Source organism: Bradyrhizobium sp. Crot121 (assembly GCF_059512385.1).
In genome coordinates, this window is the sequence record NZ_JCAMOR010000057.1 from 1 (window position 1) to 52,558 (window position 52,558).

Here is a 52,558-nt window from a genome sequence, read left to right on the forward strand (position 1 = left end):
TCCACAAGACCGCCTCCCGCCAGGGAATCAGTCTTCGCCGATCTTCGCAACAAAGATGTGTGCATTAGATAGCCGGTCACCGGGGAGAGCACGAAGTAAGCCGTAAAACCATCGCGCAGGGAAAGCCGGAATGCTTCGGTTGAACCTGTGGTCCTACCCCCGTGCTTTTTTTGCACGGGACCCATGGGTGCAACCAGCACCCGGCTTTCCCTGCGCCCTCTGCGATTTGAGAGGGTGGAAAGTGAAGCAAAGCTCGGACGCAAAGCGCCGCGAGAATGCGGACACTGATCCTCACGCTATTTGAAATTTGAATCAGAACCCCACCCCACGTCGTCCGGGCTTGCGCGCCGCGGCGAAGCCTCTTGGCGTAGCCGGGATCCGGGACCCAACCCCAGGCCGTTGTCGTGTGCTCCGCTGTAACCGCTTGCTCGCGCCACAACACCTTCCTGTGGTTATGGGTCCCCGATCCCGGGCGCAATTGCGCCCTAGGCGGGGACGACAGCGGTGCAAGGTTCAACGGGATCGTAGGATGGGTAGAGCGAAGCGAAACCCATCATCGCGCAACTTGCTCCATCGCGATGGGTTTCGCTTCGCTCTACCCATCCTACGCAATCGCTGTTTGACAATGAATCAGAACCCAATCGCCCTCATGGCGAGCAACGCAGCTACGCCGCCGCGCTCTGCCGTTTGCGCAACGCTGCCCCGAAAGCCTCGAACAACTTCTTGTTGATCGGGTTGCGCTGCGGGTCGTACTCCGCGTGCCACTGCACGCCGAGTGCAAAGCCCGGCGCGTCGGCGATGCGGATCGCCTCGATGGTGCCGTCCTCGGCGACGCCTTCGATCACGACGCGTTCGCCGGGCTCAAGGATGCCCTGCCCGTGCAGCGAATTGACACGGATGGTCTCGCAGCCCAGGAGCTTCGCGAACACGCCGCCCGGTGTGAGCGTCACGTCATGCCGGTCGGCGAACACGACCAGCGGATCCGGATGGATCTCGCCATTCTCCAGCCGCGGCATGCGATGATTGATGCGTCCGGGCAGTTCGCGGATCTCGGGATGCAGCGAGCCGCCAAAGGCGACGTTCATCTCCTGCAGGCCGCGACAGATGCCGAACAGCGGAATGCCGCGCGCGACGCAGGCTTCCGACAACGCCAGCGCAACCTCGTCACGATGGATGTCGTAAGGCTCGTGACTGATATGCGGCTCGCACTTGAAGCGGGTCGGGTGCACATTGGCCCGCGCTCCGGTCAGGACCACGCCGTCGACCACGTCGAGCAAGGCGCCGACGTCGGTAATCTCGGGCGAACCGGCGAACATCAGCGGAACAGCGCCGGCGACATCGGTGATCGCGCGCAGGTTGCGCTCCCCAACCATCTGAACCGTGAAACGATCTTCGATGCGATGGGCGTTTCCGATTACGCCGACCACGGGCCGTCTCATTGCTCAGCATCTCGCGTAGGAATGATTTTCTATGTTTGTCATGGTTCCAGAGAGATAATGCCCCCGACTGGATCATGGATCAACATATTATGCTGGCGGAGCACATTGGCACGAGACGCAGGCGCGGCGGGGTCGAGGGACGAACGCGGCCCCGCAGGCTGGGCCGGGCGGCCTGCCGCTAGGGAAGGCCTGCCCGACGGGCAGCGGCAAACCGGCACACGGCTTGATCCCGACGGGATTTTGGCGACAAGGTGAGATCAATCGATGCGCGAAGGAATCGACGTGAGGCTACCCGGCGGCGACCACCTGCAGGCCCGCAACGATCTGGCGTGGGCGATCAGCGTCGGCGGCATCGGCATCGTGCTGTTCGCGGCGCTCTTGGCGCTCGCCTGGCATTACGCGGCGACGCTGTTCCTGATCTTCGCCGGGGTCCTGCTCGGCGTCGCGCTCAACGCCCTCACCAACCTGCTCGGCCACGGAGTTAAGCTGCCCCATGCGCTTCGGCTGACCATCGTCTGCCTGGCGCTGGCGGCGCTATTGTCGGGCGTCGTCTTTCTCGGCGGAGCGACTATCGCCGAGCAGGCCTCCGCGCTCAGCGACACCATCAAGTCGCAACTGGTCAACGTGAAGTCCTTCCTCGAGAGCCACGGCATCGACACCAGCTATCTCGACTTCAGCAACCAAGCCTCCGCACCGACGGACTCGTCGACGCCGACGACCCCGGGCGCCGCGGCGACCCATAGTCTTCCGAGCGCCGGCGCGCTCGCCTCCAGCGGCGGCGCGATCATCAGTCAGACCCTCAAGGTGCTGCTCGGCACCGTGAGCGCGGTCGGCAACTTCTTCATCGTGCTGTTTCTCGGGCTTGCCTTCGCCGCCCAACCCAGCATCTACCGCGCCGGGCTATTGTTCGTGATGCCGGCCCGGCACCGCGAGCAGGCCACCATCATCGTCGACCGTATCGGGGACACACTGGAGCGCTGGCTGATCGCCCAGATCATCACCATGGGCGCGGTGTTCTTCGTCACCTGGATCGGGCTCTCGATCATCGGCATCCAGAGCTCGTTCATCCTGGGTATCCAGGCCGGCCTGCTCGCTTTCATTCCGACGGTGGGCGCGATCCTCGCGGGATTGATCGTGGTGCTCGCGAGCCTTGCCTCGGGCTGGATCGCGGCGCTCTCCGCCTTCGTGCTGTTCCTCGGCGTGCACGCGATGGAGAGCTACGTGCTCACCCCGATCATCCAGCGGCAGGCGCTCGATATTCCGCCTGCCACGCTGTTTGCGTTCCAGATCCTGCTCGGGGTGGTGTTCGGCGTCTGGGGGCTCGCGCTTGCGCTCCCCCTGATGGCAATCGCCAAGGTGATGCTCGACCACTTCAAGGCCGAGGAGCCGACTGCGGCGGCGTGAGGAGCCTCAGGCCGTCACGACGATCTCGGTATGCTCGACCTCCGGCGGCGCGGCAAAGAACGGCCCGACCAGCGCCCGCCAGGCGGCGAAGTCTTCCGAGCCGCGGAAATCGACGGTGTGGTTCTCCAGCGTCTCCCACTTCGCAACCAGCCGGTAGCGCGAGGGCTTCTCGATCGACTTGTGCAATTCGAACCCCTTGCCGCCCTTGGCGCGCAGAAACAGCGGCCGCGCCTTCTCCACCGCAGCTTCGAAATCCTTCTCGCTGCCGGGCTTGACGTCGATGAGTGCAATTTCGGTGACCATTGGGCTTCTCCCTGGAAAGGGCCCGTCTCTAGCCCAGCTTGTGGAAAAGAAAAAGGCGCCTCGCGGCGCCCTCACCGATACGGGATGTTCCCGTTACCTAGTTGAACACGAGCACCGTGCCGAGGACCATCAACGTGATGCCCAGAAACATCAGCATCGGCCAAGGGCTGCGCGGGCGGCCGTAGCGGCCTTGGGCGCGGCGCTCGGCGATCAGCGCGGTCTCGTATTCAGCCGAGCTCGAGAACAGGCAGGCGAACCCGCCGCGGGCGGTGGTGGCGGCGGCTTCGAGCGACAGCAGGGCGGATTGGGCATTGTGAAGGCGAGTCGATTCCATGGCCCGGATCATAGGAATCGAATGGTAAATGGAATCCTACCAATATCGCTCAAATCGCTCTCACGCCGCGATCGGCGTCTCGCGCGCCTGCGGTGCGAGACCGGCGGTCTTGCGCCGCCAGTTCTCCAGCGACAGCGGCAACTCTTCCGCGGCCTCGACGCGGTTGCGGCCGCCGCGCTTGGCTTGGTAGAGCGCGGTATCGGCGGCCGCCAGCAGCACCTCGAGCTCGGTGCCCGCCGGTCCACCCGCAACGCCGATGCTGACGGTGGTGTCGACCGCCCCCTCGTCGCAGACGATGCCGGAGGCCTGGAAGCACTCGCGCACGCGCTCGGCGGCGAGCACGCCCTCCTCCAGCGAGCACGGCAGCAGCGCCGCGAATTCCTCGCCGCCGATGCGGCCGGAGAGATCGCTGATGCGGAGGTTGTTGACGACGACGGCCGAGAATAATTTCAGGATCTCGTCGCCGGCGGGATGGCCGAAACGGTCGTTGATCGATTTGAAGTGGTCGATGTCGAAGATCATCACCGTCACCGGCCGGCCGGCGCTTGCCTCGCGTTCGATCACCCGCGTGCAGGCCTCGGCAAAGCCACGGCGGTTGAACATACCAGTCAGAGGATCCATCGAGGCCGCCGTCTTGTGCGCGGTCACCTCGCGGTCCGATACCAGCATGAAGATCACGAAGACGGTGCCGATCGCATAGAGGATGAGTTCGACAGCGAATACCGTCACCCAGGTGCTGTCGCCGAACGCCGCATCATGCGGGCGCAGGAAATTGCCGACCAGGATCGGCAGCAGCAGCACGCAGCCGTGCAGCACGGGCACCGCGAGTGCGGGCCATCGCCTTTGGGTCGCGCGCCGCCGCTCGCTCCACAATTCGGCTGCCGTGAGGCATGCGTAGATCGCGATGATCGCGGCGCCGATGGTCAGCTTCAGCGTGGGCAGCTCAGGCGGCAAGGTCAGCGCGGCGCCGACCCAGGCGATCGCGCCGAGCACGAGACCGGCGACATTCGGCTTGCGGCCATGAAACACGCGTGCCGCGTTCCACACCATGCCGCAGGCGATGAAGCCCACCGCATTCAGCGCCAGCGAAGCAATTTCGCCCAGCATCGAGCCCGCGATGGTCGATGCCGCGACCGCAGCAGCACCGAGCAGATACGCGCTGCCCCACCACTTCAACGCCGGAATCTTCTCTTGATTGCCGAAGAACAACAACATGGCGCCGAGCATTCCGGCCACCATGGTGGCAAACAGATAAAGCGTCGAAGTATCGAACGACATGAGCCCTGCCTGGTGCGTGTGATGAAAGCGTGTGATGCCACGATCTCAAGGGCGCGATCCGAAAAGGATAGCGCGCCGTTAATGCTGCTCAGGCTATGCGTGGCGCGTTGGCAATCCGTTTGCGTGCACACAAAAGTTTTCGGGAAAAACTGCGACAATTGATGCGCAAAGGTGCAGCAAAAAGGGCGCCTCGCGGCGCCCCTTCGCAATTGGTGCAAATTGCAGTGAAGCGGTTAGCGCTTCGAGAACTGGAACGACTTGCGCGCCTTGGCGCGGCCGTACTTCTTGCGCTCGACCGTGCGCGAGTCGCGGGTCAGGAAGCCGCCCTTCTTCAGGACGCCGCGCAATTCCGGCTCGAAATTGGTCAGCGCCTTGGAGAGACCGTGGCGCACCGCACCGGCCTGGCCGGACAGGCCGCCGCCGGTGACCGTGCAGATCACGTCATACTGGCCGGCGCGGGCGGCGGCGACCAGCGGCTGCTGGATCATCATCCGCAGCACCGGACGGGCGAAATAGACTTCGACGTCTCGGGTGTTGACGGAGATCTTGCCGGAGCCCGGCTTGACCCAGACGCGGGCAACCGCGTCCTTGCGCTTGCCGGTGGCATAAGCGCGGCCGTACTTGTCGATCTTCTTCACATATTTCGGCGCATCGGGAGCCGCCGGCTTCAGCTGCGCAAGCTGATCGAGAGACTGCATGGTATCGGACATCTTATGCGGCCCTCATGTTCTTGCGGTTCTGCGAGGCGAAATCGATTTTCTCGGGGTTTTGCGCTTCATGCGGATGCTCGGCGCCGGGATAGACGCGCAGATTGCCCATCTGCATGCGGCCGAGCGGACCGCGCGGGATCATGCGCTCAATCGCCTTCTCGACCACGCGCTCCGGGAAGCGACCCTCGAGGATCTGCTTCGCGCTGCGCTCCTTGATGCCACCGATATAGCCGGTGTGTTTGTAGTAGACCTTCTGGTCGCGCTTGCGACCGGTCAGCACCACGTGAGCGGCGTTGATGATGATGACGTTGTCGCCGCAATCGACATGCGGAGTGTAGGTGGGCAGGTGCTTGCCGCGCAGGCGCATCGCGACCATGGTGGCGAGCCGGCCGACCACCACACCCTTGGCGTCGATCACGACCCACTTCTTCTGCACCTCGGCGGGCTTGGCCGAAAAGGTTTTCATGTGAGCTGTCCGTGGAAAGGAGTTTTCGGCGCAAGACTGCCGCGCCGGACTGGCGGCTTTCTAGAGAAGCGAACGAAATTCGTCAACGCCAATTGGCGCGATTTATCTTAGCAAAAACAATGGCTTATAAATAAGGTGCAATAATACCTTCAGAAACTCTATTTATTTGGAATGGAATAGGTCGCCGTCACATGCGCAATCGGATCCGCCGAATCGCCCGAAAGCAGGTTGACCTCCCCGACCGCCAGCCGCTTGCCGAGCTTCAGCAGCCTCGCCGCCGCCAGCACGTCCCGCCCCGGCTGGCCCTTGCGGAGGAAATTGATGTTGAGATTGGTGGTGACCGCCAGACCCACCGGGCCGATCGCCGACAGCAGCACCACATACATCGCGAAATCGGCCAGCGCCATCAGCGTCGGACCCGACACGGTGCCGCCCGGCCGCAGCATCCGCTCGCTGTAGCGCTGGCGCAAGAGACAGGTCTCGCCGTCGGCGCTCTCGATGATGATGTCGTTCCCGCTGAACGCCTGCGGAAACTCCTCGCGGAGGAACCTCTCCACTTCAGCCACGCTCATTTTCGCCAGCGCCATGCCGTCCCCACCCTCGATTCAGTCAGCGTGTTACATTAAGTTGTAGCCAAGCCTTAATTGACAAAAAGCCTTAGTGGAAATCTGGAGATGCCCCAAGCAGCCCGTGCCGTCGCGCCGCAATCGCCGATCCTCCTGCGCGAGCAGGTCGGCAGCATCGCCGTGCTGACGCTCAACCGTCCCGCCGCGCGCAACAGCCTCTCCGAGGGCCTGATCGCCGAGCTGCATGGCGCGCTGAAGGCAATTCATGACGATCCAGCCGTGCGCGGCGTGGTCATTGCCGCCAACGGCCCCGCCTTCTCGGCCGGCCACGACATGAAGGAACTCACCGCGCGCCGCAGCGATGCCGATCGGGGCCGCGCCTATTTCGCAGAGATCATGAATGCCTGCAGCGCGATGATGCAGGCGGTCGTGCACCTGCAGAAGCCAGTGGTCGCTTCCGTCCAGGGCATTGCGACCGCAGCCGGTTGCCAGCTTGTCGCAAGCTGCGATCTCGCTGTCGCCTCGGAGAACGCGGCCTTCGCGACGCCCGGCGTCGATATCGGCCTGTTCTGCTCGACGCCGATGGTGGCGCTGTCGCGCAACGTTCCGCGCAAGCAGGCCATGGAGATGCTGCTGACCGGCGAGCCGATCTCGGCCGCGACCGCGCAGACCATCGGCCTCATCAACCGCGTCGTGCCTGCCGGCACCGAACGCGAGGCCGCGATTGCGCTGGCGCAAAAAGTGGCGCTGAAATCCGCCTACACTGTCAAGCTCGGCAAGGAGGCATTCTACCGCCAGGCCGAGATGACACTCGCGGACGCCTATCGCTACGCCGCCGAGGTGATGACCGAAAACATGATGGCGCGCGACGCCGAGGAAGGTATCGGTGCCTTCATCGAGAAGCGCGAACCGAAATGGCAGGATAGATAGTTTCCCGTCATTGCGAGCGAAGCGAAGCAATCCATCCATCCGCTTGCTGAAGCATGGATTGCTTCGTCGCTTCGCTCCTCGCAATGACGCAGCTGACATAAAGACTAGAGATGAACCACGACAGCTACCCCGATAACTACATCCGCGGCATTCTCAACGGCGTGAAGTCGATCGCGATGGTCGGCGCTTCGCCGGTCAATGTGCGGCCGAGCTATTTCGCCTTCAAATATCTGGCGGAGCGCGGCTACGACATGATCCCGGTCAATCCCGGCCATGTCGGCAAGAGCCTGCTCGGCAAGCCCTTCGTCGCGTCGCTCGCCGACATCGGACGCCCGATCGACATGGTCGACATCTTTCGCAACTCCAGCCACATCATGCCGGTTGTCGAGGAGGCGCTCAGGCTGTCGCCCTTGCCGAAGGTGATCTGGATGCAGCTCGGCGCACGCGACGATGCGGCCGCCGCAAAGGCCGAAGCTGTCGGCATCAAGGTCGTCATGAACCGCTGCCCGAAAATCGAATATGGCCGCCTGTCATCAGAGATTTCCTGGATGGGCGTCAATTCGCGGACGCTCAGCTCCAAGCGTGCGCCCATGCCGACGCAGGGCATGCGGCTGTCGCTGAATCGGATGAGCGTCGGCGGCGGCGAAACCGCCGCATCCGATCGTGCCGCAAAGAACAAGACCGAGACGACGTGACGCAACGGCGAAACAAATGTTTCGACATCGCGTCATAACGAAGCACGCTGTTCCCAACGCGCATACGGCTCGCAACTCGCCTTGACGGCCGTCGTTGCTGCCATCAGCATGCCGCGCATTTCATTTCCGATCCAACACAGGACACTCAGAATGACCGATCGCCTTCCGGGATTTTCGACCCTCGCCGTGCATGCCGGTGCGCAGCCCGATCCCACCACCGGCGCGCGGGCGACGCCGATCTATCAGACGACGTCATTCGTGTTCAACGACGCCGACCATGCGGCCTCATTGTTCGGCCTGCAGTCGTTCGGCAACATCTATACCCGCATCGGCAACCCGACCAATGCGGTGCTGGAGGAGCGCGTCGCCGCACTCGAAGGCGGCACTGCCGCACTCGCGGTCGCATCGGGACACGCCGCGCAGGTCGTGGTGCTGCAGCAGTTGATGAAGCCGGGCGACGAGATCATCGCCGCGCGAAAACTCTATGGCGGCTCGATCAACCAGTTCACCCATGCCTTCAAGAGCTTCGGCTGGAACGTCGCCTGGGCCGATCCGGACGAGATCGAAAGCTTCGAGCGCGCGGTGACGCCGCACACCAAAGCGATCTTCATCGAATCGATCGCAAATCCCTCCGGCAGCATCACCGATATCGAGGCCATCGCCGCGGTGGCGCGCAAGGCCGGCGTGCCGCTGATCGTCGACAACACGCTGGCAACGCCGTATCTGATCAAGCCGATCGACCACGGCGCCGACATCGTCGTGCACTCGCTGACCAAGTTCCTGGGCGGCCACGGCAACTCGCTCGGCGGCATCATCGTCGATGCCGGCACCTTCGACTGGTCGAAGGACAACAAATATCCGATGCTGAGCGAGCCGCGTCCGGAGTATCACGGCATCAAGATCCAGGAGACCTTTGGCAATTTCGCCTTCGCGATCGCCTGCCGCGTGCTCGGCTTGCGCGATCTCGGCCCGGCGCTGTCACCGTTCAACGCCTTCATGATCCTGACGGGCATCGAGACGCTGCCGCTCCGCATGCAGAAGCATTGCGACAACGCCAAAGCGATCGCGGAATTCCTGGCCGACCATCCCGCGGTGGCGTCGGTGAATTACGCCGGGCTCTCCGGCGACAAGTACAACAATCTCGCGCGCAAATATGCGCCGAAGGGCGCGGGCGCCGTGTTCACCTTCAGCCTCAAGGGCGGCTATGACGCCGGCGTCAATTTGGTGTCGAACCTCAGGTTGTTCTCGCACCTCGCCAATGTCGGCGACACCCGCTCGCTGGTGATCCACCCGGCCTCCACCACCCACAGCCAGCTCGACGATGCCGCGAAGATCAAGTCCGGCGCCGCCCCCGACGTGGTCCGGCTCTCTATCGGCATCGAGGACAAGGACGACCTGATCGCCGACCTCGACCAGGCGCTGCGGGCTTAAGGTCCCCGTGTGCGGAACGCGCCAAGTTCTCTTCGTCATGCCCGGGCTCGTCCCGGGCATCCACGTTCTTGGAAGTGGCGAACAAGAGGACGTGGATGGCCGGGTCAAGCCTGGCCATGACGGTGAAGGCGCTGGTCTGATGTCGCGAGCCTCTCATTAACGGTCATTCCGCTATAAGGTGGCATTCTGTCGCCCTCTCGATTCGGAGACGACGATGCTACGCTCGATATTGTTCTCTTCGATCGCCCTGCTTGCGATTGATGCCGCCGTTGCCGCGGACGGCCCGGTTGCAACCAAGCGCGCGGCCTACCGCGCCGCCCACCAACTGCCGCCCGGCCTGCCGCGCCCGCACTACAAATACCGGACGTCAGTGACATCAGCCCCCTACATCCGCCATGGCCGCCAGATCGTCGTAGCCGAACAGGATCCGGACGTGCTGTTCACGCCTGCGGCCGTGATCCCTTACGTGCCGTTCGTCAATGGCGAGCCGATCCTGCCGGGCTCGTCGAGCCTGCCCGGCTATTACGGCAATCACTTCTCCTACAGCTATGACGGCCCGTATTATGGGGGCCCCTACTACGGCGGTCCCTACTGGAACCGCCTGCCGTACGCCTGCGGCGTTTACGGCTATTGCTAGCCGCGACAGGACGCCCGCGTGGCAAAGGCATCGCGAAAAGCCGAAACATCGATCGACGCGATCGCCGCCGACCTCGTCGCCGTCCTGGTCGCGGTCACCGAGAGCGAGCCGAAGATCATGACGATCGCGAATGCGACCGCGCTGCCGAGCGGTCCGTTCCAGTTCGGGCACCGCTCGCTGCAGACCGGCCTGCGGGCCTGGGTCGAGGCGCAGACCGGACACCCGCTCGGCTATGTCGAGCAGCTCTATACCTTCGCCGATCACGGACGCACCGGCGACGCCAGAGCGCCGCATCGCATCTCGATCAGCTATCTCGGCCTGACCCGCGAGGACCAAGTCAGAGAAGGCTCGGAGGGCCACTGGTCCGGCTGGTATGAGTACTTCCCGTGGGAAGACCATCGCGCGGGTACCCCGCCCCTGATTGCAAAGATCGTGGCGCCGAAGCTGCGCGCCTGGGCCAAATCGGCAGAGAGCACCTCCGTGCAGAAGGCACGTTGGCAGCGCGCCGCCATCACCTTCGGCCTCGACGACCGCACCTGGAACGAGGAACTGGTGCTGCAGCGCTATGAGCTGCTCTATGAGGCCTCCCTGATCCCCGAAGCAGTTCGTGCCAAGGGCACCGGGGATGCCGTCGTACCCGGCCGCGCCATGATATCGGATCATCGCCGCATTCTGGCCACCGGCATCGCGCGGCTGCGTGCCAAGATCAAATACCGGCCGGTCGTCTTCGAGCTGATGCCAGCCGAATTCACCCTGCTGCAACTGCAACGCAGTGTTGAGGCCCTTGCAGGCCGTACCGTGCACAAACAGAACTTTCGGCGCCTGATCGAGCAGCAGGAACTCGTTGAAGAGACAGGCGCAATGGCTGCCGAGACGGTCGGTCGCCCGGCCAAGCTATTCCGCTTCCGTCACGGCATTGTGGCCGAACGGGCCGTCGCCGGTACCAAGCTTCCGCTCTCACGCTCTTGACTTCCATTATGCTCAGGATAAGTATAATGCGAAATATACTCAAGGAGAGCATAAATGGCTGCAATCTCATCCGGTGCGCTCGCGCGCACCGCGCCGCTCTATGACCGCGTCAAACGGGTGATCCCGGAATTCGAATGGGCGACCTTCGCCGATGATGTCGACGCCATCCTAGAACTCAAGCGCACGCGCAATGCGGTGGTGCTGGCGCACAATTATCAGACGCCGGAAATCTTCCATGGCGTCGCCGACATCGTCGGCGACAGCCTCGCGCTCGCGCGCGAGGCGACCAAGGTCGATGCCGACGTCATCGTACTCGCCGGCGTGCACTTCATGGCGGAGACGGCAAAGCTGCTCAATCCCGAGAAGACGGTGCTGATCCCCGACCTCAAGGCCGGCTGTTCGCTCGCGGAGTCCATCACGGCGGCCGATGTACGGCTGATGCGCGAGCGCTATCCGGGCGCCCCCATCGTCACCTATGTCAACACCTCGGCCGCGGTGAAGGCGGAGTCCGACATGTGCTGCACCTCAGGCAATGCACTCGCTGTGGTGCAATCGCTCGGCGTCGAGCATGTCATCATGCTGCCGGACGAATATCTGGCGCAGAACATCGCCGCGCAGACCAAGGTGAAGATCACGGCCTGGAAGGGCCATTGCGAAGTGCACGAGCTCTTCAATGCCGAGGATGTGCGCCAGCTTCGCGAGAATCATCCCGGCGTCACCATCCTGGCGCATCCGGAATGTCCGCCCGAGGTGGTGGCTGAGGCGGATTTCTCGGGCTCCACCGCAGCCATGTCCGGCTTCGTCAGCAAGGAGCGTCCGGCACGCGTGGTGCTGCTGACGGAATGCTCGATGAGCGACAACGTCGCGGTGCTCCATCCCGACGTCGAGTTCATCCGCCCCTGCAATCTCTGCCCGCACATGAAGCGGATCACGCTGAAGAACATTCGCCACGCGCTCGAGACCAACGAGCACGAGGTCACGATCGATCCTGAGATCGCTGAGCGCGCGCGGCGCTCCGTCGAAAGGATGCTGGCGCTATGAGCTTGGATGTTTCGGCCTTGGCCGGGCAACCGGTGATCATTGGCGGCGGCGCCGCTGGATTGATGACGGCCCTGCAGCTTGCGCCCGCACCGGTCGTGCTGCTGTCGAAATCGCCGCTCGGGGCGGAGGCCTCCAGCATGTGGGCGCAAGGCGGGCTCGCAGCGGCGGTCGGTGACGACGACACCCCTGCCCTGCATCTGCAGGACACCATCGCCGCCGGCGCCGACCTTTGCGACGAAGAAGCCGCTAGCCGCATCGTGGATGCCGCGCCCGCTGCCGTCGAGGGTCTCGCGCGGCTCGGCGTCGGCTTTGATCGCAGGCCAGACGGGAGCTGGCAGCTTGGACTCGAAGCCGCGCACAGCCGCAAGCGGATCGTTCACGCCACCGGCGACGGCACCGGGCGCGAGATCATGCGCGCACTGATCGCCGCCGTGCGGCGCTGCCCGTCGATTACGCTGATCGAGGGTTTTGAGGCGCGCCAACTCATCGTCGAGGACAACGCAGTCGAGGGCGTGCTCGCTGCAAACGAGCGTGGCTCGCTCGTCATCCCGACTAACCGCGTCGTGCTGGCGACCGGGGGCATTGGCGGCCTCTTCCAGGACAGCACCAATCCGATGGGCTGTTTCGGCCAGGGGCTGGCGCTCGCGGCCCGTGCCGGCGCCGTCCTCTCCGATCTCGAATTCATCCAGTTTCACCCTACCGCCTTCGACGGACCGTCGCGACCGATGCCGCTGCTGACCGAAGCGATCCGCGGCGATGGCGCGATCCTGATCGACGAGACCGGGCAGCGTTTCATGGCGAACGAACCGGGCGCCGAGCTCGCGCCGCGCGACATCGTGGCGCGCGCGGTCTGGCGCCGCCGCGCCGAGGGACACCGCGTCTTCCTCGATGCACGGCAGCATCCAGGCAAGAATTTCGCGCAGCGCTATCCCGTCATCAGCGCGTTCTGCAAGATGGCCGGTATCGATCCGGCCGACGATCCGATCCCGGTGCGTCCGGCGGCGCATTATCACATGGGCGGCATTGCCGTTGATGGCGAAGGCCGCAGCACGGTGACGGGCTTGTGGGCCTGCGGCGAGGTCAGCCGCACCGGCCTGCACGGCGCCAATCGGCTCGCTAGCAATTCGCTGATGGAAGCCATCGTCTCTGCGCAATGGGTCGCCGAGAGCGTCAATGGCGTGGCTAGCGGTGCCGCTCCTCTGCGCACGCCGACCGCGCTCCCGCCTGCATCAGATCCATCGACGGTGCGGCCGTTCGTCTCGCAGGCCCTCGGCGTGCTTCGTGATCGGCCCTCGATCGAGCGCGCCATTCGCAATCTCTATCCGATGGCCAGGGGGAGCGGCTCCGCCGCCGATCCGGCGCTGGTCGGATTGATGATCGCCGTCGCAGCGTCAAGGCGCGAGGAAAGCCGCGGCGGCCACTACCGCACCGACTTTCCGGACACGTTGCCCAAGGGCGTGCCCTCCACTTTCACCCTCGCAGGTGCACTCAGTATCGCCGGCGAGATCATCGAATCCGAACTGCCGATCAGGAGCGCTCAGTCGTGACACTCAATCCCCTTCTGCCCCTGATGTACGAACCCCTGGTGCGAACCGCGCTGCTTGAGGATCTCGGCCGTGCCGGCGACATCACGGCGGACGCGATCGTGGCCGCCGACCAGCGCGCTTCGCTCGCGTTGCGGGCACGCCAGCCGGGCGTCGTCGCCGGCCTCGATGTGGCGCGCTGCGCCTTTCAAACGATATCACCAGCGATCCGAATCGAGATCGAACGGCCCGATGGCAGCGTCGTCGCGCCCGGCGACACGATCGCGACCATCAACGGCCCGGCGCGCGCGCTGCTGACGGGCGAGCGGACCGCACTCAATTTCCTTTGCCACCTCAGCGGCGTCGCAACGGCAACGGCGTCGCTGGTTACTGCCGTGAAAGGCACGCGCGCGCAGATCGTCTGCACTCGCAAGACCACGCCCGGCCTGCGCGCATTGGAAAAATACGCGGTGCGCGCCGGCGGCGGTAGCAATCACCGCTTCGGCCTCGACGATGCCGTGCTGATCAAGGACAACCACATCGCGCTTGCCGGCAACATCCGCACCGCGATCGAGCGTGCCAAGGCGCATGTCGGCCATCTCGTCAAAGTCGAGGTCGAAGTCGACACGCTGGCGCAGCTCGAAGAAGCTCTGGCGCTCGGGATCGACGCGGTCCTGCTCGACAACATGACGATCGACGATCTCAGGCAGGCCGTGACGATGACGCGCGGCAAGGTTATCACGGAAGCATCGGGCCGTATCACGGCCACCACTGCGCCCGCGATCGCGGCGACCGGCGTCGACCTCATTTCCGTCGGCTGGGTCACGCACTCCTCGGCCGCCCTCGATATCGGGCTGGATTATCTCTAGCGGGTGATGAGGCTGCGTTTCGGGCACTCTGTCAAAGAGCTGCCCGCGCGCCTTCCTTGCGATAGTAGAAAACCTGCCGCGCCCTGACCTCGTTCTCAACAACCCCGATCAGACCGACCAGCTTTTCGGAGGTGCGAACCTGCACAATGTCGGGCGTAACCACGAATACCGTCGCCTCATCGTAGGGATTGGCGCTCATAATCATATGGCGCGTTTCAGCGACGACGTTTGCCCATGCCTTGGCGTGGCGCTCGGACCTCGCGAAATATGAGGTGCATGTCTTGAGCGCCAGATCATAGGTCGCTTCCATGGACGGAATTGCCATCGACGGATATTCCCGATCGAAATAGACGAGCGCTTCGGTCAAATCTGATGTCACCGAGGGGCGGAGCGCTTCGGCGAGCGCCTGCGCGTGGTTGAAGCAGACGTTGCTGAACATCCACGACCGCTGTGCAAAACTTGCTTCTGCGAACGCGGCTGCCGCCTTGGGCACGAAACTGAACCACCAGCGCGCGATCTCGAGTAGCTGGAATCGGACGTTGTATTGCTCCCGCTCGAAATCGCCGGGCGCAAGTACGGCAAGCGCCGCGATGCGATCCGTATCGAGCACGCGCAGGCTGGTCGCCGCAACCGTGGCGGCGGCTCCGAGATTGATCAACAGAGCCGCGGCGCGATCGGGCTCCTCAAGCATCGAATCGTTGAAGGCATCGGCAGCCAGGAACGAATCCCACAGCGCATTGGCCATAATGAGCCGGATCAGGGAATGCTCCTCGGTAGCCGCCAGCAGCGGAGACGAGGCGCGCGGAACGTAGCTCACGAGAGAGGGATTGTGCCCGACATAGGGACAGGTGATCGCCGTGTTGATCCGCTTCGATCCGGCCGTGAAGCTGCCCCAGAAGGCATTGAACGCAGGTGACAAAAAGTTCGCCAATATCGTCTCACGGGACTGCGCCGGCGATGCCGATGTCCTCTCGCCCGCAGCCGATCTCATCCGCTCGCGAATATCACGCGACGTCGCATCGATCAGCGCCCGGCGCATTTCGCCGTCGCCGACGGGTGCAGGATAGGTATCGCGCGTTTCGAAGAAATACTGGCCGCGCAGCGACCCGTTGTCCCGCAGCACGGCGATGCCATGTCCCATCACAAGCATGCGCGAGCCGGCCGACGTGCTCAGGGTCCAGGCGATCTGACCATCGCCCACCGGCAGGCCCGCATTCACGCCTTCGAAGGCGATGCGCTCCTGCGCGCAGGTCGCACGCGCTGCCACCTGGATCGGGTCGGAGGCGCTGAAACGCGCTTTGGCCTGCCGCAGATAGTCCTGGCGGGCAGCAAGCAGGGAATTGCGCGCAATGACCGCTTCGCGCTCGGCCGTGAGCCGATCGTTTGGCAGCGATCGCAGGGCCGGCAGGGTGCGCAGCCAAGCTGCGTTGAGCTTGGTCATGTCGCCGAGCGCAAAGAAGCGCTTGTCGAGCAGTTCGATCGCGGGATCGATTTTCCCAAAACCGCTGCCATCCTGTATGGCTTTTGCCCGACGCGGATCGCCCTTCATGATGGCCATGAATTCGTCGAAGATCGCGACGTAATCCTTTGCGCCCATCTCGACGAGCCCGCGGCGACAATTGTCGAGCGTCTGCTCGCTCATTCCACCGTTATGGGCAAACTGGCCATGGCCGCCGTTGTTGACCTGGGCCAGATAATAGTCGGCGTGATAGCTCCAGAATGCCTCCGCGACGATCTCGCCGGAGACCAGGTGGGCCGGGCCAATCGCCCAATTCACGAAATCGACGACGGTAGCGACCAAATCGCCGTCCTCTGCCACATCGGCGTCGGGGATAAGGATTTCACGTGCAATCACCCCCTGAGGCTCAAGCGCGCGCCGAGCCTCCTCGTTCTCAATCATCTGCATGCACCGCCCCAAGATGCCCCCTCTTCTACAGACACTTCAGCGACGCGGAATCCGCAATACAAACGAGAAAAAAATGTCACATGGTGTTTTGATACCGCGAAAGGTCGGAGCGGCCCCCCTTTCGCGGCCATTCGCAGCGCGGCGGAACCGGCGGCGCGCGATCTTCGGGCTGGATCGATGGCGTGTGAGATTATTCAGCTGCTGCGCTGGTCGACGCCTTGCTCTGGCGCGTCAGGCGACTGTTGCGCTGGAACACCGAATAGGTCCCGAGCGCGAACAGGATCACGAGGAGCTGCAGCGACAGCGCTTCCAGCGTCGGGTTCAGGCCGAGATCGGCGAGCCAGGACAGGCTCTTCAGTTCCGTGAACGGCAGCAGAGCCTGCTCCTGGAATTCCTGCACGGCCTCGCCGATGAACTTGATCGCCATCACGAACAGGAAAGCCGAGGTCAGGATGAACAACGGCCGCAGCGGAATCTTCTGGGCGATCAGGTTGATGAAATAGAACAGCACCGCAAGCGCAATGGTGGCGGCGCCGAGGCCGGCAAACAGGCCTGCGCTCCAGCCGCCTTCCGTAGTGGCCAGCGCGTTGATGAACAGCACGGTCTCGGCGCCCTCGCGGAACACCGCGAGGAAAGCGAGCGCGCCGACCGCCCACACCGTGTCCTGCGCCAGCGCCGTGTCGGCCTTGTGCGCGAGATATTCTTTCCAGCCCTGCGGGTCCTGCTTCACCATCAGCCAGCCGCTGACATAGAGCATGAGGCCCGCGGCAAAGAGGATGATGACGCCCTCGAGGATGTCGCTGTGCTCGCCCGAATTCAGCACCGCGAACAGCCAGGCCGCGATGATGCTGGCGCCGACCGCAGCCAGCGCGCCCCCATAGAGCGCCTGGATGCGATGACCGGCGCCAACCTTCGACAGGTAGCCGGCGAGCGCGGCGATCACCAGCATCGCCTCTAGGCCTTCGCGTAGCAGGATGACCGCGGCCTGAATGAATGCAGACGACATGAGCGAACCCATTTTTCGCTCGTTCTATCGCCAGGGATTTTCAAGTAAAGCGATGTCGGGCCGCACGATTTCGTCAACTGCCGGAACATTCAAAAAGCCCGTGCAAAACGGGCACCTCTGGCGGCAACGATAGATTAGAATAGCTCCACTCAACCGGGTTGACCGACCGGCACGGCAAGCTTTGGCCGTCCCACTTCGCGGCGTCGCGGCAGCAACCGCTCGACCTGCAGGACCGCCAGCGTGAGCACCACGATCGCCACGGCCTGGTGCATGAGCGCGAGATCGATCGGCACCTGGTTCAAGAGCGTCAGGATCCCGAGCGTCGCCTGTAGCGTGATCGCCGCCACCAGCCACCAGGCGCCGGCGATAGCCGCGCCGCTTGCGCGCGAACGGATGGTGTCGATCGCATGCAGGATCGCCAGCGCCAATAGCGCGTAAGCAGTCATGCGGTGCTCGAACTGCACCGTCAGCGTATTGTCGAACAGGTTGCGCCACCAGGGCTGCTCGAAGAACAGACGCCCCGCGGATGGAATGAAAGCGCCATCGATCTCTGGCCAGGTGTTGTAGACCTTTCCCGCGCGCAGCCCCGCGACCAGCGCGCCGAAATAGAGCTGCAGGAAGGTCAGCGCCAGCAGCAGCAAAGCGGTGATCTTCAGCCGGAGCGGCGCCGGATTTGGCGGCCGGTCGGAAAGCCGCCGCAGCGTCCAGACGATCGCCGAATAGATCAGCAGCGCCAGTATCAGATGGACAGCGAGGCGATATTGCGAGACCTCGACCTTCTCGGAGAGGCCTGAGGCGACCATCCACCAGCCCACCGCCCCCTGCAGCGCGCCGAGCCCGAAGATCAGCCAGAGCCGCCGCTTCAATTCGCCGTCGGTGACGGCGCCGCGCCACAGGAAATAGAGGAACGGCAGCAGATAGGCGATCCCGATCACGCGCCCGAGCAGGCGATGGCTCCATTCCCACCAGTAGATCGTCTCGAACTCAACGAGCGTCATCCCGGCATTGAGCTCGCGATATTGCGGGATCTTCTTGTAGCCCTCGAAGGCTTCCGCCCATTGCGCCTCGGTCAGCGGCGGCAGCGTGCCGGTGACCGGCTTCCATTCCACGATCGAAAGCCCGGATTCGGTGAGCCGGGTGGCCCCGCCGACCAGCACCATGATCGCGATCAGGGCTGCGACCGAAAGCAGCCACCAGCGAAGGTGAGCATTTTGGGAGGGCTCGGGGGCGGAACGTGCGGTCATCGGTCCTGCTTGATCGGATTGGCGCGCCCCTTATAGTCCGCCTCCTCGCAGGCGCAAGGCGCGCTTTGCCTCACGAGTTATCGATCAACCGGCCATGAATATACGCACCCGCAAGCTGCTTGGAACCATCTTCCTGCTGATGCTGGTGGTGGTGTGGTCGCTGCTCGGCATGACGGTCGCGCAGACGCCTTGGCTCGCCAATTCGGGCTTGCTGCAGGCGATTTTCTATGTCGTGGCCGGGCTCGGCTGGGTGCTGCCGGCGATGCCGATCGTGGCCTGGATGTCGCGGCCCGACCGCGCCTAGAGCTTCGGTTCTGAGAACCCCAGCTCTAGATTCTTGTTTGACGCGTTTTCTTCACGCGAACCGGTATCCACTTCGCTCGAAGACGCTCTAGATCTGCACGCGCGGCCTCGGAAACATCACGCCCGATAGCAACACCCGCATCATGCGCAGCGAGCGCCGCCGTCCGTCCCAGGACACCCGCGGCAACGCGTGCAGGTTGGTCCGCCCCTGCGCTCCCACGATACCCGCGATGCTCGACACCGCGCTGTCAAAGCTGGTCTCTCCGGCCATCAGCATATGCGGACGGCGAAAGCTCTCGCTGTCTCCGAACGGATAGGCAAAATGCCTGATCTCGCGACGGATGCCGGCCTCGAGCACCGCCCTGCCCATCGCCGTCTCGCGCTCGGCATCGACGTCGCGCAGGTTCGACAGCGCCGGATAGTTCACGGTCGCGCTGCCGATCGTGACATTGGGATCGGAGGCGAGCATCGTGAGATCGCTCCAGTCCATGGAGGCGCCGCGCGAAAGCGCCGCCAGATCGACGCCGTAGCGCTTGCAGAGATCGTTGATTGCAACGGAGAGATCCGGCGGCGCCAATGTCCGCATCCATTTCGCCAGGAACTCGTAGAGCTCGTATTTCTCCGCGACACCAGCAATCGAAAAATGCAGTTCCTTGCGCTCGATCACGAGGCTGATGCGGCTCTCGCGCGCGATGATCTTCTCGAGCGCCAGCCACCACGCCTCCCCCAGCCCATCCGGAAACGCACTCGGCAGGTAGATGGCGAAGGGCACGCCATGCTTCAACAGCACCGGATAGGCGTCCGTCGCCAGATCCTTGTAGCCGCCGTCGAACGTCAGGCAGGCAAAGCGGCGCGGCAGCGGCAAGGTGACGGCGCGGCGGCAGGCTTCGTCGATCGAAACGATATCGTAGTTCCAGCGCCTCAGCGCCCGGATCGTGCGATCCAGGAACCGAGGGGTGATCTCGCGCGAGGCCAGCGGCTGAAACCGGTCCCGACGGCGCGCACGCACGCGCTCGAAGCGCAGGATGGCGCCGGCCCCGCCGGCCTGCCGTTGCCGTAACCGCGCATAGCCTGAGAAGTAAGCGAGCTCCATCTGTGCCCGCTTCAAGAAAGTGATTTCCGACACCACGTCCCGCCCCCGATCCGGCGGCTCCCAGGCGCCGTCTAACGATTGTTATTACTCTTTGTTGACATTTCCCTGCGAAGGTCGCCCGAGCGGAATTGTAAACAATCGATTAATACCGGACTCGGCAATGACCATGGCTGCCGCGATCGAAGCACGAACGGCGGAGTTGGAAGCGTGGTCGAAAACAAGCCGCGTCGCCGGTATCGAGATCATTCGCGATCTCGAAGCCGTCGAACCGACATGGCGTGCCTTCGAAAAGCAATTCTGCACGCCGTACCAGCGCTTTGATTTTCTCGCCGCCTGGCAGCGGCAGGTCGGCGCACGCGAGGGCGTCGCCCCATTCATCGTGATCGGCCATGATGACGAACGCCGGCCGTTGTTCGTGCTGCCGCTGACGCTCGAAAGCGCGCTCGGCGTGCGCTGTGCTAAATTCATGGGCGGCAAGCATGCGACCTTCAACATGGCGCTGTGGGACCGCGACTTCGCCGCGGGCGCCACGGCCGCCGATCTCAGGACCATGGTGTCGGCGATCGCGGCACGCGGCGAGGCCGACGTGCTCGCCTTGCAGCAGCAGCCGCTCAACTGGCGCGATCTGCCCAACCCGCTGGCCCTGCTGCCGCACCAATCCTCGGTCAACGACTGTCCCGTGCTCGCCATCGAGCCCGGCGCCGACCGCACCACCCTCATCAGCAATTCGTTCCGGCGGCGATTGAAGGGCAAGGAACGCAAGCTGCAGCAGCTCGCCGGCTATCGCTATCAGATCGCCGCCACGGACGCCGATGTCACACGAGTCCTGAACTGGTTCTTCCGCGTCAAGCCGCAGCGCATGGCCGAACAAAAGCTGCCCAACGTCTTTGCCGAGCCGGGCGTCGAGGATTTCATCCGCTCCGCCTGCCTCACCGGGCTTCCCGGCGGCGGCCGCGTCATCGACATCCACGCGCTCGAATGCGACGACGAGGTGATCGCGATCTTCGCCGGCGTCGCCGACGGCCATCGCTTCTCGATGATGTTCAACACCTACACGATGTCTGCCAGCGCCAAGTTCAGCCCTGGCCTGATCCTGATGCGCAACATCATCGATCACTATGCCGCGCTGAACTACCGCGCCATCGACCTCGGCATCGGCTCGGATGAATACAAGCGGCTGTTCTGCAAGAGCGACGAGCCGATCTTCGACAGCTTCATTCCGCTCTCCTGGCGCGGCAGGCCAGCTGCAAGCGCCATGTCCGGCCTCGTCAGCGCCAAGCGGCTGGTCAAGCATAATCGCGCGCTGTTCGATCTCGCGCAAAACCTGCGCGGCATGTTCCGCTAGAGCGCGTTTTCGAGCGAAGTGGACACCGGTTCGCGTGAAGAAAACGCGTCAAGACTAGAATCTAGGGCAACGGTTCTGATCCAGTCAGAACCGGTGCCCTAGAGCTTCATCTATTACACCGACGTGCAGCTCATTGCGTGTGGGCCGTCGATTTGCCTGCCATCGACTTCGCGACCTCGCGAACGCACGCGACGAATATCTCGGCAGCCGGGCTCAACGTGCGGTTCTTCAGCGTTACAATGGCCGCCGACACAGCCGACGCTCGCGGCAGCTTGACCGGAAGTCTCTTCAGCGACAGATCGCGGCCGCTGAACTGCACAATCGAGCTTGGAAGCAAGGTGACGAAGCTCCCGGTCGCAGCGAGCCTGCAGCAGAGGTGAAGCGACAGCGTCGTGACCGGCGTGCGAGGCACGCTCAATCCGCTTTCGCGAAACAGATCAGCCGTGGCTGAGCCTGGGAAGGTGTCCGGCGGCGGCAGGATCCAGGCTTCATCGGCAAGATCGGCCAGGCTGACCTTGGAACATCGCGCCCATTTGCTTCGCTGCCCGACAACCACGACCCGCGGGTCACTCAGCACAGGCTCCACCGCCAGATCTTCCTCGGCGAACGGCGTCGGGATCCAGCCCAGCAACAGATCGATGCTCCGCTCGCGCAGTTCGCTGTAACGCGTGGTGCCAAGCACCATCTGCGCGACATTCAGGCGGATGCCTGGATGGCGCCGCGTGAAGCGATCGATGACTGCTGGAAGCAGGCCAGCCGCAACGCTTTCCGAACTACCGATGCGGAGCTGTCCGATGGTTGGATCGGCAAGAAATTCGAGTTCTTCCAGCCCTTGCATCAGCTCGTCGAAAATCGCTGTGCCGCGCTTGACGAGGGCGCGCCCATACGGCGTGGGGTCGATGCCGTTGCGGCCGCGGTCGAGAAGCCGAAGCCCGAGTGCATGCTCCATGTCGGCGATCGCTCTCGAGACCGCAGGCTGAGAAATCGCCAATTCTGCCGCGGCCTTTGCCATGCTGCCCCGTTGCGCCACGACGAGCAGGATATGGAGATCGCGCAGCTTGATGCGGCGCCGGGCTCGCTCAATGGATTGCATGTCCGATCCTTATCAAAACAGTTATGAAACCCTCACATACTAGCATTGGACGGATATGCCCGCCTCAAGCATCCTCTCGACCCAGTCGTTTCAGACGCGGAGGATCCGATGGCCTGGATGGTGATGACGCGCCGCGAAATGCTGGCAATGTCAGGCGCCGGCATTGCTTTCTCCGCCGCCGGTCTCGTGCCGCACAGCATCGCCGAGCCGAGCCTGAAGACCGCGCATATACTGACGGGCTTCACGCCCGGGCTTCCCGATGCCGTGGCGAGGCTCGTTGCCGATCAGATGAAGGATTATGCGGCGTCGATCGTGGTCGAGACCCGGCCAGGTGCGAGCGGACGGGTCGCGGTGGAGGCCGTGAAGGCGGCCGCTCCCGATGGATCCGTCCTTCTGCTGGCGCCGCTTGGCTTCTTGACGCTGTTTCCTCACGTCTACAAGACGCTCAGATACGAGCCGCGTGATTTTATTCCGGTCTCGACCGTCGCCTCATTCCCGACATTGCTGACGGTGGGTCCGAAGGTGCCGCGCGAGGTAAAGACGCTGGCTGAATTCATCACATGGTGCCGCGCCAATCCGACGCAGGCGACCTACGGCACGGCGGGTGCTGGATCGACGCTGCACTTCACCGGGGCGATGCTGGGCCGCACTGCGCGGTTCGAGTATCTCCATGTGCCCTATCAAGGCAGGGCCGCGATACAGGATCTCGTGAAAGGCGAGATCGCCTCGGCCATCATGCCGCTCGGCAGTTCCGTTGGCCTGGTCCAGTCCGGAGAGCTTCGTGCGCTGGCGACCACCGGTCCACGCCGCAGCGCGTTTCTTCCCGATGTGCCCACGATGGCCGAAGCCGGTTATCCCTCGCTTCAGGACCTTACATGGTTTGGGTTTTTCGTGCCGGCAAAGACCCCGGCGGTAACAGTCGAAAGGCTCAATGGCTCGATCCAGGCGGCCTTGCGCACCGACGAGGTCAAAGCCGGCATGGCAAAACAGTTCGTCGAGATCGACGCAATTCCCCTCGCCGACTTCGCCCGGCTCATCACATCCGAATCCGAGCGCTGGAAAGCGATCGTGCAGGCAACCGAGTTCACGCCGACCGATTGAAGGTCTCAGCTACCCTCGGGCGTCGTCAGGGCTATCGCATATAACTGTTTGGAGGCTGTGGACGATGCGGGCCTCGTGGTTCTCCGAGCGATGCGCAGCATCGTCTCGAGACGCGCCGCAAGCGGCGCTCCTCACCATGAGGGTCTAAGATTCCACCGCGAAATCAGACCTCATCCTGAGGAGCCGCGCAGCGGCGTCTCGAAGGATGGGCCGCGAAGGGATCGCCCACCAAGTTCTATTTCATATGCCACAGCCCTGCGGGCGCCGCTGGTCTACGCTGCGACCACGCGCGGGCCCGGCTCGACGGCGTCCGATGGCTCGCACGGCTTCGTCAGCATCGTCACTTCCGAGAAGCCAACCGCGGCAAGCTGCTCGCGCATCAGGCGGCGGGCATCGTCGGCCATCGAGGCGTCCGGCACCACGACGGCGCGGGCGTGCGCCGTCAACAGATCGGCCGGCAGGTCGGAAGCCGTGCCGGCATCGAGCAGCACGTGGTCGTAGACGCTGAGCAGCGCGTCGATCGCGAGCGTCAGCCGCGGCGACTGCAGTTGCGCGCGATCGAATCCGGGGCGGCCGGCACTGACCAGATTGACCCGCGACAGCCGGTCGCGCGTGATGATCTCCGAAAAGGTCGCCTGTCCCTGCATCAATTCGGCAAGCCCTGGCGCGCCGGGATCGGTCGAGACCGCCGCTATCGTCGGCGACGCCGCGGCAAGGTCGACGACGGCGACCTTGGCTTCGCGCGCCATCAGCCGCGCCAGCGTCAGCGTGCTCAGCGCGATGCTCTCGCTCGGGGCCGTCCCCAGCACCGTAACCTTGCGTGCGTCGGCGCCAGCCCGGCGCAGCTTCTCGGCGAGCTCTTCGATTTCTCCGATGGCAGTGGCGGCTTCAGGCTGCGGCGCGATGGATGCGGCCTCGACCTCGGGCTCGGGCCCCGCTGCCGGCTCCAGCTCCGGTTCCCGCTCGTCGTCGCTCTCGACGGCGGCAGCGCGAACCGGCGCCCGCGCCGTTATCGGCGGCACGACCGGTGCCGCGGCTGCGCGCGGCGCGGTCATGCGCAAGAGCTCGCCAGTCACGACCAAGCCCGAAGAAAGCAACAGCGTCGCCAGCGTCGCGATCAGCACGATCGGCAGCTTCTTCGGATAGGCCGGCGTATTGGAGACCGACGCGCGCGAAATGATGCGGCCATCGGACGGTCCTGCGTCAATGTTCTCGCGCGTATTGGCTTCGCGATATTTCGCCAGATAGGACTCAAGCAGGTCGCGCTGCGCCTTGGCTTCGCGCTCCAGCGCGCGGAGCTGGACGTCCTGGCCGTTGTAGGACGATGCCTGCTTCTTCAATTGATCGAGGCTCGCGCTCAGCGCCTCGACGCGGCCACCGGCAACGCGCGCGTCATTGTCCAGCGTGCGGGAGATCTTGCCCGCCTCCTCGCGCAACTGCCGATCGAGATCGGCAAGCTGCGCCTTCAATTCCTTGATGCGCGGATGATTGTCGAGCAGCGTCGAGGATTGCTCGGCGAGCTGCGCGCGCAGCGTCACCCGCTGCTCGCTGAGGCGGCGGATCAGTTCGGAATTGAACACTTCGGAAGCTTCGATCGGCTTGCCGCTCTGCAGCATCTCGCGGATCAGCCGCGCCTTGGTCTCGGCATCGGCCTTCAGTGCACGCGCATTATTGAGCTGCGTGTTGAGCTCGCCCATCTGCTGGTTGGACAGCGAGGTATTGTTGGTGCCGACGAACAGGCTCGACTTGGAACGAAAGTCCTCGACGCGGGATTCGGCGTCCGCGACTTTCTTCCGCAAATTCTCGATCTCGCCGGCCAGCCACTGGCTCGCCGTTCTCGCCTGCTCCTGCCGCGCATTCTGCTGCAGCACCAGATAGCCTTCGGCGATCGAGTTGGCGACCCGCGCGGCAAGCTCGGGATCGCGCGACTGGAATTCGACGACGACGACGCGCGACTTGTCGACCGCATAAGCCTGGAGCCGGTCATAATAGGCTTCCAGCACGCGCTCTTCCGGCGTCAGCGAGAACGGGTCGCGCCCAATGCCGAACAGCGCCAGCAGCGATTTCAGCGGCGAGAAGCCCTGCAGCACCGGATCGAATTCCGGCCGCTCGGCAAGCTTGTTCTTCTTGATGATCTCGCGCGCGAGGTCGCGCGACAGCAGGAGCTGCACCTGGCTGGTGACGGCCTCCGGATCGACGACGTTGCGCTCTTCGTTGCGCTCGCCGCTCGGCCGCAGGAACACGTTCTCGCGGCCGTCGATCAGGATGCGCGCTTCCGACTTGTAGCGCGGCGTCACCATATTGACCGCGGCAAGCGACAGCGTGAACGCCAGCACCGTCGGCACGATGATCCAGCTCCGCTTGCGCATCAGCGCCCGACCGAGCGCAGGCAGGTCGAGATCGCCTACGGGCGACGGGGCAACGGTCGCAGCCGACGCGGGCTTTGCAAGCGCGCGCTGGACCACGGCCCTGTCCTTTCCTGCACGCCAGAACGCAAAACGCATTGTTCACTCCCGCGGGGACGCCACTCAATCTGCTTCGGCCGGCGCGATTACACTCCATTAAGGTTGCCGCTGGGTTAATCGGCCCGCTTGACGAACAGCATGACGCACACGCCCGCGCGTCACGCTTTGTTAACCATGGGCGTCCTTAATCGGCCGCGATATTTTGTCGGGATTCCCAGAATGCGCCGCCTGCGCGCCGCTGTCTTTCGCCTGCTTTCGATGCTTGCGCGCGGCGCCTCAGCCGGCGATCGCATATTCATTAGCGGGCGTGGGCTGTGACCATGGATTCCGACCAGCCGCTCCGCATCCTGCATGTCGTGCGCGCCCCTGTCGGCGGGATCTTTCGTCATATCCTCGACGTCGCCAACGGACAGATCGAGCGTGGCCATCACGTCGGCATCGTCACGGACAGCATCACCGGCGGCGAGCGCGCCGCCACCGCGCTTGCGGAAATCGAGCCGCGCCTGAAACTCGGCGTCCGCCGTGTGGCCATTCGCCGCGAGCCGCGGTTTGCCGATGCGATGGTCTGGGCGCAGATCGCCGGCCTGATATGGAAATGGAAGCCGGACGTGCTGCATGGCCACGGCGCCAAGGCCGGCGCTTACGTCCGCCTGCGGCCGCACTCCAAGCAGACGATTCGCGTCTACACGCCGCATGGCGGCTCGCTGCACTACCCGCTCGATACGCTGAAAGGCAATTTCTACAGCCGGCTCGAGCGCGCGCTGATGAACAGCACCGACCTGTTCCTGTTCGAAAGCGCCTTCGCACGCGACACCTATCAACGCACGGTCGGCACGCCGACCAGCGGCGTGGTGCGCTGCGTGTTCAACGGCGTGACCGCGGAAGAGTTCGATGCGATCGATCGCACTGATGATGCCACCGACATCGTCTATGTCGGCGAGTTCAGGCACATCAAGGGGGCGGACCTCTTGATCGACGCCGTGGCGAAACTGCGCGCCGAAGGCAAGCCGGTGACGCTGACGCTTGCCGGCGACGGCGAGGAGTCGGAGAAGCTGAAGGCACAGGTCAAACAGCTTGCGCTTGGCGATGCCGCGCGCTTCATCGGCCATGTCAAAGCGCGCTACGGGTTCTCGAAAGGCAAGCTGCTGGTCGTTCCCTCTCGCGGCGACTCCATGCCCTATGTCGTGATCGAGGCTGCGGCCGCGGGGATCCCGATGGTAGCCGCCAATGTCGGCGGCATCCCCGAGATCTTCGGCCCGCACACGGATGCGCTGTTTGCACCGAGCAATGCTGCTGCTATGGCGGAAGCGATCAGTCGCGCGCTCGACGATCCCGCCGCGACATTGGCGCGCGCAACGGCGCTGCGCGAGCGCATCTTTGCGCATTTCTCGCAGAAGGCGATGGTCGAGGGCGTGCTCGCCGGCTATCGCGACGCGTTTGCCAATCGTTAACCACAAGTTACCCACGTAACCGTTTGTTCCGATTTCTCCCCTAATCCCTGACGCGGGGCAATTCCGCAGCGGCCTTTGCACCCCTATCTGCGGCCGCAAGAGCATGATCCGGAAAAGTGGGCACCGGTTTTCCGAAAAGATCATGCTCAAACAACGGACGTAACGACGTGGAACCGATTAACGCACGCTCGATGCTGGACGCGACAGCGACCGCCGGTGGCGGCCGTCCGCCGGTCGAACGGCGCCGCCGGCTATCGCCCGCCGCGCTCACCATCACCAATGAAAGGGTCCGCGGCGCCTATTCGCCGGTTGTCATCACCGGCATCGTTCGCCTCGTCGATTTCATCCTGCTGAGCCTGGTCGGCGTCGCGCTTTACCTCTGGTACGTGATGCCGCTCTCCGGCTTCCGCTGGGAATATGTCGCGGCGATCCTTGCCATGACGATATCGGCGGTGGTCTGCTTCCAGGCTGCCGATATCTACGAAATCCAGATGTTCCGCGGACAGTTGCGGCAGACGACGCGCATGATCTCGTCCTGGGCGATCGTGTTCCTGCTGTTCATCGGCGTGTCGTTCCTGGTCAAGCTCGGCGGCGAGATCTCGCGGGTATGGCTGACGGCATTCTTCTTCGTGGGTCTTGCCGCCCTGATCGCCGAGCGGCTGATCCTGCGCGGCCTGGTGCGGCGCTGGGCGCGCGACGGCCGGCTCGACCGCCGCACCGTGATCGTCGGCGCCGACGAGAACGGCGAGCAGCTCGTCGAAGCGCTCAAGGCGCAGTCCGACACCGACATCCGCGTGCTCGGCGTGTTCGACGACCGCAACGATGATCGCGCGATGGATAGCTGCGCCGGCAGCCCGAAGCTCGGCAAGGTCGACGACATCGTCGAGTTTGCCCGCCGCACCCGCGTCGACCTCGTGCTGTTCGCGCTGCCGATCTCGGCCGAGACCCGCATCCTGCAAATGTTGAAGAAGCTCTGGGTGCTGCCGGTCGATATCCGCCTGTCGACGCACACCAACAAACTGCGTTTCCGTCCCCGCTCCTATTCCTATCTCGGGAAGGTGCCGACGCTCGACGTGTTCGAGGCCCCGATCACCGACTGGGACCTGGTGATGAAATGGCTGTTCGACCGGATCGTGGGCGGCCTGATCCTGCTCGCCGCGCTGCCGGTGATGGGGCTGGTGGCGCTCGCGGTGAAGCTTGACAGTCCGGGCCCGGTGCTGTTCCGCCAGAAGCGCTTCGGCTTCAACAACGAGCGGATCGACGTCTACAAGTTCCGCTCGCTCTATCATCATCAGGCCGATCCCACCGCCTCGAAGGTCGTCACCAAGGACGATCCGCGCGTCACCCGCGTCGGCCGCTTCATCCGCAAGAGCAGCCTCGACGAATTGCCGCAGCTCTTCAACGTCGTGCTGAAAGGTAATCTCTCCCTGGTCGGCCCGCGCCCGCATGCGGTGCAGGGCAAATTGCAGAACCGCCTGTTCGATGAAGCCGTCGACGGTTATTTCGCCCGCCACCGCGTCAAGCCCGGCATCACCGGCTGGGCCCAGATCAACGGCTGGCGCGGTGAGGTCGACACCGACGAGAAGATCCAGAAGCGCGTCGAGTTCGACCTTTATTACATCGAGAACTGGTCGGTGCTGTTCGACCTCTACATCCTCCTGAAGACGCCGTTCTCGCTGCTGACCAAGAACGAGAACGCGTATTGAGGGCCGTCGGTTTGGTTGCGTGAGTTCGCAATGGCGTATGCGACGACAGCCGAGAGTTCATTTCCGCAAGCCGCGCCCGGCGTGCTGGCGCTGCAGCGCGCGATGGTGTGGCTGGCGGGCGCCTCCGGCGCGATCGTCTTCATCGAGCCGAGCCCCTACGAATTGGTCACGCTGACGGCGGTCATCATCTTCTTCGCCACCGGCCTGCGAATGCGGCTTGCCATCATGCCGCTGCTCATGATGCTCGTCGCGCTCAATGTCGGCTACAGCATCGGCGCCATCCCGGTCCTCGACAGGCCGGAGATCGCGACCTGGATCGCGACATCCTGGTACATGGCGGTCACCGTGGTGTTCTTCGCCATGGTTACTTCCGAAGATACCGAGGCGCGCCTCGATATGCTCCGGCGCGGCCTGGTCGTCGGCGGGATGATCGCGTCGCTCGCGGCGATCGGCGGCTATTTCCACCTCGTGCCCGGCGGCTACGACCTCCTGACCCTGTATGAGCGCGCGCGCGGCACCTTCAAGGACCCGAACGTGCTCGGCGCCTTCCTGATCCTGCCGGCGCTGTTCTCATTGCAAAGCGTCGTCTCCGCCCCTCCCGCCAAGGCTTTCCGCAACACCATCGCCTTCGGCATCATGTCGCTCGCGATCCTGCTCGCGTTCTCGCGCGCGGCCTGGGGCGGCCTCGTCATCACCGCGGCCTTCATGCTGGCGTCGATGGTCTTGACCAGCCGCTCGCAGACGGAACGCTCGCGCATCATCGTGATGGCGCTCGTGGCCATCGTCCTCGCGGTCGCGCTGGTCGCGATCCTGTTGTCGTTCGACTCGACCGCGCAGATGTTCAAGCAGCGCGCGAGCTTCGACCAGAGCTATGACGAAGGACGCTTCGGCCGGTTCGGGCGCCACATCCTTGGTGCCGAGATGGCGCTCGATCTGCCCTTCGGCATCGGGCCGCTGCAGTTCCGCAACTACTTCCCCGAAGACACCCACAATTCCTACCTGAACGCGTTCATGTCAGGCGGCTGGATCTCCGGCCTCGTCTATCCGGCGCTGGTCTTCGTTACCGTGATGACGGGCTTCCGCTATGTCTTCCTGCCCGTACCCTGGCAGCGGACTTATCTGGCAATCTTCTCGGCTTTCCTCGGCACCGTCGGCGAGAGCTTCATCATCGACACCGATCACTGGCGGCACTTCTGGATGATGCTTGGGGCGATGTGGGGCATGTATGTCGCTGCGGCGCACTACCGTCCCGCTATCGAGCCGGCACTCACCGCCGAGGCGGACGCCCGCGCTTCTTAGCCGGCTTCTCCTCGGGCGTATCGAGCAGCCCCTTGAGCTTCTCGGTCGCTTCCAGCACGGACTTGTAGCCCTCGTTGGCGAAGCGCAGCAGCAATTGCAGCTCAGCTTCCGAATAGGTGCTCCAGAGCCGGTGCATCGCCTCCTGCATCGGCAGGTAGTAGCGCCCAATTCTGGCAGCGTTCTCGGGCACAGTGACGATATAGACCTTGCGGCGATCGGTCTCATCACGCTCGCGGCGCACGAAGCCGGCTCTCTCCAGCCGGTCGACCACGCCCGTGATGGCGCCGGTGGTGAGCCCGGTGACCTCCGCAAGCCGGCCCGCCGTTACGCGGCCTTCGAGATTGAGGAAGTCGAGGCATTCGAGGTCGGAACCGGAAATTCCCGCCACATTGGCAACGGCTTGCCCGTACAGCACGCCCTGTGCGGAGGACCGCCGCATTGCCTCCTCCAGTTCCTGCATCAACGCCGCGCGCGGCTTCAACCTTGACAAGGCCTCTCCCATCTCTTAGTAAACATATATCTTATAAACTAAGACAATTAATTACTCACATTTCCTAACGCACGCAACCGAACGGAGCAAGCCATGCCGCGCCGTCCCCGCAAGGCCCTGATCATTGGCGGCGGCATCGCCGGCCCTGTCGCTGCGATCTTCCTCAAGCGTGCCGGCTATGACGTCGAAGTCTACGAGGGCTGGCCGCATTCGAGCGGCATCGGCGGCGGCCTGCAGATCGCGCCGAACGGCATGCAGGTGATGGCCGAACTCGGCCTCGCCGACGAACTGATCCGTCAGGGCTCGATCGCCGAATCCTTCGATTTTTATTCGCAATCGGGCCGGAAGCTCGGCTCGATCAACCGCGACATGGAGAAGCGCTTCGGGCAGCCGGCGGTGAATCTGCGTCGCGCCACACTGCAGGCGATCCTCTTCAACAAGGCCTGGTGCTCGAACGCCGAGCTCTATTTCGAGAAGCGCCTGGTCAAGATCATCGACCGCCCCGACCAGCCGATCGTCGCCTATTTCGCCGACGGCACGACCGCCGAGGGCGATTTCCTGATCGGCGCCGACGGCGTGCACTCGAGGGTGCGGCGCCATGTGGTGCCGGACGGGCCTGAGCCGTTCGACACCGGGCTGATCGGTTTCGGCGGCTTCGTGCCTCGTTCGGTGCTCGAAGGCAGATCGATCGGCGGGCGCGTCGAGACCACGTTCGGCCAAAGCGGCTTCTTCGGTTACGGCTTCTGCAGCGCCGATCCCGCCGACGGCGTGATGTGGTGGAGCACGCAGCCCTCGCACGGTGTCGACGCCGCCACGTTCCGTGCCATGGATCAGCCGGCGTTGAAGCAGCATTTAAGCGACTTCCATCAAGGGTGGCACGATCCGATCCCGCGCATCATCGAGGCCGCCGACAACATGGTGGTGACCGACACGCTCGATGTGGCAAGCTTGCCGACCTGGTCGCGCAAGCGCTCGCTCCTCATCGGCGACGCCGCGCATGCCACCAGCCCGCATGCCGGCCAGGGCGCTTCGCTGGCGCTGGAAGACGCGATGCGGCTCGGCAAGCTTATGCTCGACGGACAGGAACTCGGCCTCACCTTCCAGAATTTCGAGCACGAGCGCCGCCCGCGCGCGGAAAAAATCGTCGCGATCGCCCGCCGCAACGGCAACAGCAAGCGCGAATTCAGCGCCGCGGGCGCGTGGGTTCGTGATCAAGTGCTGAGTTTGCTGCTACCGGTGACGTCACGATGCATGGATTTCATGTACGTCTATGATCCGCGGGCGGCGTAGCTCGTAGGGTGGGCAAAGCGAAGCGTGCCACCTTTCTTGCACCGATCGTGGATGGTGGGCACGCTTCGCTTTGCCCACCCTACGATTCGCGGCTTCTACTTCTCCACCGCGAACGTCAGGCCGGCGTGATCGACCAGCCGCTTGATGAGCTTGTCCTTCATCGCAGCGCCCGGCGTCCAGATGCCGGCCGGAACGTCCGGCGCATCGCGCAACAGACAGATCGCGCATTCCGAGATCATCTTCGCTGTCGATCCATAGCCGGGATCGCGGTCGCCCTTCACCGACGCCCGCACCTGGCGGCCGTCCGGCACAATCGCCACGTAGAGGAGATCGTAGCGGCCGTTCTCGCGTTCTTCCTGCGAAGGCCCCTCACCCGGCTTTGGCGCGTTCGGACCGGTCTTCTCGGCGTTCGCGGCCATCACCAGCTTGGCGTTGGCTTCGCCTTTCTCACCGGCACCGGTCAGCACCATCTCGTCGTAGATGAATTCCTTGCCGTAGGGGAAACCCATCAGCATGTTCGAGCGATGGACGTTGCGCGTGTTGATCAGCGCCATCATGAACGGCGCCGCCCATGACTGCAGGTCTTCCTCGTAGGCCGGCCTGTTGCCTTGCGGTTGTTTGGGGCCTTTGAATCCGGGCGTCAGCGCAAAGGGATCCTTCAGAATGGCCACGAGGCTAAGATCCTTGGCAACAGCATCGAAGGTCGCCTTGGCGCTTGCCGCGGTGCCGCCCGAGAGCGTGCCGCTAAGGTCGCGCACGCGGCCCTTGACGCGCGATGCCGGCGTGCCGAACACGCGTTTCGCCTCCTCCTGTACGAAGAACGCGCCGAGCTCGAACGGCACGGAATCGAAGCCGCAGGAAAACACGATGCGCGCACCGCTCGCCTTCGCCGCAGCCTCGTGCTTGTCGATGATCTGCCGCATCCAGATCGGCTCACCGCAGAGATCGAAATAATCGACACCCGCCTCCACGCAAGCTGCGACTAGGTCGTTGCCATAGAGCTGATACGGGCCGACCGTGCTGATCACGGATTTGGTCTGACCAACCATGGCTTTCAGCGACGCGACGTCGCTTGAATCGGCGACGATCAGCGGCGTGTCCGCAGGCGCGCCAATGGCGTCGCGCACCGCAGCGAGCTTGTCCTTGCTGCGCCCGGACATCGCCCATTTCAGGCCGTCGCCCTTGTAATGCTCAGCGAGATATTCGGCGACGAGCTGGCCGGTGAAGCCGGTTGCGCCATAAACGACGATGTCGAACTTCGACAACATAGGATGACTTTCCCTGAAACGAACGATTGCCCCTTCTTGTCATTGCGAGCCAAGCGAAGCAATCCATTTCACCGCTTGTGGGGACATGGATGGCTTCGTCGCTGGCGTTCCTCGCAATGACGGCAGGAGTTCCTATTTCTTCGCATACGACACGCCCATGCCGGCACGTACGTCGGCCTGGATGCCGTAGGGCGCGATCGGATAGCGCAGGCCGTTCTTGGCGAGCTGTTTCATGCCGGCAATCGCCTTGGCGAGATCGGCCGGCGGCAGCGCCATCAGCATCTCCTCATCAGGCACGCCGCCATAGCGCCGCTCGGCAAAGCAAGGCAGCGACAGCGACGGCTCGCGCGTCTTCAGCGCCCGCCCCCAGGAATCCGCACAGGCGGTTTCGCCTACCACGCCCCATTCGAACTTCTTGTAGCCAGTATATTGCAGGCCGTTGATCAGGATGATCATCTGCCCCGGCGTCGCATAAACGAGGCAGATGTCAGGCGGATTGAGCCGGCCGCTCGCAAGCGGGCTTGCCACGAACGCCTTGTACTGGCCATAGGGCACCACATCCAGCGCCTCCTGGCGCCTGCGCGCATCTTCCGCCGTGCCGTGCCAGACGCCGACATAGGATTCGCCCGCCAGCCATTTCTCGTCCTGTGGCGCCAGCCCGATCACGGCGCGGCATTGCGCGCCGACGAGATCGTCGGCAGTGACGCCGACCGTCCAGCCGAGCCGCGAGGCCATGCTCACGATCTGGTCCGTGGTATGGACCGCGGTCGGGCGCCGGATCTTCGGGATCGCCATCATGTCCTCGACCCGCTCGAACAGCTTCAGGCCGATCACGGTCGTCTTCAGCCTGAGCAGGCTGTTGAGATCGGCCACCATGGTGGCCGGATCGAATTGTTCGGGCGGTGTCTGCTGTTGCATGGCGTAAGCTCCCGGCTTGTTTTGCCCGATCTTAGCCCGATCGACAGCCGGTTGCGACCCACGTTCCAGGGCGTCACGACGGCGGATAGACCAGTGATGCGCCGTCCTTGCGCGCCGCGGCGGTCATTCTGGCAATTTCAGCGCGCGCCGGTCCCATCAAGTGGAAGACATCTCGTCCATGGTGGAGAAGGTAATCGGCGACGAACCGTCGATGGCAACGCCACCAGACGGCTTCCGAACACATGATCGCGCACCTCCGCTCCAAACTCAATTGCTCCAGTTGCGACAACCCCTTGCGAAACTCGTCAGAGAGCGCGTAGTCCGCATAGTTGTGGAAGCTCTGGTTGATCCAGAAGCCATTGACTTCGGGTGGCACCGCTTTCGATTTTGGTCGTCGGCCGCCGAGTTCCTCGATCCAGATATAGCCGATCTGCCAAACCGAAAGCGCCTCAGGCAGCTTGTCGATATTGAACTGCGGGTTGGTTCGTGACCGCGGGAAGCTACGGATGTCGACGACCATCCCGATCGAACCGACGTTCAAGAGCTCGACGAATTCGGCGATGCTGCGCGTCGCGTGACCGACCGTGTAGATGGGATTGATTTCGATCGGCATCATGCAAATGGAGCGGATGGCGTTGCTTCACACGATGAAGATAGAGCGCTAAAATGCGTTTGGTAGTGGCTGTACGTCTGTCCGGACAAGGAGGCTGCGGATGGCTGAACGATTCAAGGTCGGCGATCGAGTCCGGTGGAACTCGGAAGCCGGGCATGTCAGCGGCACGATCATCCGGGTTCACATCAAGGATTTCAACTACAAAGGCCATACGCATCACGCTAGCCCGGAATCACCGCAGTACGAGATCAAGAGCAGCAAGACAGACCATATTGCCGCTCATAAGGGAGAGGCCCTTACCAAGCTGTCTGAGTAGGCGGCTTAACCTTGCGCTTATAATCTTGGCCCAGACGCCCGCTCGTCGGAAGCGAACGAAGCGATCGTAACAAGTGTGTAAGGACCGAAGTCATCCGGCAGGTCGCGCCGCGGCGCCCCGGATCGCAAGACCCAGAAGATAGCATTGAGGACACGACGTCGTTCACCCCTGGCACGCCGCGTAGCTTGTTCGGCGGCAGCGGCTTGAGTCTATTCATGGCCTAATTTGACATGTGTGCACTTGTGGACATACGCGAGACTTAAGCAGTAGTACGCCTTTAGCCATCACCGCACGGTCCTGTGGCATTTATCGGTGATGAGAACGCCCGTTGCGCTCCCGCCCCTCCCGGAACCGAGGAGCCGCCATGCAGCAGCGACGCCGTTTCAAACAAACTACATCTTTAGATCAGCGCTTGATCGACGAGGCTCAGCGCTTGCGAAAAGAGGCGCGAGGCACCCCGCACGGCGTCCAGCGCGAACGGCTTATCCGAAGAGCTCGTCAGGCCGAAACCGCCGCGCACATAAACGAGTGGCTCCGGTCACCCGGACTGAGGGCACCCACATAACCCATCCAGTCAGCTGTACGCCTGCACCATCGAGGACGAAAACCACATCCGGATCGTTGAGATCATCTGCGATGATGACGACGCGACCAAACCTCATGCGAAGCAGTTAGTGAGTGGACGCTATAGAGCTATGGCAGGAGGCGCACAACGAGTGGGCTGACTGTTGTCACCTGGACGTGCGGATCGGCACCGTTTTTGATCTCTGGGCGCGCTAGCTCAACGTTCGTTGGTCGGCGTTGCTACTAGATCTAAGTTCATGCGGGAAAATCCCTTAGTCGCGTTAGGAACGCTACACCGCAAGGCCTGTTGTTGTCTTTTCAGAAATGACCGTTGTGGTCGACCATTCTCTTGGAGCGTCAGATGAGTAACCGTAAACGAGCGATAGCGTCAAAGCCCGCCCGCGGCCCTAGAAAAGCCGCACGGGCCCAACGGAAAAAGCAGGCTATTGTTAGAAGCCCGAAAGACAACCTTCTGCACTCTGATGCCGCAGGCTCGACTGAACCGCCCAAGCTTCATGACGATTCAAAACAAAAGGCTCTCACCGTTGAGAATCGGGTGGCTACCTTACAAGATGCCTTCCATCAGACGATTAGGGACAAGAATCCAAAGGAAGGATTTGATCTTTCTTTAGTGACGGCAAACCTGCAGGCTTATCAAGCGCAGCTTCTGGAAATGGCACAAGCCAACATGCAATTTGCTTTTGAATTCGGCCAGAGGCTTGTGACGATCAGGTCACCATTCGAATTTTTCGCCGTCATTGCAGAATTTACAAGCAAGCAAATCGACATATTCCGGAAGTATTCGAAGGAGATGGCTGCGTATCCATTTTTGGGGCACGCGACCCCTTAGTGGTCGTGCGCACCGGCCGTGAGTCGTAGGGCGGGAGCGAATCCGTCAGGTCCCGGTTGTTCCGCCGATTCGAAGTACCCCGCCAGCGCGGACCATCGAAGGGTTGACCCGATGTCCAACGGAGACCGTGCTGCTGATCGTTTTGGCCGGACCTGTCGTTCTGATCCTCGGCAACATCGCGTTTAAGCAGACCGGCCGTACTCTCTTCTTCCGACACCAATCTCTTCTTCCGACACCAATCTCGCAGCTTGAGTGGACGAAGTCGGCTGCGCGTTCCGCTGGTTTACCGGTCGACTTCTTCCATAACGAACTGCGGCAGGACGCCTGCTCTGCACTGCACCCGCAGCGATAATAGCGGCCCAGTAGGGCTCCATTGGAAGGAACACGCGAAAAGTTCCTGCACCGGGGGTAGGATAATCAGGTTGCTGGGGAGAAACTATTTCAGTTTCTGAGCAGCGCTTTAACATTGATCACGGGCGAGCTGTTAAAGCTCGTGCTGGTAGAGCGTCTATTCAGTCTCACCCGAGACAAGTTAATGAAGATCCCGGCATTTGCCTGGGCCTATGCGAGGTTCCAGCAAGCCAAAGCGTGGTTAGAAGCCACGGAGGCTTGGCGAACCATACGGTCCTTGAGCAGGGCGGCCCGCAAGTACGCTGCACGTATGAAAGCAACGATATGGTGCCACTTCGCCACTTTTGAGGGCGATAGAAATCGGAGCTGAATCCCTGGGCCACAGCTCCACGACTTGTCCGCCTAATCCGCAGTTTTGGACCGGAGCTCGCGCGGACGATCACAGCCGGGCGATCACGTCCCTTGTGATCGTCGCGTGGTGGTTCTGATCGCCCTCGCACTTCTCTCAGCACCGTAAGGCTGCCCTGGTCGGTGGCCTTTTTCACATGTACGGCACCAGTTAACGTCTCCTATTGTGAAGAGTTTCGGATGCCGGCCGCTTGAGAGAGAGCGCGAAGAGTTTCGGATGCCGGCCGCTTGAGAGAGAGCGCCGCGTATTCGGCGGCCGGCGTCCGAAACCCGTCACACAAGCGGACGTCAAACAACCGTACTCCGGGGGTACTCAGTTTATGAGTACACGACCTAGCTAGCGGACTGGCCCCGGCAGCAACGTGTCGGTTCGGCCGACCGCGCGATAGGCGATCAGGCCCATCCATTCGCGCACCGCAAGATCGGTCCGTGACAATCCATCGAGTGCGGTGTTGGTGAACCAGAAGACGTCGTTGCCGGTCCCGACCCGCCAGTCGACGGGATAGGGCTCGACCGGAAATCCCACTTTCCGAAACAGCCCAATCGATCGCGGCATGTGAAATGCTGAAGTGACCAGTAGCCAGCGCTCGCCCGGTTTCGGGGCCACCAGCGCCTTGGAGAATTCGGCGTTCTCCCACGTGTTGCGCGATTGCCGTTCCATGGTCAGCCGCGATTTCGCGATGCCGAGGCCTTCGAATATCTCCGCCACGTAATCAGCTTCCTTGGCGTCATTGGAAATCAGGTTGGCGTTGCCGCCGGAAAACACGACACGGGCATTCGGATATTTTCGCGCGAGCGCGGCCGTGGCGATGATGCGATCGGCCGCGTTACGCACAATCGGCGTATTATGTGACGCCGAAACGTCGGAATCGACCGGGCCGCCAAGCACGATGATGCCATCGGGCGCGCCCTCCGCGGGATTCCACGGCGGAAAGCGCGCCTCGAGCGGATAGAGCAACAGGTTTCCAAGCGGCGAGAACCCGGCCACGACAAGCAGCACCATCACCGCGACCAAAAGCTTGCGGCCAAGCGCGGCAAACCGCGTCGCGAGCAGGATGGCCCCGAGCACGCCGATGCCAATCAGGAAATTGCCCGGCAGCAGCATGACGCCGAGCGTCTTCGACAGCACAAAAAACACCCGCGGTGGCCTCCGATCCGATCAACGGACAGCGCCATAGCACAAACCGACCGGCATTCCATCTCGCGCGGATACGCATGGTGCTGATCCGCTTCATGGCCGCGGCATCGGCTCATACAATAATTTCCGCCGGAAGTGATCCGGCAACGATTGATCTGACTGCAAAAGCCCATTCTAAATGCGATGCGCGTCACACGTTACATGCTCGCCCGAGAAATCCCATGACACACCATCATCTCCCTGCGAGCCCCGAGACCTGCCACTGGGGCTTCTTCGAAGCAAAACTCAAGCCGGTGCTCGCGATCAAGAGCGGCGACGAGGTCACCATCGACACCGTCAGCGGCGGCCCCGACGTGGTGCCCGACCGGACCAAATTTCACATTCCGCCGGAGCTTGCGGACATCCATGCGAGGTCCGAGCGGATGCTGCCGGGCCACATCCTCACCGGCCCGATCGCGGTCGAGGGCGCCGAGCCCGGCGATGTGCTGGAGGTCGATATCCTTGACGTCGGGCTGCGGCAGGATTGGGGCTACAACCTGATCAAGCCTCTCTCCGGCACCCTGCCCGATGATTTCCACGAGCCGCGCATCCTCAACATCCCGCTTGACCGCGAGCGCATGGTCGGCCGCCTGCCCTGGGGATTGGAGCTGCCGCTGAAACCGTTCTTCGGCGTGATGGGCGTGGCGCCGCCGCCGGCCTGGGGCCGCATCACCTCGCTGATCCCGCGCGCGATGGGCGGCAATCTCGACAACAAGGAGCTCGGACCGGGCGCCAAGCTCTATTTGCCGGTGTTCGTGCCCGGCGCGCTGTTCTCGTGCGGCGACGGCCATGGTGTACAGGGCGACGGCGAGGTCTGCGTCACCGCGATCGAGACCGCGCTGCAGGGCCGCTTCAAATTGACGCTGCGCAAGGACCTGCGGCTCAACTATCCCCGCGCCGAGACCGCCGATCACTACATGACGATGGCGATGGATTCCGACCTCGACCAATGCGTGGTGCGCGCGCTGCGCGACATGATCGCGCTGCTCGGAGAGAAGCGGAATCTGTCGCGCGAGGATGCGTACACGCTGTGTAGCCTCGCCGCCGATCTGCGGGTCACGCAGACCGTCAACGGTGCCAAAGGTATCCACTGCATGATCGCAAAGGCGGTCGCGCACGGCTGACCTGCCGCGGTCATTCCGGGGCGCACGAAAGTGCGAGCCCGGAATCGCCGGCGTGCTCTGTTTCGTGACCGCGAGATCTCCGGGTTCGATGCTAGGCTTCGCCCGGGAATGACCGATTGCCGCACTTGTGCTTCGCAAGCTGCGCTCGATACAATCGACCCGATACAATCGAATAACGAAAACAAAAACGACAGGGAGACACATGCTGAAAGAGAGGCTATCGCCGGCCGAAGAAGCCGCCCGCGAACAGGAAATGCGGCAGGAGCTTGCCGCCTGCCCGCGCATCCTCGATCTGATCGCCCGTGGCCCGCTCGGCGATCCCAATGCGGAGTGCGTCATCTATCTGCGCTCGCCCCTCGATCCCAATCCGGTCACCCTCTCGAACGATCAGCTCATGGGCTCGGTCAAGGCGGCGGAAAACTTCTTCCGTCGTGAGGGTATCGGCAAGGAGGATGCGGTCGCGATCCTGCTGCCGAGTTGCCCGGCCGCGATCGCCGCGATCTGGGGCGCGGCCGCCTGCGGCATCGCCGAGCCGCTCAATCTCCTGTTCACACGCGAGGCCATCATCGCCCAGCTCAATGCCATCAAGGCAAAACTGCTGCTGGCGCCGCCACCGGGCATACCGGGCGGGCTCTACGAGAAGATCGAGGGCCTGCAGGGCGACGTGCCGTCGCTGAAGCGCATCGTGATCGCGCCGCTCGACGGCACCATCTCGTTCGATGGTGAGGTGCTCAAGCCCGATCCGGCATGGCGCGACGATTACGGCCAGTCGAAGGATTTTTCCGAAGCCGACCGCGTCGCCGTGATGCTCCCGACCGGCGGCACCACCGGTCATCCCAAGGTGGCGCGGCTCACCAACCGCGCGATGGTCGCTTCCACCGTCTCGTCGCGGATGGCGCTCGACTTCCGAAAGGGCGAACGCTGCACGGTCACGCTGCCGCTGTTCCATGTCGGCGGCCTGTTCTGCACGGTTGCCAACAGCCTGTCGGCCGGCGCGACCATGTTCATCCCCGGCCCCGCCGGCGCGCGCGATCCGGCGCTGATCACGAATTTCTGGAAGATCGTCGAGAAGTACCGCGTCAACGTCAACGGCAATGTCCCGACCGCGCTTGGCGCCATCGCAGGCGTCCCGGTCGGCGACGCCGACATCTCGTCCCTGCGGGTGACCGCCACCGGCGCCTCGATCTGCCCGCTGGAGATCGAGCGCCGCTATCTTGCGGCCTGGGGCGGCCCCTGCATCCAGCAGCTCTACGGCATGACCGAGCTTGCCGGCGCCATCACCCATGACGTCCACGGCATCAAGCCGCGGCCCGAAGCCGTCGGCACCCGCAATCCGCTGGTCGAGCTTGCGATCCTCGCGGGCGGCAAGCTGCACACCGGCCCGTGGCCTTCGCCGGTCGGCGAACTCTTGACCCGCGGGCCGCAGGTGTTCGCGGGCTATGTCGACAAGAAGCAGACCGAAGACGCTTTCCACGACGGCTGGCTGCGCACCGGAGACATCTGCCGGATCGACGCCGACGGCTTCGTCTACATCATGGGCCGCGCGAAGGACGTGATCATCCGCGGCGGCCACAACATCGATCCGCGCTCGATCGAGGACGCGGCGCTGCAGTTTCCGGGCGTCGCGCTCGCCGCGGCGGTCGGCCGCCCCGACGCTTACGCGGGCGAGGTGCCGATGCTGTTCGTGTCGACCCAGCCCGGCGTCCAGGTCGATCCGCAGGCGCTTGCCGCGTTCGTCCAGGAGAACATCCCCGAGCCGCCGGCGCGGCCGCGCGCGGTCTCGGTGATCTCGGAAATGCCGGTGACGCCGGTCGGCAAAATCTTCAAGCCGAAGCTGCGCGAGATCGCCGCCGGAGACGCCGCGCGCGAATTGCTTGCCGCGGAAGGCCTCGCCAAGGAGGTGAACGTGGAAGCGATCACCGATCCGTCGCGCGGGCTTTATCTGCGCGTCAGCGCCGCGCCCGACAAGGCGGAGACGGCCGGCCGGTTGCTGCAGAAATTTCCCGTGAAAGTCGAGGTCGAGGCGTCCTAGAGCACGATCCGGAAAAGTGGAAACCGGTTTTCCGAAAAGGTCATGCTCAAACAAAGAGAGGAGATCATGATCCGATTCCGTCTAATCGGATCATGATCTACGCCTCATAGCTTCGATCGCAGCATCAGCCTGGCAACGAACATGACGCTGGTCTTTCCGACCAGCGCCGTTCCACTCACCTGCGCGGTGTCAGCCGAATAGAGACCGGTGAAGCCGCAGGTCACATCGCGCCCGCCGAACAACGGCAGGACGCCGGCAGACTTGGTGTGCTCGCTGGTGGTCAGCTCGCCGCGCCACTTGCCGTGATCGGCGCTGTAGGAGCCCGAGTAGTAGAAATACGAATCTCCGCCCGCGATCCTGCCGTCGTGCAGCACGATGACGCCGTTGGCGCGGCCCTGCCCGCCCTCGGTCATCTCGATCTCAATGGTGTAGAGCCCGTTCGTTACTGTCATTGCGCCCGAATTTCCGACCGCATCATCGTCGGCCTGGGTGACAGGAAGCAATCCCATAAATCGTGAAATCCTCGCGCGTTTCGCCGCGCCCTCGCCGCTTGGCTCTGGGCGCTGTACACGGGGCGCGCACGTTATCCCCAGAACACAATGTAATTTTCTCATTATTTTTCAATATGATATCGCGCGAAAAGCGAATCAGTTTGACTCACCGGTGCAAAACTAAATAGAGTCTGAATAGATACTTTTCTGTACAGGCGTAAAAGGCTAGCGTTTTGCCATGGCCACGGAGAAAGCCGAGACCGATCGCATTCCCGTCACTTTGGCGCTCTCGACCATCGCTTACATGGAGAAGCTGGTGAGACAGGGCACCCATGGCACCAGCGTCCCGGGAGTCGCCCGGACCTTGATCGAGGAAGGCATCCGCCTTGCGATCAAGGATGGGCTGTTGTCGATCCGCGACAACGGCAAGCCGTGAAGCGAGGCGTCAGACGGTCCGGCTGAAGGGTGGTCAAGCCAACCCGGAAACTTTCCGGCAACCTGGGACCATCGCCATGACCGCCATCCTATCGATCTGGACCCCCGAACGCGTCGAACAGCTCAAGCGCTGCTTCGATGCCGGACTGACCTGCCGCGAGATCGCGGTCGACATCGGCGTCAGCCGCAACGCCGTGATCGGCAAGCTCTCCCGCCTCAATTTGACACGGGAGCCGCGCGACGACGACGCCACACGACCGGCGCGTAAAGCCTCGCCCCGTGCGCCGCGCGCGAGGACAGTGCGGCATCAGATCCGGATGCTGCAGGCCGAATACGGCGAGGCGCCGCCGGAGGAGCCGATCGCGAACGGCCATTGCTGTTCGCTGCTCGAACTGGATGAGCAGCGCTGCCGCTGGCCGGTCGAAACCCCTGATGCCAGCGATTTCCGCTTCTGCGGCAACCGGCCGGTCGACGGCCTGCCCTATTGCGCCGGCCACGCCCGGCTCGCCTATCAGCCCAGCCCTCGTGCGCGAGTTGCGCGCGGCTAACCCAGCCGCCAGCCGACGTCCGCCTTGATGCGCTCGAGGAATTCCGGCGTGTAGGCCTGTTCCGGCGTCTGGCGGACGCGCTCGTCCAGCACATGGGCGTCCTCGCCGACCAGGATGCGCCAGCGATCGGCCTTGACGCCGTCGAGGATGATTTTGGCCGCGGCGGCCGCCGTGGTCGGCGCATCATCATGAAAGGTCCGCGCGCGATCGAGCGCGGCCTGCTGGATCTCCTGGTCCGACATCGCATCGACATCGATCCCTGCGCCCTTCATCCGCTGGCGCGCCTGCAGGATTTCCTGCTCGGTGAGCTGGTCGGATTCCGTGCCGATCTGCACTTTCCGCGAATTGGAGACGATCGAGGTGCCGATATGGCCGGGCATCACCACCGAGCACTTGATATGCGGCGCATTCAGCCTGAGGTCGTTCATCAGCGCCTCGGAGAATCCCTTCACCGCGAACTTCGCCGCGCTGTAGGCAGTGTGCGCCACGCCCATGCCGACGCTCGCCCAGAACCCGTTGACGCTGGAGGTGTTGACGATATGCCCCTCGTCCGCCTTCACCAGGAGCGGCAGGAAGGTGCGGACACCGAGATAGACGCCGCCCCAGCAGATGTTGAAGGTGCGCTCCCACTGCTCGCGCGTATTGGTGAACAGGCTGCCACCGCCGCCGATGCCGGCATTATTGAACAGCAAGTGGATCTTGTCGGTCGCCTGCTGCTCGATCACCTCGTCGCGAAAGCGCTTGAGATGATCCTCGATCGAGACGTCGGCAATATGGGTGGTGACGCGCAATCCCTGCGGCAGCTTCTCGGTTTCGCAGAGCCGCTTCGTCTCCGCCATCGCCTCCGCTGAGACGTCGCACATCGCGACATTGCAGCCCTCCGCCACGAGCTGACGCGCGAGCTCGCGTCCCATGCCCGTGCCACCGCCCGTGATCACGGCAATCTTCCCTGCAAATTCCTTCATTGGAGACGCTTCCCTGCTTCTTGTTGTTGGTTGATGCGTCCCATTCCACAAGGCGGGAAATCGACGCCCAGCGTTTGTTGTGCCGGTGACAGCGAGACTAGCGAATGTCAAAGCCGCGATCCAGTTGTGGCGCGTTCAGCTAGCCGCTACATCGCCTCGCGATCAGCCTCAGCCACGGCCCCGAGTGGAAGGCGCTCATCAGCACGTACATCGTGACCATTCCCGCGAACGGCGACGTGACTTGCGAGCAGAGCATATCGGGCGCGCCGCCGCCGACGACGGCGGTGAGCAACGCCATGACCGCGAAGGTCGGCGCGGCCGCAAGCGATAACCAATCGGCTGCCGACATCTTCGTTCTGACGCTCGAACGTTGCGACGGCGAAGCCTCGTTCGCCGCCTCAACGTCGAGCTTTGGGCAATGCGCCGTCATCGTCATTCCCTGTTCTCGATATCGCTGGTCGCGTGGCCCGGGCCGACGGTCAGCACCGTGACGACAGCCTCCGCCCACTCCACCGTGGCGGTGAGGAATGTTGGGGAAAGGATCGTCCAGTCGACCATGAGCCGATCTCCTCGCTGCGTACCGGTCTGTCACGGTGAGGTAGACTACGACCGGGCCTGAACGGGTGAGAGTGACAAGTGTGACGGGATTCCGATGGACTCGCTGATCACGGCCGCCGCGCGTGCGCTCGCGATGGGCGATCCCCTCGGCGCATTGAACCGCGTTGCGCTGCGCGAGGACGCGCCGGCGCTGGCGCTTCGCGGCATCGCGATGGCGCAGCTCGGCGATTTCGTCCGCGCCAAGGCTCTGCTGCGCGGCGCCGCACGCGCCTTCGGCCCGAAGGAGGCGATCGCGCGCGCCAGATGCGTCGTCGCGGAGGCCGAGGTCGCGCTCGCCTCCCGCGACCTCGGATTCCCCGCCAAGGCGCTCGACGCCGCGCGGGCGACACTCGAAGCGCACGGCGATTTCGTCAACGCCGCGCATGCGCGCTATCTCGAGATCCGCCGCCTGCTCCTGATCGGACGCCTCGATGACGCCGAGCGCAGGCTCGCCGATCTTGATCCAGCGCCCTTCCCGCCGACCTCAAGGGCCGCGCACGAATTGGTCGTTGCCGGCATCGCGATGCGCCGCCTCCGCACCAAGCCGGCTCGCGCCGCACTCGCGCGGGCCGAGGCCGCAGCGCGGCAGGCACGGATTCCTGCGCTGACGGCAGAGGTCGAAAGCGCGGCCCTTCTGCTCGGCACACCCGCGGCCCGCCTCGTTGCACGCGGCGAGGAGCGCCCGCTCCTGCTCGATGAGGTCGAGGCGTTGCTGGCGTCGAAGTCGCTGGTCGTGGATGCGTGCCGTTATGTCGTGCGCGAGAGGGACATGACGGTTTCGCTTGCCACACGTCCGGTTCTGTTCGCGCTCGCCCGCGCTCTGGCCGAAGCCTGGCCGGACGACGTGTCCAGGGAGACGTTGGTCGCGCGGGCATTCCGCGGCAAGCATGCCGATGAATCGCATCGCGCGCGGCTGCGGGTCGAGATCGGGCGGCTTCGCAGCATGCTGCGCACGCTCGCCGACGTCAGCGCGACCAAGCAAGGGTTCGCACTCGTGCCGCACCAGGCGCGCGACATCGTTGTGCTGGCGCGCCCGGTCGAAGAGGAGCATGCGGAGGTGCTCGCCTTTCTGGCCGACGGCGAGTCATGGTCGAGCTCGGCGCTGGCGCTGGCGCTCGGCGCCAGCCAGCGCACCGTGCAGCGGGCGCTCGACGCGCTTGCGGCCAGAGACAAGGTGCAGTCGTTCGGCCGCGGGCGCGCACGCCGCTGGGTGACCCCGCCTTTGCCGGGTTTCGCGACGACCTTGTTACTCACCGCGCCATTGCCGAATGGCTAGGGTGCCTCCAGTTTCGAACAGCGAGGAGGAAGCATGATCACGTCAGCAGCCGAAATCATCCGCGAATATGGCCCATTCCCAGGCGTCGACAGCGTCCATGGGCTGACCTATGACGGCAAGCTCGTCTGGTTCGCGTCCGGCGACCGGATCAGCGCCATGGACCCGGCGAGCGGGGACACGGTGCGCTCGATCGATGTGCCCGCGCATGCCGGAACGGCGTTCGACGGCCAGCATCTGTTTCAGATCGCCGAGGATCGCATCCAGAAGATCGATCCGAAAAGCGGCCGCGTGCTCGCGACGATCCCCTCGCCCGGCGGCGGCGGCGATTCGGGCCTGGCCTGGGCCGAGGGCACGCTCTGGGTGGGACAGTACCGGGAGCGCAAGATCCACCAGATCGATCCCAAAACCGGAGCGATCCTCCGCACCATCCAGTCCAACCGCTTCGTCACCGGCGTCACCTGGATCGACGGCGAGCTCTGGCACGGCACCTGGGAAGGCGACGAAGGCGATCTGACCAGAATTGATCCGAAGACGGGCGAGGCCCTGGAGCGCCTGGCGCTGCCGCCCGGCGTCAGCGTGTCAGGGCTCGAGTCCGACGGAAGCGATCAGTTCTTCTGCGGCGGCGGCACCAGCGGCAAGGTCCGCGCGGTGCGCAAGCCCAAGCGAAGCGCACGGTAGGGCGTTTTCGAGCGAAGCATGCCCTCGGACTTGATCCGAAGGTGGACACCGATTGGAACGCGGCGCACCTGCGCCGCGTTTCGCGTCTTGAACCTTGAGCCGTCTGCGCCGACCTACGTCCGGGGAGGCAATGGATTGGAGGCCATCATGACCGATTGGCACGATACCATGGTCGATCAGCCCGAGGCTGGCAGCGGGGCCTACGTCACCGGCTGGACCATCAGCGGTCTCGCCGTGCTCGGCACCATCGTCGCCGTTTGGGTGCTTGGCATCTAGGCCGCACCTGATAAGTCCGGCCTACAGGTGTCCGGCGTCTTCAGCTCGTGCTGGATCTGCTCTTCCTTGAGCTGGCGCTCCGCTTCGTGCCAGAAGCGCTCTTCTTCATTTTCGGGGCTTCCCGCGGCTTCCCACAATCGATAGGCGCGCGCTCGGATTGCCTGATCGTCTATCTTCATTGCCCCAGCTCCTTCCGGACCGTGGCAGCGCTGTTGCCAACCTTGTCGACAGCCTTCTGGAGCTGCTCTCTCGTTACCCCGAGTTCTCTGGTCCAGTACTTGACCTCGAAGTCCTCGTGCATGTTGATCTTCGAGCGGTCGCGTTGATCCCTCTTGGTCAGATTATCCATGGCGGTTCCTCTTCTTGCGGATAGAACGCCAGAACACATTGCAGGTTCCCGGCAGGCAGATGGCCCCGTTCGCCAGCATCAACGGACGCTGCTCTCCGCATATGATCGGCACCTCAATGGCACCAGGAGGACTACTGCTGACGTACGTGAGCAGCTCGAGCTCTCAACGAGCGAACATCTCGATAGGCTGGAATTGAAACCGTGGCTGAACCCGGCAAGCAACTTCGCGCGGAGTGCCCAAGCGGTAAAAATATACGGGGAACATTACCTATGTTAAATCATTTATTTATTTAATGCTGTATTTAATTTTGACATTTAATACCCAGTCAGCATTGGAGAAGTCAAATGAAGATCGGGTTCGGCATTGCCGCCGCGATTTTGGCCCTCTCTTTGACGGCAGTCATCCCATCCGTGCAAGCCTGCAATGGCGGGGGAAATTGCGATAACGCCCCCGGTCGAGATCCGCCCGGTCAACGTGTTGGCGGAGCCCCCGGGCCGATTGCCGGCGCAGGCCTTCCGATCCTTGCCGTTGGCTACGGTGTTTATTGGCTGATCAGGCGCCGCCGTAAGCAGGACTGATATTTTTCCCGTGGACGCACCAGCAAGCGCTGGCTGGCATCCTCCACCGCGTCGGCCGCCAGGCCCGCGCGGCTTGCCGTTTGTTGGAAATCTGCCAGCGCTCGGCAAGAACCCGCTCGGCTTCTTTGCTGAACTAGCGGATCGGTACGGCGACTTCGTCTCGCTCAATCTTGCCGGATGGCCGGCCCTTTTTATCAACGATTTGCCTGCGATCGAGAAGGTCCTCGTCGAGGACCATCGAAACTACATCAAGCACAAGTTCTTCTGGCGCCATGTGACGGCGGTGTTCGGGAAAGGCCTGCTCACCAGTGAAGGTGAGCCTTGGCACCGCCAGCGTCGCTTGGCTGCGCCTGCCTTCGCCGGCCGGCAATTGCTTGCTTACGACGGCGCGATGGTGGCCCTTGCTCACCAGTTGCTGGATGGCTGGCAAGATGGCGAGATCATCGACATCCATCCCGAGATGATGGGACTGACGCTGCGGATCGCAGCCAAGACCCTCTTCGATTCCGAGGTGGAGCGAGACATTCACGACATGGATCTTGCGGTCAACGACCTCGCCGTGGAGATCGCATCGCGCTACAAGCGCCCGATCCTTATTCCGGACGCGTTTCCGCTGCCCGGCCACCTCAGATACCGCCGCTCGATCCGGACGATTGAAAGAGTAGTCTCGTCCATGATCGCTGAACGGCGCGCCAGCGGCGTGGAACATCGAAATGATTTTCTGTCGCGTCTGATGGCAGCGCGCGACGACGCAGGAAAACCGGTGTGCGACTCGTTGCTTCGCGACGAGGCGATCACGCTCCTTCTCGCAGGGCACGAGACCACGGCCCTGGCGCTTTCCTGGACATGGTTTCTGCTCGGCCAGCATTCGGACACCGAGGCGCGCATGGCCGCGGAAATCGCCGAAGTGGTCGGCGATCGCCCCGTCAGAGCCGAGGATGTTCAGCGCCTGAAATTCACGGAAAGCGTCGTGATGGAAGCGATGCGGCTTTACCCGCCCGCGTGGGCCATCGGCCGGGAATCCGTGCAACCGTTCGACCTTGGCGGCTACTCTTTCGGAGCGGGGACAACCATCTTCATCATCCCATGGGTCCTGCATCGCGACCCGCATTATTTCGAGGAGCCGGAGACTTTCCACCCCGAACGCTGGATGGGCGACCTCGAGCGCAAGCTACCCCGCTTCGCCTATATGCCGTTCGGCGGCGGACCGCGCGTCTGCATCGGCCAGCGTTTCGCCATGATGGAAGCCGTCCTGGTGCTGACGACCATGGCGCAACGTTTCTCCATGGAATGGCTGCCAGATCGCAAGGTAACGCCATTTCCGTCGATCACGCTGCGCCCTCATGGGGGCGTGTGGCTCAAGGTCAAGGAGCGTCGGACAACGAATGGTCGGAGCGGCGGGATTTGACCCCCAGCCCCAATCGCCCAGGCGTGGTCAGAGTTCTTTGACTCCGCTTTTTTGGAAACCGCGAAAAGTGTGAACCATTTCACACACGAGGTAGCATGGTCTTGCTAAGATGCTGTTACTGGGATTTCAGGGCACCAGTTGAGACAAACGCCGCCGGGACGCTGTATTTCGAGCCCGGCGGCGCAATTTTTCGGACCAACGTTGAGGCCGAGCCTGAGCCTGCGACAGCCTCATATGGTTAGGTAGCCACGGCATTCCCACAGCTTCACAATTGACTTCCTCTCCACATTGGAGGCTCGATGACCGACGATAAAGTCACCCGTCTGCGGGCCCATACCAACAACATCAGCCGATATCGGCGGCTGCTTGGGACCAATCTCTCGGACCTTGAGCGCGGGTTTGTCGAAAGGCGCTTGAACGAGGAAAGGTTGGCTGTGCAAAGCTTGACCAATTCTCCAGTTTCGACTTGTCGCTTGGACTGGAGCGGCCCGCCAGCGTGAACGGACGGTTGGTCGGGCGCCTCCGCACGTTGTTACACTTGTAACTCTCAGATCATGGCTCTGCTGCCCAGCGCAGGGTAAAGCGTTGGCATAGACCGAAGGGTGATCTGATGAAAAAAGACGACGTGATCTGCCCTAAATGTGGAGCAGGCTTCCGCAGGATCGAGCTGTCATCCGGAAAGGGCGAGCCAGGCGAATATCGCTGCCCGGCTTGCGGCACATCGCTGGAGATTTTCAACGGCGACAGCTCGGTCGCTTACCGCTTGACGATCCAGCCGTCGATTAGAGCCTTCAAGGATTAAACGGTCCCTCGGGACAGGAACGAAAAACCCGGCAGGTGCGGCCCGCCGGGTCATTCGCAAATATGATCAGGTAATACGATGCGGCAATTAAATGCCGAATTATGTAACGAGGGAATGAAATTCGTGTCAGTAGGAATGCGGAGACCCCACTGGTGCACGCAGGCGTGCACCGGCGCGAACACCTAATGACCCGAGCGCCCTCTCGAAGGAAGCCCGCCATTTGCGACGGGCTCAAGGCTAGGGAGGCGCGTTTGAGGACGCCATTTGAGTCTACAGCGATTCGCGCTTGTCTCGTGTGTTGCAGTTTACACACCCTGCGAGGTGGCAGCATATTTGACGGCCGTCGAACACATCAGAAAGGCGAGGCGGCCACAATAAGGTTCGTTGCGGGCGCCCTCGTAGAGACCTCGCCGCAATGAACTGGTCGCTTTTTATGTTTGCCAAGTGAAGAACCAGGCCCTCTTTGTGCAAGCTTCTTAAAATTCAAGTTGAATGGCACAATTTGCACTCACATCCCGGCAGCGGTTGTGCTTCGGTTGACGTGCGATCTCTCGCTGATCATCTCAGCCCCCTAGCCCAATGGTCGGTTGAGAGGGAGCGACGCCCCGGCGCGATCCCCACGATCCGCCGGGGCACGCACTTCCGCCGGCCACATCAAGGTGCAGGCTGAAAGGACACGGATGAGGTTGCGAGGCTCTTCGCACCCTCATCTCTTTGCTGCGTGTCGATCAAACCGGCAGCAATTCAAGTCTTGATAAACGGCGCACCTATTTTAGCCAGTGTCGATTGCGAAGCCTGAACCAAGGCCAAGTCGATGAAGACAAATCTTCATCGAGATTGCATTGAGGTTCGCTCCTCAAATGTCGCTCGATATATGCCTCTTAGACATTTTAAATCACGATGGAGGTAGCCCCACGTCGATCGTGCAATTTACTCGTTTCAGAACCGATAAGGCCGAGGAAATGACCCAGATTGCCAGGCGGGCGAAGAAGATCTTTGAAAAACACGGTGCCGAATTTCTTCGGCTGTCCCGTTTCCACACTGGCGTGTGGGCAGGAGAATGGCTGGTTACGACGCGCTACGCCGGTTGGGAAGCTTACGGCAAAGTGCAGGAGGCCGTGGCAAAGGACCCGGAGTTCGTGCAGTTGCAGGCTGAGGGAATGAAGATCGCCGAACTGCAGGGCCGCAACATCGCTGTCGGCATCGATCTCTAGAGCATTTTCGGCTCTGATTGACTCAGAACCGAAGCTCTAGATTCTTATTTTGACGCGTTTTCTTCACGCGAACCGGTATCCACTTCGCTCGAAAACGCTCTAGCGACCCACATTAAGCGCGGAGGCCGCTGGAGCCATGCCGGCGGCCTTTTCAATTTCGATAGATTGCGCTCGGAGTTGCGCTACTCTGCGCTCGGCAATGCGGCTGGCGACGCCGCCGATCACCGAGGGCGCCCCCTCCCCGCGCAGACGGAACAATCATGAGCAGATGCTCGTTAGTTTGCCTTTACGGCAAGGAGGCCGAGGAATGAGGATAAAAACCGTAGCTCTCGGAACGGCACTGGTGCTGTGTAACCTGGGGACGTTCAGCGTTGCAGCCTATGCGCAGGAGGCCAGAGTCGTTCGTGAACCACGGGCAAGGGCGATCGTCAGGGTGCCCATAATCAGGGAAACTCCTTACTGGGATTATTATATTGTTCCACGATATCGTTATCGTCCAGAGGACGACCGGGTCGATCCATACGGCCCGCCCGTAGCGCCGGTGATACGCTACGGAAATCAAGAGGTATATATTCCGCGGTGGTGGTGGTACTGACCGTCCAGATGCAAGCGCGGATCGGCAGGGCTATGCAGGCCATCAGGACAAAGGGCGCGATCACCGCGCCCTTTTGGTTTTCAATCTCCGGGTCGAGACTATCGGCAAGTGTCCCAGAAGCCGAAGGCAAACCGACATCTGCGCGGGTCCTGATTGAATCAGAATCGAAGCTCTAGATTCTTGTTTTGACGCGTTCTCTTCACGCGAACCGGTATCCACCCTCGGACCAAGTCCGAGGGCATGCTCCGCCCAAAGACGCTCTAGGCTGTGTGGACTCTTGGGATTCTCAAATCAGACGGAACGTGATTCAAGGCTTTCTTTTAGGAGGAAGCCTTGG

Annotated in this window: 54 protein-coding genes and 2 pseudogenes; 30 read left to right on the plus strand and 26 right to left on the minus strand. The window is 63.0% G+C overall.

Annotated elements, in window-relative coordinates; translation table 11 throughout:
* Together AC5ZGW_RS33260 and AC5ZGW_RS33265 are read right to left on the minus strand one after the other, a co-directional pair.
* Positions 1-200: pseudogene (locus AC5ZGW_RS33260) on the minus strand (hypothetical protein); the annotation flags it as partial.
* A gap of 465 nt (positions 201-665) precedes the next feature.
* Positions 666-1,439, minus strand: coding sequence for a gamma-glutamyl-gamma-aminobutyrate hydrolase family protein (locus tag AC5ZGW_RS33265; protein WP_130228818.1), 774 nt, complete (start codon positions 1,437-1,439; stop codon positions 666-668).
* A gap of 264 nt (positions 1,440-1,703) precedes the next feature.
* Here AC5ZGW_RS33265 and AC5ZGW_RS33270 point away from each other — a divergent pair, with 264 nt between their 5' ends.
* Complete coding sequence (locus AC5ZGW_RS33270) at positions 1,704-2,843, plus strand: AI-2E family transporter (RefSeq protein ID WP_130228817.1); 1,140 nt, start codon at positions 1,704-1,706, stop codon at positions 2,841-2,843.
* 6 nt (positions 2,844-2,849) lie between these two features.
* Here the strand turns inward: AC5ZGW_RS33270 and AC5ZGW_RS33275 are convergent, their stop codons facing one another.
* The 6 genes from AC5ZGW_RS33275 to AC5ZGW_RS33300 form a co-directional block, all read right to left on the minus strand.
* Positions 2,850-3,146, minus strand: a complete 297-nt coding sequence (locus AC5ZGW_RS33275) for an antibiotic biosynthesis monooxygenase family protein (protein WP_028162832.1) — start codon at positions 3,144-3,146, stop codon at positions 2,850-2,852.
* Positions 3,147-3,243: 97 nt separating this feature from the next.
* The gene (locus tag AC5ZGW_RS33280; RefSeq protein WP_028162833.1) at positions 3,244-3,480 is read right to left on the minus strand and encodes a hypothetical protein; all 237 of its coding nucleotides are present in this window, start codon (positions 3,478-3,480) and stop codon (positions 3,244-3,246) included.
* A gap of 60 nt (positions 3,481-3,540) precedes the next feature.
* Positions 3,541-4,758 (minus strand): GGDEF domain-containing protein, encoded by a 1,218-nt coding sequence (locus AC5ZGW_RS33285; RefSeq protein WP_130228816.1) that lies wholly within the window; start codon positions 4,756-4,758, stop codon positions 3,541-3,543.
* Positions 4,759-4,991: 233 nt separating this feature from the next.
* On the minus strand, positions 4,992-5,468 hold the full coding sequence (rpsI, locus tag AC5ZGW_RS33290) for a 30S ribosomal protein S9 (RefSeq protein ID WP_028162835.1): 477 nt from the start codon (positions 5,466-5,468) through the stop codon (positions 4,992-4,994).
* 1 nt (position 5,469) lies between these two features.
* Entirely contained in the window at positions 5,470-5,934 is a 465-nt protein-coding gene (gene rplM, locus AC5ZGW_RS33295) for a 50S ribosomal protein L13 (protein WP_028162836.1), read from the minus strand.
* Between the two features lie 158 nt (positions 5,935-6,092).
* Entirely contained in the window at positions 6,093-6,521 is a 429-nt protein-coding gene (locus AC5ZGW_RS33300) for a PaaI family thioesterase (protein ID WP_130228815.1), read from the minus strand.
* 87 nt (positions 6,522-6,608) lie between these two features.
* On the opposite strand from AC5ZGW_RS33300, the gene AC5ZGW_RS33305 reads away from it, so the two are divergent.
* From AC5ZGW_RS33305 to nadC, 8 genes are all read left to right on the plus strand, one after another.
* Entirely contained in the window at positions 6,609-7,430 is an 822-nt protein-coding gene (locus tag AC5ZGW_RS33305) for an enoyl-CoA hydratase (protein ID WP_130228814.1), read from the plus strand.
* 110 nt (positions 7,431-7,540) lie between these two features.
* Positions 7,541-8,125, plus strand: coding sequence for a CoA-binding protein (locus AC5ZGW_RS33310; RefSeq protein WP_130228813.1), 585 nt, complete (start codon positions 7,541-7,543; stop codon positions 8,123-8,125).
* 150 nt (positions 8,126-8,275) lie between these two features.
* Positions 8,276-9,556: an O-acetylhomoserine aminocarboxypropyltransferase gene (locus AC5ZGW_RS33315; RefSeq protein WP_130228812.1), complete on the plus strand. Its 1,281-nt coding sequence runs from the start codon at positions 8,276-8,278 to the stop codon at positions 9,554-9,556.
* 214 nt (positions 9,557-9,770) lie between these two features.
* Positions 9,771-10,193, plus strand: a complete 423-nt coding sequence (locus AC5ZGW_RS33320) for a hypothetical protein (protein WP_130228811.1) — start codon at positions 9,771-9,773, stop codon at positions 10,191-10,193.
* Between the two features lie 18 nt (positions 10,194-10,211).
* Complete coding sequence (locus AC5ZGW_RS33325) at positions 10,212-11,162, plus strand: NUDIX hydrolase (protein ID WP_130228810.1); 951 nt, start codon at positions 10,212-10,214, stop codon at positions 11,160-11,162.
* Between the two features lie 54 nt (positions 11,163-11,216).
* Complete coding sequence (nadA, locus tag AC5ZGW_RS33330; protein ID WP_130228809.1) at positions 11,217-12,203, plus strand: quinolinate synthase NadA; 987 nt, start codon at positions 11,217-11,219, stop codon at positions 12,201-12,203.
* A complete protein-coding gene (locus AC5ZGW_RS33335; protein WP_130228808.1) occupies positions 12,200-13,750 on the plus strand; it encodes an L-aspartate oxidase in 1,551 nt (516 codons plus the stop codon). Before nadA ends, AC5ZGW_RS33335 begins: the two co-directional genes overlap by 4 nt.
* The gene (nadC, locus tag AC5ZGW_RS33340; protein WP_130228807.1) at positions 13,747-14,595 is read left to right on the plus strand and encodes a carboxylating nicotinate-nucleotide diphosphorylase; all 849 of its coding nucleotides are present in this window, start codon (positions 13,747-13,749) and stop codon (positions 14,593-14,595) included. The genes AC5ZGW_RS33335 and nadC overlap by 4 nt, the downstream gene beginning before the upstream one ends.
* A 31-nt stretch (positions 14,596-14,626) precedes the next feature.
* Here nadC and AC5ZGW_RS33345 read toward each other — a convergent pair whose 3' ends face one another.
* The 3 genes from AC5ZGW_RS33345 to AC5ZGW_RS33355 all read right to left on the minus strand — a co-directional run bounded on the left by AC5ZGW_RS33345 (position 14,627) and on the right by AC5ZGW_RS33355 (position 18,751).
* Positions 14,627-16,501: a DMP19 family protein gene (locus AC5ZGW_RS33345; RefSeq protein WP_130228806.1), complete on the minus strand. Its 1,875-nt coding sequence runs from the start codon at positions 16,499-16,501 to the stop codon at positions 14,627-14,629.
* Between the two features lie 190 nt (positions 16,502-16,691).
* Positions 16,692-17,507, minus strand: coding sequence for an FTR1 family iron permease (locus AC5ZGW_RS33350; RefSeq protein ID WP_130228820.1), 816 nt, complete (start codon positions 17,505-17,507; stop codon positions 16,692-16,694).
* Between the two features lie 149 nt (positions 17,508-17,656).
* A complete protein-coding gene (locus AC5ZGW_RS33355) occupies positions 17,657-18,751 on the minus strand; it encodes a COX15/CtaA family protein (RefSeq protein WP_130228805.1) in 1,095 nt (364 codons plus the stop codon).
* A 94-nt stretch (positions 18,752-18,845) separates the two neighbouring features.
* On the opposite strand from AC5ZGW_RS33355, the gene AC5ZGW_RS33360 reads away from it, so the two are divergent.
* Positions 18,846-19,055, plus strand: a complete 210-nt coding sequence (locus AC5ZGW_RS33360) for a DUF2842 domain-containing protein (RefSeq protein ID WP_028162849.1) — start codon at positions 18,846-18,848, stop codon at positions 19,053-19,055.
* An 87-nt stretch (positions 19,056-19,142) separates the two neighbouring features.
* Here the strand turns inward: AC5ZGW_RS33360 and AC5ZGW_RS33365 are convergent, their stop codons facing one another.
* On the minus strand, positions 19,143-20,183 hold the full coding sequence (locus AC5ZGW_RS33365) for a polysaccharide deacetylase family protein (RefSeq protein ID WP_130228804.1): 1,041 nt from the start codon (positions 20,181-20,183) through the stop codon (positions 19,143-19,145).
* A gap of 124 nt (positions 20,184-20,307) precedes the next feature.
* Between AC5ZGW_RS33365 and AC5ZGW_RS33370 the strand changes: the two genes are divergently transcribed.
* Complete coding sequence (locus tag AC5ZGW_RS33370; protein WP_130228803.1) at positions 20,308-21,492, plus strand: GNAT family N-acetyltransferase; 1,185 nt, start codon at positions 20,308-20,310, stop codon at positions 21,490-21,492.
* A gap of 130 nt (positions 21,493-21,622) precedes the next feature.
* Here the strand turns inward: AC5ZGW_RS33370 and AC5ZGW_RS33375 are convergent, their stop codons facing one another.
* Positions 21,623-22,585: a LysR family transcriptional regulator gene (locus AC5ZGW_RS33375; RefSeq protein WP_130228802.1), complete on the minus strand. Its 963-nt coding sequence runs from the start codon at positions 22,583-22,585 to the stop codon at positions 21,623-21,625.
* Between the two features lie 108 nt (positions 22,586-22,693).
* Here AC5ZGW_RS33375 and AC5ZGW_RS33380 point away from each other — a divergent pair, with 108 nt between their 5' ends.
* Positions 22,694-23,686 carry a Bug family tripartite tricarboxylate transporter substrate binding protein gene (locus AC5ZGW_RS33380; RefSeq protein ID WP_130228801.1) on the plus strand — a complete coding sequence of 331 codons (993 nt, stop codon included), beginning with the start codon at positions 22,694-22,696 and terminating at the stop codon, positions 23,684-23,686.
* 272 nt (positions 23,687-23,958) lie between these two features.
* Here the strand turns inward: AC5ZGW_RS33380 and AC5ZGW_RS33385 are convergent, their stop codons facing one another.
* Positions 23,959-26,190, minus strand: coding sequence for a GumC family protein (locus tag AC5ZGW_RS33385; RefSeq protein WP_474419498.1), 2,232 nt, complete (start codon positions 26,188-26,190; stop codon positions 23,959-23,961).
* Between the two features lie 281 nt (positions 26,191-26,471).
* Here AC5ZGW_RS33385 and AC5ZGW_RS33390 point away from each other — a divergent pair, with 281 nt between their 5' ends.
* The 3 genes from AC5ZGW_RS33390 to AC5ZGW_RS33400 all read left to right on the plus strand — a co-directional run bounded on the left by AC5ZGW_RS33390 (position 26,472) and on the right by AC5ZGW_RS33400 (position 30,607).
* Complete coding sequence (locus AC5ZGW_RS33390) at positions 26,472-27,602, plus strand: glycosyltransferase family 4 protein (RefSeq protein WP_130228422.1); 1,131 nt, start codon at positions 26,472-26,474, stop codon at positions 27,600-27,602.
* A gap of 167 nt (positions 27,603-27,769) precedes the next feature.
* A complete protein-coding gene (locus AC5ZGW_RS33395) occupies positions 27,770-29,308 on the plus strand; it encodes an undecaprenyl-phosphate glucose phosphotransferase (RefSeq protein ID WP_165435420.1) in 1,539 nt (512 codons plus the stop codon).
* 30 nt (positions 29,309-29,338) lie between these two features.
* Positions 29,339-30,607 (plus strand): O-antigen ligase family protein, encoded by a 1,269-nt coding sequence (locus AC5ZGW_RS33400; RefSeq protein WP_130228421.1) that lies wholly within the window; start codon positions 29,339-29,341, stop codon positions 30,605-30,607.
* Here AC5ZGW_RS33400 and AC5ZGW_RS33405 read toward each other — a convergent pair.
* Positions 30,576-31,067 (minus strand): MarR family winged helix-turn-helix transcriptional regulator, encoded by a 492-nt coding sequence (locus tag AC5ZGW_RS33405; RefSeq protein WP_245474924.1) that lies wholly within the window; start codon positions 31,065-31,067, stop codon positions 30,576-30,578. The two genes, AC5ZGW_RS33400 and AC5ZGW_RS33405, sit on opposite strands and share 32 nt — an antisense overlap.
* 123 nt (positions 31,068-31,190) lie before the next feature.
* On the opposite strand from AC5ZGW_RS33405, the gene AC5ZGW_RS33410 reads away from it, so the two are divergent.
* A complete protein-coding gene (locus AC5ZGW_RS33410) occupies positions 31,191-32,387 on the plus strand; it encodes an FAD-dependent oxidoreductase (RefSeq protein ID WP_130228419.1) in 1,197 nt (398 codons plus the stop codon).
* A gap of 95 nt (positions 32,388-32,482) precedes the next feature.
* Here AC5ZGW_RS33410 and AC5ZGW_RS33415 read toward each other — a convergent pair whose 3' ends face one another.
* From AC5ZGW_RS33415 to AC5ZGW_RS33425, 3 genes are all read right to left on the minus strand, one after another.
* Positions 32,483-33,655: a saccharopine dehydrogenase family protein gene (locus AC5ZGW_RS33415; protein WP_130228418.1), complete on the minus strand. Its 1,173-nt coding sequence runs from the start codon at positions 33,653-33,655 to the stop codon at positions 32,483-32,485.
* A gap of 132 nt (positions 33,656-33,787) precedes the next feature.
* Positions 33,788-34,573 carry a DUF169 domain-containing protein gene (locus tag AC5ZGW_RS33420; protein WP_130228417.1) on the minus strand — a complete coding sequence of 262 codons (786 nt, stop codon included), beginning with the start codon at positions 34,571-34,573 and terminating at the stop codon, positions 33,788-33,790.
* A 73-nt stretch (positions 34,574-34,646) separates the two neighbouring features.
* Positions 34,647-35,189 carry a DUF488 domain-containing protein gene (locus AC5ZGW_RS33425; RefSeq protein WP_496114025.1) on the minus strand — a complete coding sequence of 181 codons (543 nt, stop codon included), beginning with the start codon at positions 35,187-35,189 and terminating at the stop codon, positions 34,647-34,649.
* Positions 35,190-35,286: 97 nt separating this feature from the next.
* On the opposite strand from AC5ZGW_RS33425, the gene AC5ZGW_RS33430 reads away from it, so the two are divergent.
* On the plus strand, positions 35,287-35,502 hold the full coding sequence (locus tag AC5ZGW_RS33430; RefSeq protein WP_130228416.1) for a hypervirulence associated TUDOR domain-containing protein: 216 nt from the start codon (positions 35,287-35,289) through the stop codon (positions 35,500-35,502).
* 12 nt (positions 35,503-35,514) lie between these two features.
* Here AC5ZGW_RS33430 and AC5ZGW_RS33435 read toward each other — a convergent pair.
* Positions 35,515-35,719: pseudogene (locus tag AC5ZGW_RS33435) on the minus strand (transposase); the annotation flags it as partial.
* Between the two features lie 708 nt (positions 35,720-36,427).
* On the opposite strand from AC5ZGW_RS33435, the gene AC5ZGW_RS33440 reads away from it, so the two are divergent.
* Both AC5ZGW_RS33440 and AC5ZGW_RS33445 read left to right on the plus strand, forming a co-directional pair.
* Positions 36,428-36,916 (plus strand): phasin family protein, encoded by a 489-nt coding sequence (locus AC5ZGW_RS33440; RefSeq protein WP_130228414.1) that lies wholly within the window; start codon positions 36,428-36,430, stop codon positions 36,914-36,916.
* Positions 36,917-37,043: 127 nt separating this feature from the next.
* Positions 37,044-37,268 carry a hypothetical protein gene (locus AC5ZGW_RS33445; protein ID WP_130228413.1) on the plus strand — a complete coding sequence of 75 codons (225 nt, stop codon included), beginning with the start codon at positions 37,044-37,046 and terminating at the stop codon, positions 37,266-37,268.
* Positions 37,269-38,012: 744 nt separating this feature from the next.
* On the opposite strand, the gene AC5ZGW_RS33450 is transcribed toward AC5ZGW_RS33445, so the two are convergent.
* Positions 38,013-38,813: a YdcF family protein gene (locus tag AC5ZGW_RS33450; protein WP_130228412.1), complete on the minus strand. Its 801-nt coding sequence runs from the start codon at positions 38,811-38,813 to the stop codon at positions 38,013-38,015.
* Between the two features lie 221 nt (positions 38,814-39,034).
* Here AC5ZGW_RS33450 and AC5ZGW_RS33455 point away from each other — a divergent pair, with 221 nt between their 5' ends.
* Both AC5ZGW_RS33455 and AC5ZGW_RS33460 read left to right on the plus strand, forming a co-directional pair.
* Positions 39,035-39,976 (plus strand): acetamidase/formamidase family protein, encoded by a 942-nt coding sequence (locus tag AC5ZGW_RS33455; RefSeq protein ID WP_130228411.1) that lies wholly within the window; start codon positions 39,035-39,037, stop codon positions 39,974-39,976.
* A 202-nt stretch (positions 39,977-40,178) separates the two neighbouring features.
* A complete protein-coding gene (locus AC5ZGW_RS33460) occupies positions 40,179-42,008 on the plus strand; it encodes an AMP-binding protein (protein ID WP_130228410.1) in 1,830 nt (609 codons plus the stop codon).
* 104 nt (positions 42,009-42,112) lie between these two features.
* On the opposite strand, the gene AC5ZGW_RS33465 is transcribed toward AC5ZGW_RS33460, so the two are convergent.
* Positions 42,113-42,517 carry a GrlR family regulatory protein gene (locus AC5ZGW_RS33465; protein ID WP_245474923.1) on the minus strand — a complete coding sequence of 135 codons (405 nt, stop codon included), beginning with the start codon at positions 42,515-42,517 and terminating at the stop codon, positions 42,113-42,115.
* Between the two features lie 220 nt (positions 42,518-42,737).
* Between AC5ZGW_RS33465 and AC5ZGW_RS33470 the strand changes: the two genes are divergently transcribed.
* On the plus strand, positions 42,738-42,935 hold the full coding sequence (locus AC5ZGW_RS33470; protein ID WP_027580595.1) for a hypothetical protein: 198 nt from the start codon (positions 42,738-42,740) through the stop codon (positions 42,933-42,935).
* Between the two features lie 76 nt (positions 42,936-43,011).
* Complete coding sequence (locus AC5ZGW_RS33475; protein ID WP_028162868.1) at positions 43,012-43,482, plus strand: GcrA family cell cycle regulator; 471 nt, start codon at positions 43,012-43,014, stop codon at positions 43,480-43,482.
* Here the strand turns inward: AC5ZGW_RS33475 and AC5ZGW_RS33480 are convergent.
* From AC5ZGW_RS33480 to AC5ZGW_RS33490, 3 genes are all read right to left on the minus strand, one after another.
* Positions 43,479-44,447: an SDR family oxidoreductase gene (locus AC5ZGW_RS33480; protein WP_028162869.1), complete on the minus strand. Its 969-nt coding sequence runs from the start codon at positions 44,445-44,447 to the stop codon at positions 43,479-43,481. The genes AC5ZGW_RS33475 and AC5ZGW_RS33480 overlap by 4 nt on opposite strands.
* A 139-nt stretch (positions 44,448-44,586) precedes the next feature.
* The gene (locus AC5ZGW_RS33485; RefSeq protein WP_474419497.1) at positions 44,587-44,883 is read right to left on the minus strand and encodes a hypothetical protein; all 297 of its coding nucleotides are present in this window, start codon (positions 44,881-44,883) and stop codon (positions 44,587-44,589) included.
* Positions 44,880-45,005, minus strand: a complete 126-nt coding sequence (locus AC5ZGW_RS33490; RefSeq protein WP_283814853.1) for a hypothetical protein — start codon at positions 45,003-45,005, stop codon at positions 44,880-44,882. Before AC5ZGW_RS33490 ends, AC5ZGW_RS33485 begins: the two co-directional genes overlap by 4 nt.
* Positions 45,006-45,099: 94 nt before the next feature.
* On the opposite strand from AC5ZGW_RS33490, the gene AC5ZGW_RS33495 reads away from it, so the two are divergent.
* The 3 genes from AC5ZGW_RS33495 to AC5ZGW_RS33505 all read left to right on the plus strand — a co-directional run bounded on the left by AC5ZGW_RS33495 (position 45,100) and on the right by AC5ZGW_RS33505 (position 47,274).
* Entirely contained in the window at positions 45,100-46,320 is a 1,221-nt protein-coding gene (locus tag AC5ZGW_RS33495) for a helix-turn-helix domain-containing protein (RefSeq protein WP_130228408.1), read from the plus strand.
* Positions 46,321-46,353: 33 nt separating this feature from the next.
* Positions 46,354-46,998 carry a Vgb family protein gene (locus AC5ZGW_RS33500; protein WP_130228407.1) on the plus strand — a complete coding sequence of 215 codons (645 nt, stop codon included), beginning with the start codon at positions 46,354-46,356 and terminating at the stop codon, positions 46,996-46,998.
* Positions 46,999-47,145: 147 nt separating this feature from the next.
* Entirely contained in the window at positions 47,146-47,274 is a 129-nt protein-coding gene (locus AC5ZGW_RS33505; RefSeq protein ID WP_283806995.1) for a hypothetical protein, read from the plus strand.
* On the opposite strand, the gene AC5ZGW_RS33510 is transcribed toward AC5ZGW_RS33505, so the two are convergent.
* Positions 47,271-47,453, minus strand: a complete 183-nt coding sequence (locus AC5ZGW_RS33510; protein ID WP_130228406.1) for a DUF2934 domain-containing protein — start codon at positions 47,451-47,453, stop codon at positions 47,271-47,273. The two genes, AC5ZGW_RS33505 and AC5ZGW_RS33510, sit on opposite strands and share 4 nt — an antisense overlap.
* Positions 47,450-47,623 carry a DUF3606 domain-containing protein gene (locus tag AC5ZGW_RS33515; RefSeq protein ID WP_130228405.1) on the minus strand — a complete coding sequence of 58 codons (174 nt, stop codon included), beginning with the start codon at positions 47,621-47,623 and terminating at the stop codon, positions 47,450-47,452. The genes AC5ZGW_RS33510 and AC5ZGW_RS33515 overlap by 4 nt, the downstream gene beginning before the upstream one ends.
* 345 nt (positions 47,624-47,968) lie before the next feature.
* Here AC5ZGW_RS33515 and AC5ZGW_RS33520 point away from each other — a divergent pair, with 345 nt between their 5' ends.
* The 4 genes from AC5ZGW_RS33520 to AC5ZGW_RS33535 all read left to right on the plus strand — a co-directional run bounded on the left by AC5ZGW_RS33520 (position 47,969) and on the right by AC5ZGW_RS33535 (position 51,626).
* Positions 47,969-48,202, plus strand: coding sequence for a hypothetical protein (locus tag AC5ZGW_RS33520; RefSeq protein ID WP_130228404.1), 234 nt, complete (start codon positions 47,969-47,971; stop codon positions 48,200-48,202).
* Between the two features lie 10 nt (positions 48,203-48,212).
* Positions 48,213-49,610, plus strand: a complete 1,398-nt coding sequence (locus tag AC5ZGW_RS33525) for a cytochrome P450 (RefSeq protein ID WP_245474922.1) — start codon at positions 48,213-48,215, stop codon at positions 49,608-49,610.
* Between the two features lie 610 nt (positions 49,611-50,220).
* Positions 50,221-50,412, plus strand: a complete 192-nt coding sequence (locus AC5ZGW_RS33530; protein WP_130228402.1) for a hypothetical protein — start codon at positions 50,221-50,223, stop codon at positions 50,410-50,412.
* 962 nt (positions 50,413-51,374) lie between these two features.
* Positions 51,375-51,626, plus strand: a complete 252-nt coding sequence (locus tag AC5ZGW_RS33535; RefSeq protein ID WP_245474921.1) for a hypothetical protein — start codon at positions 51,375-51,377, stop codon at positions 51,624-51,626.
* The last annotated feature ends 932 nt before the right edge of the window (positions 51,627-52,558 follow it).

Bases quoted from the DNA above. Each gene is read 5' to 3' on its own strand.
- AC5ZGW_RS33505 (WP_283806995.1), top strand. From the start codon at position 47,146: ATGACCGATTGGCACGATACCATGGTCGATCAGCCCGAGGCTGGCAGC.
- AC5ZGW_RS33480 (WP_028162869.1), bottom strand. From the start codon at position 44,447: ATGAAGGAATTTGCAGGGAAGATTGCCGTGATCACGGGCGGTGGCACG.
- AC5ZGW_RS33370 (WP_130228803.1), top strand. From the start codon at position 20,308: ATGACCATGGCTGCCGCGATCGAAGCACGAACGGCGGAGTTGGAAGCG.
- AC5ZGW_RS33310 (WP_130228813.1), top strand. From the start codon at position 7,541: ATGAACCACGACAGCTACCCCGATAACTACATCCGCGGCATTCTCAAC.
- AC5ZGW_RS33465 (WP_245474923.1), bottom strand. From the start codon at position 42,517: ATGGGATTGCTTCCTGTCACCCAGGCCGACGATGATGCGGTCGGAAAT.
- AC5ZGW_RS33440 (WP_130228414.1), top strand. From the start codon at position 36,428: ATGAGTAACCGTAAACGAGCGATAGCGTCAAAGCCCGCCCGCGGCCCT.
- AC5ZGW_RS33500 (WP_130228407.1), top strand. From the start codon at position 46,354: ATGATCACGTCAGCAGCCGAAATCATCCGCGAATATGGCCCATTCCCA.
- AC5ZGW_RS33485 (WP_474419497.1), bottom strand. From the start codon at position 44,883: ATGACGATGACGGCGCATTGCCCAAAGCTCGACGTTGAGGCGGCGAAC.
- AC5ZGW_RS33535 (WP_245474921.1), top strand. From the start codon at position 51,375: ATGACCCAGATTGCCAGGCGGGCGAAGAAGATCTTTGAAAAACACGGT.
- AC5ZGW_RS33280 (WP_028162833.1), bottom strand. From the start codon at position 3,480: ATGGAATCGACTCGCCTTCACAATGCCCAATCCGCCCTGCTGTCGCTC.
- AC5ZGW_RS33275 (WP_028162832.1), bottom strand. From the start codon at position 3,146: ATGGTCACCGAAATTGCACTCATCGACGTCAAGCCCGGCAGCGAGAAG.
- AC5ZGW_RS33315 (WP_130228812.1), top strand. From the start codon at position 8,276: ATGACCGATCGCCTTCCGGGATTTTCGACCCTCGCCGTGCATGCCGGT.
- AC5ZGW_RS33460 (WP_130228410.1), top strand. From the start codon at position 40,179: ATGCTGAAAGAGAGGCTATCGCCGGCCGAAGAAGCCGCCCGCGAACAG.
- AC5ZGW_RS33455 (WP_130228411.1), top strand. From the start codon at position 39,035: ATGACACACCATCATCTCCCTGCGAGCCCCGAGACCTGCCACTGGGGC.
- AC5ZGW_RS33510 (WP_130228406.1), bottom strand. From the start codon at position 47,453: ATGAAGATAGACGATCAGGCAATCCGAGCGCGCGCCTATCGATTGTGG.
- AC5ZGW_RS33390 (WP_130228422.1), top strand. From the start codon at position 26,472: ATGGATTCCGACCAGCCGCTCCGCATCCTGCATGTCGTGCGCGCCCCT.
- AC5ZGW_RS33320 (WP_130228811.1), top strand. From the start codon at position 9,771: ATGCTACGCTCGATATTGTTCTCTTCGATCGCCCTGCTTGCGATTGAT.
- AC5ZGW_RS33520 (WP_130228404.1), top strand. From the start codon at position 47,969: ATGAAGATCGGGTTCGGCATTGCCGCCGCGATTTTGGCCCTCTCTTTG.
- AC5ZGW_RS33380 (WP_130228801.1), top strand. From the start codon at position 22,694: ATGGCCTGGATGGTGATGACGCGCCGCGAAATGCTGGCAATGTCAGGC.
- AC5ZGW_RS33270 (WP_130228817.1), top strand. From the start codon at position 1,704: ATGCGCGAAGGAATCGACGTGAGGCTACCCGGCGGCGACCACCTGCAG.
- AC5ZGW_RS33360 (WP_028162849.1), top strand. From the start codon at position 18,846: ATGAATATACGCACCCGCAAGCTGCTTGGAACCATCTTCCTGCTGATG.
- AC5ZGW_RS33385 (WP_474419498.1), bottom strand. From the start codon at position 26,190: ATGCGTTTTGCGTTCTGGCGTGCAGGAAAGGACAGGGCCGTGGTCCAG.
- AC5ZGW_RS33495 (WP_130228408.1), top strand. From the start codon at position 45,100: ATGGACTCGCTGATCACGGCCGCCGCGCGTGCGCTCGCGATGGGCGAT.
- AC5ZGW_RS33430 (WP_130228416.1), top strand. From the start codon at position 35,287: ATGGCTGAACGATTCAAGGTCGGCGATCGAGTCCGGTGGAACTCGGAA.
- AC5ZGW_RS33490 (WP_283814853.1), bottom strand. From the start codon at position 45,005: ATGGTCGACTGGACGATCCTTTCCCCAACATTCCTCACCGCCACGGTG.
- AC5ZGW_RS33285 (WP_130228816.1), bottom strand. From the start codon at position 4,758: ATGTCGTTCGATACTTCGACGCTTTATCTGTTTGCCACCATGGTGGCC.
- AC5ZGW_RS33355 (WP_130228805.1), bottom strand. From the start codon at position 18,751: ATGACCGCACGTTCCGCCCCCGAGCCCTCCCAAAATGCTCACCTTCGC.
- AC5ZGW_RS33475 (WP_028162868.1), top strand. From the start codon at position 43,012: ATGACCGCCATCCTATCGATCTGGACCCCCGAACGCGTCGAACAGCTC.
- AC5ZGW_RS33265 (WP_130228818.1), bottom strand. From the start codon at position 1,439: ATGAGACGGCCCGTGGTCGGCGTAATCGGAAACGCCCATCGCATCGAA.
- AC5ZGW_RS33425 (WP_496114025.1), bottom strand. From the start codon at position 35,189: ATGATGCCGATCGAAATCAATCCCATCTACACGGTCGGTCACGCGACG.
- AC5ZGW_RS33405 (WP_245474924.1), bottom strand. From the start codon at position 31,067: ATGCAGGAACTGGAGGAGGCAATGCGGCGGTCCTCCGCACAGGGCGTG.
- AC5ZGW_RS33350 (WP_130228820.1), bottom strand. From the start codon at position 17,507: ATGTCGTCTGCATTCATTCAGGCCGCGGTCATCCTGCTACGCGAAGGC.
- AC5ZGW_RS33375 (WP_130228802.1), bottom strand. From the start codon at position 22,585: ATGCAATCCATTGAGCGAGCCCGGCGCCGCATCAAGCTGCGCGATCTC.
- AC5ZGW_RS33400 (WP_130228421.1), top strand. From the start codon at position 29,339: ATGGCGTATGCGACGACAGCCGAGAGTTCATTTCCGCAAGCCGCGCCC.
- rplM (WP_028162836.1), bottom strand. From the start codon at position 5,934: ATGAAAACCTTTTCGGCCAAGCCCGCCGAGGTGCAGAAGAAGTGGGTC.
- AC5ZGW_RS33300 (WP_130228815.1), bottom strand. From the start codon at position 6,521: ATGGCGCTGGCGAAAATGAGCGTGGCTGAAGTGGAGAGGTTCCTCCGC.
- AC5ZGW_RS33305 (WP_130228814.1), top strand. From the start codon at position 6,609: ATGCCCCAAGCAGCCCGTGCCGTCGCGCCGCAATCGCCGATCCTCCTG.
- AC5ZGW_RS33415 (WP_130228418.1), bottom strand. From the start codon at position 33,655: ATGTTGTCGAAGTTCGACATCGTCGTTTATGGCGCAACCGGCTTCACC.
- AC5ZGW_RS33420 (WP_130228417.1), bottom strand. From the start codon at position 34,573: ATGCAACAGCAGACACCGCCCGAACAATTCGATCCGGCCACCATGGTG.
- nadA (WP_130228809.1), top strand. From the start codon at position 11,217: ATGGCTGCAATCTCATCCGGTGCGCTCGCGCGCACCGCGCCGCTCTAT.
- AC5ZGW_RS33470 (WP_027580595.1), top strand. From the start codon at position 42,738: ATGGCCACGGAGAAAGCCGAGACCGATCGCATTCCCGTCACTTTGGCG.
- rpsI (WP_028162835.1), bottom strand. From the start codon at position 5,468: ATGTCCGATACCATGCAGTCTCTCGATCAGCTTGCGCAGCTGAAGCCG.
- AC5ZGW_RS33515 (WP_130228405.1), bottom strand. From the start codon at position 47,623: ATGGATAATCTGACCAAGAGGGATCAACGCGACCGCTCGAAGATCAAC.
- AC5ZGW_RS33335 (WP_130228808.1), top strand. From the start codon at position 12,200: ATGAGCTTGGATGTTTCGGCCTTGGCCGGGCAACCGGTGATCATTGGC.
- AC5ZGW_RS33530 (WP_130228402.1), top strand. From the start codon at position 50,221: ATGAAAAAAGACGACGTGATCTGCCCTAAATGTGGAGCAGGCTTCCGC.
- AC5ZGW_RS33345 (WP_130228806.1), bottom strand. From the start codon at position 16,501: ATGCAGATGATTGAGAACGAGGAGGCTCGGCGCGCGCTTGAGCCTCAG.
- AC5ZGW_RS33410 (WP_130228419.1), top strand. From the start codon at position 31,191: ATGCCGCGCCGTCCCCGCAAGGCCCTGATCATTGGCGGCGGCATCGCC.